This window comes from Sphingomonas sp. Leaf21, from assembly GCF_916858675.1.
Taxonomy (GTDB): domain Bacteria; phylum Pseudomonadota; class Alphaproteobacteria; order Sphingomonadales; family Sphingomonadaceae; genus Sphingomonas.
This window is the reverse complement of record NZ_CAKASM010000005.1, coordinates 57389-113683: the sequence shown is the minus strand read 5'-3', so window position 1 is coordinate 113683 and position 56295 is coordinate 57389. Positions and strand designations below refer to the sequence as shown.

General features: G+C 67.4%; 56 protein-coding genes and 2 tRNA genes (2 of these 58 only partly in view). 27 read left to right on the top strand and 31 right to left on the bottom strand.

Annotated features, from left to right (window positions below; all coding sequences use genetic code 11):
* Together LRP66_RS06810 and LRP66_RS06805 are read left to right on the top strand one after the other, a co-directional pair.
* Positions 1–1096, top strand: the 3' portion of a protein-coding gene (locus LRP66_RS06810; protein ID WP_230481754.1) for a putative bifunctional diguanylate cyclase/phosphodiesterase. Its footprint begins 572 nt before the window's first position; only the last 1096 of its 1668 coding nucleotides appear in the window; its start codon lies beyond the left edge, outside the window; the stop codon is at positions 1094–1096.
* A complete protein-coding gene (locus tag LRP66_RS06805; protein ID WP_230481753.1) occupies positions 1078–1497 on the top strand; it encodes a YybH family protein in 420 nt (139 codons plus the stop codon). Before LRP66_RS06810 ends, LRP66_RS06805 begins: the two co-directional genes overlap by 19 nt.
* 378 nt (positions 1498–1875) lie before the next feature.
* Here the strand turns inward: LRP66_RS06805 and mfd are convergent, their stop codons facing one another.
* Positions 1876–5340 carry a transcription-repair coupling factor gene (gene mfd, locus LRP66_RS06800; RefSeq protein ID WP_230481752.1) on the bottom strand — a complete coding sequence of 1155 codons (3465 nt, stop codon included), beginning with the start codon at positions 5338–5340 and terminating at the stop codon, positions 1876–1878.
* Between the two features lie 52 nt (positions 5341–5392).
* Positions 5393–5659: an FAD assembly factor SdhE gene (locus LRP66_RS06795; protein ID WP_175311351.1), complete on the bottom strand. Its 267-nt coding sequence runs from the start codon at positions 5657–5659 to the stop codon at positions 5393–5395.
* Positions 5660–5738: 79 nt separating this feature from the next.
* Here LRP66_RS06795 and recG point away from each other — a divergent pair, with 79 nt between their 5' ends.
* Entirely contained in the window at positions 5739–7793 is a 2055-nt protein-coding gene (gene recG, locus LRP66_RS06790) for an ATP-dependent DNA helicase RecG (RefSeq protein WP_230481751.1), read from the top strand.
* 32 nt (positions 7794–7825) lie between these two features.
* Complete coding sequence (locus tag LRP66_RS06785) at positions 7826–8266, top strand: DMT family transporter (RefSeq protein WP_230481750.1); 441 nt, start codon at positions 7826–7828, stop codon at positions 8264–8266.
* Positions 8267–8423: 157 nt separating this feature from the next.
* Here LRP66_RS06785 and tyrS read toward each other — a convergent pair whose 3' ends face one another.
* The 5 genes from tyrS to serS all read right to left on the bottom strand — a co-directional run bounded on the left by tyrS (position 8424) and on the right by serS (position 13474).
* Positions 8424–9650: a tyrosine--tRNA ligase gene (gene tyrS / locus LRP66_RS06780; RefSeq protein WP_230481749.1), complete on the bottom strand. Its 1227-nt coding sequence runs from the start codon at positions 9648–9650 to the stop codon at positions 8424–8426.
* A gap of 56 nt (positions 9651–9706) precedes the next feature.
* Positions 9707–10099, bottom strand: a complete 393-nt coding sequence (locus LRP66_RS06775; protein ID WP_230481748.1) for a hypothetical protein — start codon at positions 10097–10099, stop codon at positions 9707–9709.
* 111 nt (positions 10100–10210) lie between these two features.
* Positions 10211–11410 (bottom strand): M23 family metallopeptidase, encoded by a 1200-nt coding sequence (locus LRP66_RS06770; protein ID WP_230481747.1) that lies wholly within the window; start codon positions 11408–11410, stop codon positions 10211–10213.
* 22 nt (positions 11411–11432) lie between these two features.
* On the bottom strand, positions 11433–12197 hold the full coding sequence (gene surE / locus LRP66_RS06765; RefSeq protein ID WP_230481746.1) for a 5'/3'-nucleotidase SurE: 765 nt from the start codon (positions 12195–12197) through the stop codon (positions 11433–11435).
* The gene (gene serS, locus LRP66_RS06760; protein ID WP_230481745.1) at positions 12197–13474 is read right to left on the bottom strand and encodes a serine--tRNA ligase; all 1278 of its coding nucleotides are present in this window, start codon (positions 13472–13474) and stop codon (positions 12197–12199) included. Before serS ends, surE begins: the two co-directional genes overlap by 1 nt.
* Before the next feature lie 89 nt (positions 13475–13563).
* On the opposite strand from serS, the gene LRP66_RS06755 reads away from it, so the two are divergent.
* The 5 genes from LRP66_RS06755 (at position 13564) to LRP66_RS06735 (ending at position 16494) form a co-directional block, all read left to right on the top strand.
* Positions 13564–13995, top strand: a complete 432-nt coding sequence (locus LRP66_RS06755; RefSeq protein ID WP_230481744.1) for a host attachment family protein — start codon at positions 13564–13566, stop codon at positions 13993–13995.
* Between the two features lie 23 nt (positions 13996–14018).
* The gene (locus LRP66_RS06750; protein ID WP_230481743.1) at positions 14019–14252 is read left to right on the top strand and encodes a hypothetical protein; all 234 of its coding nucleotides are present in this window, start codon (positions 14019–14021) and stop codon (positions 14250–14252) included.
* A gap of 48 nt (positions 14253–14300) precedes the next feature.
* Entirely contained in the window at positions 14301–14711 is a 411-nt protein-coding gene (locus LRP66_RS06745; RefSeq protein ID WP_230481742.1) for a hypothetical protein, read from the top strand.
* 730 nt (positions 14712–15441) lie between these two features.
* Positions 15442–15903 carry an RNA polymerase-binding protein DksA gene (gene dksA / locus LRP66_RS06740; protein ID WP_230481741.1) on the top strand — a complete coding sequence of 154 codons (462 nt, stop codon included), beginning with the start codon at positions 15442–15444 and terminating at the stop codon, positions 15901–15903.
* 132 nt (positions 15904–16035) lie between these two features.
* A complete protein-coding gene (locus LRP66_RS06735) occupies positions 16036–16494 on the top strand; it encodes a PilZ domain-containing protein (RefSeq protein ID WP_230481740.1) in 459 nt (152 codons plus the stop codon).
* A gap of 117 nt (positions 16495–16611) precedes the next feature.
* Here LRP66_RS06735 and LRP66_RS06730 read toward each other — a convergent pair whose 3' ends face one another.
* Positions 16612–16767 carry a YdcH family protein gene (locus LRP66_RS06730; RefSeq protein WP_230481739.1) on the bottom strand — a complete coding sequence of 52 codons (156 nt, stop codon included), beginning with the start codon at positions 16765–16767 and terminating at the stop codon, positions 16612–16614.
* Between the two features lie 207 nt (positions 16768–16974).
* Here LRP66_RS06730 and LRP66_RS06725 point away from each other — a divergent pair, with 207 nt between their 5' ends.
* Together LRP66_RS06725 and LRP66_RS06720 are read left to right on the top strand one after the other, a co-directional pair.
* Positions 16975–17172: a YdcH family protein gene (locus LRP66_RS06725; protein ID WP_230481738.1), complete on the top strand. Its 198-nt coding sequence runs from the start codon at positions 16975–16977 to the stop codon at positions 17170–17172.
* A gap of 85 nt (positions 17173–17257) precedes the next feature.
* Complete coding sequence (locus LRP66_RS06720) at positions 17258–17719, top strand: DUF1465 family protein (RefSeq protein ID WP_230481737.1); 462 nt, start codon at positions 17258–17260, stop codon at positions 17717–17719.
* Between the two features lie 60 nt (positions 17720–17779).
* Here the strand turns inward: LRP66_RS06720 and LRP66_RS06715 are convergent, their stop codons facing one another.
* Entirely contained in the window at positions 17780–18736 is a 957-nt protein-coding gene (locus tag LRP66_RS06715; protein ID WP_230481736.1) for an NAD(P)H-dependent flavin oxidoreductase, read from the bottom strand.
* Positions 18737–18875: 139 nt separating this feature from the next.
* Between LRP66_RS06715 and LRP66_RS06710 the strand changes: the two genes are divergently transcribed.
* Positions 18876–21461 (top strand): M1 family metallopeptidase, encoded by a 2586-nt coding sequence (locus LRP66_RS06710; protein WP_230481735.1) that lies wholly within the window; start codon positions 18876–18878, stop codon positions 21459–21461.
* A 320-nt stretch (positions 21462–21781) separates the two neighbouring features.
* Complete coding sequence (locus tag LRP66_RS06705; protein ID WP_230481734.1) at positions 21782–23431, top strand: S10 family peptidase; 1650 nt, start codon at positions 21782–21784, stop codon at positions 23429–23431.
* A 66-nt stretch (positions 23432–23497) separates the two neighbouring features.
* Here LRP66_RS06705 and LRP66_RS06700 read toward each other — a convergent pair.
* Positions 23498–23573 (bottom strand) — tRNA-Lys (locus LRP66_RS06700).
* Between the two features lie 418 nt (positions 23574–23991).
* Complete coding sequence (locus LRP66_RS06695) at positions 23992–25446, bottom strand: NAD-dependent succinate-semialdehyde dehydrogenase (RefSeq protein WP_230481733.1); 1455 nt, start codon at positions 25444–25446, stop codon at positions 23992–23994.
* A 253-nt stretch (positions 25447–25699) separates the two neighbouring features.
* On the opposite strand from LRP66_RS06695, the gene LRP66_RS06690 reads away from it, so the two are divergent.
* From LRP66_RS06690 to LRP66_RS06665, 6 genes are all read left to right on the top strand, one after another.
* The gene (locus LRP66_RS06690) at positions 25700–26695 is read left to right on the top strand and encodes a sulfate ABC transporter substrate-binding protein (protein ID WP_230481732.1); all 996 of its coding nucleotides are present in this window, start codon (positions 25700–25702) and stop codon (positions 26693–26695) included.
* 5 nt (positions 26696–26700) lie between these two features.
* Positions 26701–27531 (top strand): sulfate ABC transporter permease subunit CysT, encoded by an 831-nt coding sequence (gene cysT, locus LRP66_RS06685; protein WP_268992439.1) that lies wholly within the window; start codon positions 26701–26703, stop codon positions 27529–27531.
* Positions 27528–28373 carry a sulfate ABC transporter permease subunit CysW gene (gene cysW, locus LRP66_RS06680; protein ID WP_230481731.1) on the top strand — a complete coding sequence of 282 codons (846 nt, stop codon included), beginning with the start codon at positions 27528–27530 and terminating at the stop codon, positions 28371–28373. Before cysT ends, cysW begins: the two co-directional genes overlap by 4 nt.
* Positions 28370–29404 carry a sulfate/molybdate ABC transporter ATP-binding protein gene (locus tag LRP66_RS06675; RefSeq protein ID WP_230481730.1) on the top strand — a complete coding sequence of 345 codons (1035 nt, stop codon included), beginning with the start codon at positions 28370–28372 and terminating at the stop codon, positions 29402–29404. The genes cysW and LRP66_RS06675 overlap by 4 nt, the downstream gene beginning before the upstream one ends.
* 152 nt (positions 29405–29556) lie before the next feature.
* Entirely contained in the window at positions 29557–30936 is a 1380-nt protein-coding gene (locus LRP66_RS06670; RefSeq protein WP_230481841.1) for a phospholipase D-like domain-containing protein, read from the top strand.
* On the top strand, positions 30936–31118 hold the full coding sequence (locus LRP66_RS06665) for a DUF4169 family protein (protein ID WP_230481729.1): 183 nt from the start codon (positions 30936–30938) through the stop codon (positions 31116–31118). The genes LRP66_RS06670 and LRP66_RS06665 overlap by 1 nt, the downstream gene beginning before the upstream one ends.
* A gap of 155 nt (positions 31119–31273) precedes the next feature.
* On the opposite strand, the gene LRP66_RS06660 is transcribed toward LRP66_RS06665, so the two are convergent.
* From LRP66_RS06660 to LRP66_RS06625, 8 genes are all read right to left on the bottom strand, one after another.
* A complete protein-coding gene (locus tag LRP66_RS06660; protein WP_230481728.1) occupies positions 31274–31945 on the bottom strand; it encodes a spermidine synthase in 672 nt (223 codons plus the stop codon).
* Entirely contained in the window at positions 31942–32304 is a 363-nt protein-coding gene (locus LRP66_RS06655) for a DUF6481 family protein (RefSeq protein WP_230481727.1), read from the bottom strand. The genes LRP66_RS06660 and LRP66_RS06655 overlap by 4 nt, the downstream gene beginning before the upstream one ends.
* Positions 32305–32412: 108 nt before the next feature.
* Positions 32413–32488: transfer RNA gene (locus tag LRP66_RS06650), tRNA-Lys, on the bottom strand.
* Between the two features lie 118 nt (positions 32489–32606).
* A complete protein-coding gene (rodA, locus tag LRP66_RS06645; RefSeq protein WP_230481726.1) occupies positions 32607–33719 on the bottom strand; it encodes a rod shape-determining protein RodA in 1113 nt (370 codons plus the stop codon).
* Positions 33716–35785: a penicillin-binding protein 2 gene (gene mrdA, locus LRP66_RS06640; RefSeq protein WP_230481725.1), complete on the bottom strand. Its 2070-nt coding sequence runs from the start codon at positions 35783–35785 to the stop codon at positions 33716–33718. The genes rodA and mrdA overlap by 4 nt, the downstream gene beginning before the upstream one ends.
* Before the next feature lies 1 nt (position 35786).
* Entirely contained in the window at positions 35787–36311 is a 525-nt protein-coding gene (mreD, locus tag LRP66_RS06635) for a rod shape-determining protein MreD (RefSeq protein ID WP_230481724.1), read from the bottom strand.
* Positions 36308–37177, bottom strand: a complete 870-nt coding sequence (mreC, locus tag LRP66_RS06630; protein WP_230481723.1) for a rod shape-determining protein MreC — start codon at positions 37175–37177, stop codon at positions 36308–36310. The genes mreD and mreC overlap by 4 nt, the downstream gene beginning before the upstream one ends.
* Before the next feature lie 25 nt (positions 37178–37202).
* Positions 37203–38243: a rod shape-determining protein gene (locus LRP66_RS06625; RefSeq protein ID WP_007403442.1), complete on the bottom strand. Its 1041-nt coding sequence runs from the start codon at positions 38241–38243 to the stop codon at positions 37203–37205.
* Between the two features lie 135 nt (positions 38244–38378).
* On the opposite strand from LRP66_RS06625, the gene mutL reads away from it, so the two are divergent.
* Complete coding sequence (gene mutL / locus LRP66_RS06620; protein WP_230481722.1) at positions 38379–40166, top strand: DNA mismatch repair endonuclease MutL; 1788 nt, start codon at positions 38379–38381, stop codon at positions 40164–40166.
* 418 nt (positions 40167–40584) lie between these two features.
* Here mutL and rplI read toward each other — a convergent pair whose 3' ends face one another.
* Genes rplI through rpsF form a run of 3 tightly spaced genes read right to left on the bottom strand, consistent with a single transcriptional unit; the run spans position 40585 to position 41828 of the window.
* Entirely contained in the window at positions 40585–41181 is a 597-nt protein-coding gene (gene rplI / locus LRP66_RS06615; RefSeq protein ID WP_230481721.1) for a 50S ribosomal protein L9, read from the bottom strand.
* A gap of 12 nt (positions 41182–41193) precedes the next feature.
* Positions 41194–41418 carry a 30S ribosomal protein S18 gene (gene rpsR, locus LRP66_RS06610; RefSeq protein ID WP_007403456.1) on the bottom strand — a complete coding sequence of 75 codons (225 nt, stop codon included), beginning with the start codon at positions 41416–41418 and terminating at the stop codon, positions 41194–41196.
* Positions 41418–41828: a 30S ribosomal protein S6 gene (rpsF, locus tag LRP66_RS06605; RefSeq protein WP_037567458.1), complete on the bottom strand. Its 411-nt coding sequence runs from the start codon at positions 41826–41828 to the stop codon at positions 41418–41420. Before rpsF ends, rpsR begins: the two co-directional genes overlap by 1 nt.
* A gap of 255 nt (positions 41829–42083) precedes the next feature.
* Here rpsF and fabD point away from each other — a divergent pair, with 255 nt between their 5' ends.
* The 6 genes from fabD to mltG all read left to right on the top strand — a co-directional run bounded on the left by fabD (position 42084) and on the right by mltG (position 47232).
* Positions 42084–43043 (top strand): ACP S-malonyltransferase, encoded by a 960-nt coding sequence (gene fabD, locus LRP66_RS06600; protein ID WP_230481720.1) that lies wholly within the window; start codon positions 42084–42086, stop codon positions 43041–43043.
* Between the two features lie 47 nt (positions 43044–43090).
* A complete protein-coding gene (locus LRP66_RS06595; protein WP_230481719.1) occupies positions 43091–43513 on the top strand; it encodes a GxxExxY protein in 423 nt (140 codons plus the stop codon).
* A gap of 11 nt (positions 43514–43524) precedes the next feature.
* Complete coding sequence (fabG, locus tag LRP66_RS06590) at positions 43525–44265, top strand: 3-oxoacyl-[acyl-carrier-protein] reductase (protein ID WP_230481718.1); 741 nt, start codon at positions 43525–43527, stop codon at positions 44263–44265.
* Positions 44266–44397: 132 nt separating this feature from the next.
* Positions 44398–44634, top strand: coding sequence for an acyl carrier protein (locus tag LRP66_RS06585; RefSeq protein WP_007403554.1), 237 nt, complete (start codon positions 44398–44400; stop codon positions 44632–44634).
* 122 nt (positions 44635–44756) lie between these two features.
* A complete protein-coding gene (fabF, locus tag LRP66_RS06580) occupies positions 44757–46013 on the top strand; it encodes a beta-ketoacyl-ACP synthase II (protein WP_230481717.1) in 1257 nt (418 codons plus the stop codon).
* A 250-nt stretch (positions 46014–46263) separates the two neighbouring features.
* The gene (gene mltG, locus LRP66_RS06575; protein ID WP_230481716.1) at positions 46264–47232 is read left to right on the top strand and encodes an endolytic transglycosylase MltG; all 969 of its coding nucleotides are present in this window, start codon (positions 46264–46266) and stop codon (positions 47230–47232) included.
* Positions 47233–47234: 2 nt separating this feature from the next.
* On the opposite strand, the gene bla is transcribed toward mltG, so the two are convergent.
* Positions 47235–48098: a subclass B3 metallo-beta-lactamase gene (gene bla / locus LRP66_RS06570; protein WP_230481715.1), complete on the bottom strand. Its 864-nt coding sequence runs from the start codon at positions 48096–48098 to the stop codon at positions 47235–47237.
* Positions 48099–48193: 95 nt separating this feature from the next.
* On the opposite strand from bla, the gene LRP66_RS06565 reads away from it, so the two are divergent.
* A complete protein-coding gene (locus tag LRP66_RS06565; protein ID WP_230481714.1) occupies positions 48194–49108 on the top strand; it encodes a LysR family transcriptional regulator in 915 nt (304 codons plus the stop codon).
* Between the two features lie 54 nt (positions 49109–49162).
* Here LRP66_RS06565 and eda read toward each other — a convergent pair whose 3' ends face one another.
* The 8 genes from eda to LRP66_RS06525 all read right to left on the bottom strand — a co-directional run.
* On the bottom strand, positions 49163–49768 hold the full coding sequence (eda, locus tag LRP66_RS06560; RefSeq protein ID WP_230481713.1) for a bifunctional 4-hydroxy-2-oxoglutarate aldolase/2-dehydro-3-deoxy-phosphogluconate aldolase: 606 nt from the start codon (positions 49766–49768) through the stop codon (positions 49163–49165).
* Positions 49765–50730, bottom strand: a complete 966-nt coding sequence (gene glk, locus LRP66_RS06555; protein WP_230481712.1) for a glucokinase — start codon at positions 50728–50730, stop codon at positions 49765–49767. Before glk ends, eda begins: the two co-directional genes overlap by 4 nt.
* Before the next feature lie 20 nt (positions 50731–50750).
* Entirely contained in the window at positions 50751–52568 is a 1818-nt protein-coding gene (gene edd / locus LRP66_RS06550) for a phosphogluconate dehydratase (protein ID WP_230481711.1), read from the bottom strand.
* A complete protein-coding gene (pgl, locus tag LRP66_RS06545) occupies positions 52565–53275 on the bottom strand; it encodes a 6-phosphogluconolactonase (RefSeq protein WP_230481710.1) in 711 nt (236 codons plus the stop codon). The genes edd and pgl overlap by 4 nt, the downstream gene beginning before the upstream one ends.
* Positions 53276–53375: 100 nt before the next feature.
* Complete coding sequence (gene zwf / locus LRP66_RS06540) at positions 53376–54839, bottom strand: glucose-6-phosphate dehydrogenase (protein ID WP_230481709.1); 1464 nt, start codon at positions 54837–54839, stop codon at positions 53376–53378.
* A gap of 9 nt (positions 54840–54848) precedes the next feature.
* Positions 54849–55775: an N-acetyl-gamma-glutamyl-phosphate reductase gene (gene argC / locus LRP66_RS06535; protein ID WP_230481708.1), complete on the bottom strand. Its 927-nt coding sequence runs from the start codon at positions 55773–55775 to the stop codon at positions 54849–54851.
* Positions 55772–56056, bottom strand: coding sequence for an SH3 domain-containing protein (locus LRP66_RS06530; protein ID WP_230481707.1), 285 nt, complete (start codon positions 56054–56056; stop codon positions 55772–55774). The genes argC and LRP66_RS06530 overlap by 4 nt, the downstream gene beginning before the upstream one ends.
* Positions 56057–56081: 25 nt before the next feature.
* Positions 56082–56295, bottom strand: partial view of a MarR family transcriptional regulator gene (locus LRP66_RS06525; protein ID WP_175311482.1) — the 3' portion only. 107 nt of this gene lie beyond the right edge of the window; only the last 214 of its 321 coding nucleotides appear in the window; its start codon lies beyond the right edge, outside the window; it ends in the stop codon at positions 56082–56084.

Genomic DNA, 56295 nt, shown 5'->3' with positions numbered 1-56295 from the left:
GCTCGCCGCCGCCGAGGAGGCCTTTGGCGAAAGCGCGATCGTCGCGCGGTCGGGCGGCGCCGAGTTCGTCCTGGCGGGCGTGATCGAGCCCGAGCGCGCGCGTGCGGTGGCCGAAATGCTCGAAATCCTGCTCGCCACGCCGTTTCAGGCTGGCGCGGTGCCGATCCGGCTGGGCGTCCGGCTGGGCATGGCGACCTATCGTCCGGGCGAGGATCCCGGCAGCTTGCTTGCACGCGCGGGCGAGGCGCTGGCCAAGGCGCGGGCGAGCGACGGTTCGATGCTGCGCTTCGCCCATCCGGGCGATGTCGCGCCGCTCGACGTGCTGGCCGCCGATCTCCACCACGCCATCGAGCGGGGCGAGATCGACATCGTGTTCCAGCCCCAGGTGACGATCGCCACCGGCCTGATCTCGGGCGTCGAGGCGCTGGCGCGCTGGCGGCATCCGACGCTGGGACCGCTGGGGGCCGATCCGCTGTTCGCGGCGGCGGAGCGCGCGGACCTCGGCCTGGCACTGTCGGACCATATCCAGCAGATGGCGCTGCACAAGGCGGCGAACTGGCCGGAGGTGCTGTCGCATCTCCGCCTGTCGATCAACATCACGGCCGCCGATGTCGGCCGGTCGGGATTTTCGCGGCTGTTCCTCGACCGCGTGGCGGAAAGCGGCTTTCCGGTCGAGCGGCTGACCGTCGAGATCACCGAGACGGGGCTCATCGCCGAACTCGACCGTGCCGCCGCCGTGCTGGAGGCACTGCGCGAGGCCGGGGTGCGGATCGCGATCGACGATTTCGGGACGGGCTATTCCAGCCTCGCCTATCTCACCAGCCTGCCGATCGATGCGATCAAGCTCGACCGTTCGCTGGTCGCCGAGGTCGACGGCACGACGCGCGGCCGGGTGGTCGTGCGCGGCGTCATCCGGATCGCGTCGCGGCTTGGCATGGCGATCATCGCCGAGGGCGTCGAGACGCATGACCAGGCGCAATTGCTTGGCCGTCTGGGCTGTCAGACCTATCAAGGCTTTCTGCGCGCGGCACCGCTCGACGAGGCGGCGTTGCGCGCGATGGTCGAGGAGGAGGTGGCATGTTCGGTATCCCGTTGACGATGGCTTTGGCCGTGGCACAGGCTTCGGCGCCTGCCGCGGATCCGGCGGCGGCGGGCATCCGTGCCGCGATGCTGGCGAGCGCGTCGGGATGGAATGCGGGCGATCTGAACCGTTTCATGGCGATCTATGCGCCGGATGCGGTCTTCGTCGGCAAGCGCGGGTTGATCCGGGGCAAACTCGCCATCGCCGAGAATTATCGGCGCAGCTTCACCGGATCGGGGAATAGCCGGGGCACGCTGCGGTTCGATTTCCTCGAGATCAAGCCGATCGGCGACCGTCGGATCCTGTTCGCCCGCTGGATTTTGTCGGGCGGCGCGGACGAGGAGAGCGGCATGACGACGCTGGTCTTCGAACGTCGCACCGACGGTTGGAAAATCGTCACCGACCACAGCAGCTAAGCTGCTTGTTCCTCCCCAAGCTCAACTTGGGGAGGGGGACCGTCGCGCAGCGATGGTGGAAGCGCGCGTCGTTGCCGCAAGCCGCTGGCCCTGATCGATAGTCCCGGGCCTTGCCCCTCCACCACCGGACTGCGTCCGGCGGTCCCCCTCCCCATCGGGGATGGGGAGGAATGGGCGGGGCGTCGAGGCGGCGATGACCACCCAATCCTCCCCAAGCTGTGCTTGGGGAGGGGGACCATCCGAAGGATGGTGGAGGGGCGGGGGCGTGTCGTTGCCGCAAGCCCTTGGACCCGATCGATAGTCCCGGACCTCGCCCCTCCACCACCGGACTGCATCCGGCGGTCCTCCTCCCCATCGGGGATGGGGAGGAATTGCGCGTTATCCCGCCGCCTTGGCCAGTCCCTTGGACAGTTGCAGCGCGCCGTGCAGCCTCGCCTTGGCGTCGGGCCAGGCGCGGTTGAGGACCAGCTTGCCGTCGGGGCGCAACTTGGCGAGATCGCCGAGCCGTTCGACATAGGCGAACAGGCCGTCGACATTGGGCGGGCGGTTGTCGTGGAAGGCGACGAGCACGCCGCGCGGGCCGACATCCATCTTGGCGATGCAAGCGGTCTTGGCGTTGAGCTTGATCTTGATGACCTGGATCAGGTTGTCGGTCGCCTCTGGCAGCGGCCCGAAGCGGTCGATCATCTCGGCGGCGAACGCCTCGATGTCCTGATGCTTTTCCAGATCGTTGAGGCGGCGATACAGGCCCATGCGCAGATCGAGATCGGGGACGTAATCGTCCGGGATCAGGATGGGCGCGTCGACGGTGATCTGGGGTGAGAAGTCGCGCTTCTTCTCGAAGGCGCCGCCCGCCTTGGCCTCCAGGATCGCCTCTTCCAGCATCGACTGGTAGAGTTCGTAGCCGACCTCCTTGATATGCCCCGACTGTTCGTCGCCGAGCAGATTGCCCGCGCCGCGAATGTCGAGGTCATGGCTGGCCAGTTGGAAGCCCGCGCCGAGCGAGTCTAGGTCGGACAGCACCTTCAGCCGCTTCTCCGCCGCCTCGGTCATCATCCGCTCGGGGGGGGTGACCATATAGGCATAGGCACGCGTCTTCGACCGGCCGACCCGCCCGCGCAACTGATAGAGCTGGGCCAGGCCGAAACGGTCGGCGCGGTTGACGATCATCGTGTTGGCCGACGGAATATCGATGCCGCTCTCGATGATGGTGGTCGACACCAGCACCTCGAACTTGCGGTCGTAGAAGGCGGACATGCGCTCCTCGACCTCGGTCGGCGACATCTGGCCGTGCGCGACGACATAGCGGACCTCGGGCACTTCCTTGCGCAGATATTCCTCGATGTCGGGCAGGTCGGCGACGCGCGCGGTGACGAGGAAGCTTTGCCCGCCGCGATAATGTTCGCGCAGCAGCGCCTCGCGCAGGACGACCGGGTCCCAGGGCATGACATAGGTGCGCACCGCGAGGCGATCGACCGGCGGCGTCTGGATCACCGACAGCTCGCGCAGGCCCGACATCGCCATTTGCAGCGTGCGCGGGATCGGCGTCGCGGTCAGCGTCAGCATATGGACGTCGGCCTTCAGCGCCTTCAGCCGCTCCTTGTGGGTCACGCCGAACCGCTGTTCCTCATCGACGATGACGAGCCCCAGCCGCTTGAACTCCACGCCCTTGGCGAGCAGCGCATGGGTGCCGACGACGATGTCGAGATCGCCCGACGCCACGCCGTCCTTGGTCCGCTTGGCCTCGGTCGCGGTGACCAGGCGGGAGAGGCGGCCGATCTTGATCGGGAAGCCTTCGAACCGGGCCACGAAGTTGTTGAAGTGCTGGCGCGCGAGCAGCGTGGTCGGGCAGACGACCGCCACCTGCATCCCCGCCATCGCCGCGACGAACGCGGCCCGCAAAGCCACCTCGGTCTTGCCGAAGCCGACGTCGCCGACGATCAGCCGGTCCATCGGCTTGCCCGCCGTCAGGTCGCCCAGCACATCGTCGATCGCGCGATCCTGATCGTCGGTTTCCTCGTAAGGAAAGCGGTCGACGAATGCCGGATAGCCCGCGTTGTCCGGCTCGGCCACCTCGCCCTGGCGCAGCGCGCGTTCGGCGGCGGTGGCGATCAGCTCACCCGCGATCTCGCGGATGCGCTCCTTCATCTTCGAGTTGCGCCGTTGCCACGCCTCGCCGCCCAGACGGTCGAGCGTCGCGCCGTCCTCGCCCGAGCCGTAGCGGGTCAGGACTTCGAGATTTTCGACCGGCACATAGAGCTTGTCGCCGCCCGCATAGGAGAGCGCGACGCAGTCGTGCGGGCTCTTGCCGACGGGGATCGAGGTCAGCCCCTCGTAGCGGCCGATGCCATGGTCGGAGTGGACGACGAGATCGCCGGGCGAGAGCGTCGCCAGCTCGGCCAGGAAGGCATCGGCCGACTTGCGCCTTTTCTGTCGCCGGACCAGCCGGTCGCCGAGCATGTCCTGCTCGGTCAGTACCGCGATGCCCGGCGCGGCGAAGCCGTGATCGAGCGGGAGCACGACCAGCGCGACACCGAAGCTCTTCGACGTGTCGGCGATGCCCAGGGCTTCCTGCCAGGTCTCGGCTGCCTTGGCGCCCTTCAGCCCGTGATCCTTGAGCAGACTGCCGAGACGCTCGCGCGCGCCGACCGAATAGCTGGCGAGGACGGGCTTGCGGCCTTCCTTGCGCAGGGCCTCGATATGGTCGACCACCGCCTCGTAGATATTGGCGTGGGCCGCGCGCTCGGGGGCGAAGTCGCGCGCGCCGTCCACCTCGAAATCGAGGACCGTCTGGCTTTCCGGCTCGTGGAAGGGCGTGACGAGATGCGCGGTCGCGGCGTCCAGCGCTTCGTCCCATTCTTTCGGCGCGAGATACAGCGATTTGGCGGGCAGTGGGCGGAAGCTGCCCGGCTGGGCCGCCTCGGCGCGCTTGCGGTTTTCATAATAGTCGGCGACCGCCTCGAACCGCGAAGTCACCGCCGCCGTCACGCCATTGTCGCGCACCACCACCGCATCGCCGAGATGGTCGAACAGCGTCGACAGCTTGTCCTCGAACAGGGGCAGCCAATGCTCCATCCCCGCCATGCGCCGCCCCTCCGACACCGCCTGATACAGCGGGTCACCGGTCGCGGTCGCGCCGAAGGTCTCGCGGTAGCGGGTGCGGAAGCGCTTGATCGACTCCTCGTCGAGCAGGGCCTCGGAGGCGGGGAGCAGCGTGAAGCCTTCGATCCGCCCGGTCGTCCGCTGGTCGGCGGGGTCGAAGGTGCGGACGCTCTCGATCTCGTCGCCGAAGAAGTCGAGGCGCAGCGCCTGTTCCTCGCCGCTGGGGAACAGGTCGACCAGGCCGCCGCGCACCGCGAACTCGCCCTGATCGTGCACCGTCTCGGTGCGGACATAGCCGTTCGCCTGGAGCAGCGCCGACAGCTTCTCCAGCCCGATCCGCTCACCGGGCGCGAGGCGGGCGACGAGTTGCCGGATGCGGAACGGGGTCAGCACCCGCTGGGTCGCGGCATTGGCGGTGGTCAGGACCAGTTGGGGCGTCTTCGGCTTGGCCTGAAGCCGGTGGAGCCCCGCGATGCGCTCCGCCATGACGCGCAGGGTCGGCGAGGCGCGGTCATAGGGCAGGCAATCCCAGGCGGGGATCTGCACCACCTCCAGCTCGGGCGCGAAATAGGTCGCGGTCGAGGCGAGTTCGCGCATCTGCGCTTCGTCGGCGCAGATGAAGACCGCGCGAAGGCTCGCCGCCCGCGCCAGATCGGCGAGCAGCACGGGCAGGAACCCCGCCGGAACGCCCGACAGGGTCAGCGGGCTCTGGGCGGACAGGATCGTCTTGATATCGGGCATGAGGTTCCGAAGCTGGGGTCGTCGGGCAGGTGAACGGCCGAACGGGAATAAGTTACCGGGCGATCGGCACGAAATTCAGCGCGCGCATCCGCTGCATCACCGGGCCGTCCCATTGCGGAGGACATGCCTGCGTACCGATCGCCCAGGCCATGATATCGACATCCTGTTCCTCCAGCAGCGCCTCGAACCAGTCGAGTTCCTCCGCCGACAGGGTCTCGTGGTGCGCGTCGAAAAAGCCGCCGATCATCAGATCGGCTTCCTTGGTGCCGCGATGCCATGCGCGGAAGCGGAGGCGCTTGATACGGGTTTCGTGATCCATGGGGTTCCGATCCAACGAGATTAAGGCCCCACATGCTCTGGCGGTGCGCGAGGGGAAGGCTATACAGACCCATTTAGTCATGCGTCCCGATATCCTCAATCCGCTGTTCGCCGAGGTCACGTCGCTGAAAGGCGTCGGCCCCGGCCTCGCCAAGCCGCTCGAACGCCTGCGCATCGCGCGGGTGGTCGACGTCGCCTTTCATCTGCCGACCGGGCATATCGACCGTTTCCCCCGCGACGAATTGTTGGTGGCGGACGCGGGGCGGGTGATCGCGATTTCGCTGACCGTGAAGGAGCACCGCGTCTCATCCTCCCCACGCGGGCCCACGCGGGTCCGGGCCGAGGATGCGGCGGGGAACAGCGTGGCGCTGGTCTATTTCGGCGGCAATTCGGGCTGGGTGAGGAAGCTGCTGCCGATCGGCGAGACCAGGATCGTGTCGGGCCGCCTCGACCTGTACGGCCAGGATTTGCAGATCGTGCATCCCGATCTGGGCGACAGCACCGAGGACTTTCGCGAGCGCGAGGCCATTTATCCGCTGTCGGAGGGGATCACCTCGCGACGGCTGGGCGCGCTCGCGGCGCAGGCGGTGGAGCGTTCGCCCGAACTGCCCGAATGGATCGAGCCGGGATTGAAGGCGCAGCGCGGCTGGCCCGACTGGAAGGAGGCGCTGGCCCGCATCCATGCCGATCCGGCGGACGCCAAGGCGCGCGAGCGGCTGGGCTATGACGAGGTGTTCGCCAACCAGTTGGCGATGACGCTGGTTCGCGCCGACACCCGCAAGCGGCGCGGGCGAGCGCTCCACGGCGACGGGCGGCTGCGGGACATGCTCAAGCTGCCCTATACGCTGACCGGTGCGCAGAGCCGGACGGTGCGCGAGATCGAGGGCGATCTGGCGCAGGACGCGCCGATGCTGCGGCTGCTGCAAGGCGATGTCGGCGCTGGCAAGACGCTGGTCGCGGCGATGGCTATGCTGATCGCGGTCGAGGCGGGGGCACAAGCGGCGATGCTCGCCCCGACCGAAATCCTCGCGCGCCAGCATTATGAGACGTTGCGTAAGGTCCTGGCCGGGCTGCCGGTCGAAATCGCGGTGCTGATCGGCCGCGACAAGGGCAAGGCGCGGGAAGCCACGCTGATGGCGCTGGCGGCGGGGGAGATCGACATTCTCGTCGGCACCCATGCGATCTTTCAGGAAACCGTGACGTACCGCGACCTCGCTCTGGTCGTGGTGGACGAGCAGCACCGTTTCGGCGTGGCGCAGCGGATGATGCTGTCGGCCAAGGGCAAGGCGCCGCCGCACCTGCTGGCGATGACCGCGACGCCGATCCCGCGCACCCTGACGCTCGCCAATTACGGCGAGATGGATGTCAGCCGGTTGGACGAAATGCCCCCCGGCCGCCAGCCGATCGAGACTCGGGTGGTGTCCGACGACCGGCTGGACGAGGTGGTCAATGCGCTCGGTCGTCACTTGTCGGACGGCGGGCAGGCTTACTGGGTCTGTCCGCTGGTCGAGGAGAGCGAGAAATCGGACCTCGCCGCCGCCGAAATGCGTGCCGAGTCCCTGCGCGCCCGGTTCGGTGAGCGGGTCGGGCTGGTCCATGGCAAGATGAAGCCCGCCGAAAAGGACGCCGTGATGGAGGCGTTCGCGGGCGGGCGGCTGGGCGTGCTGGTCGCGACGACGGTGATCGAGGTGGGGGTGGACGTGCCCAACGCCACGCTGATCGTGATCGAACATGCCGACCGTTTCGGCCTGGCGCAGTTGCACCAGTTGCGCGGGCGCGTCGGGCGGGGCGGGGGGCTGTCGCGTTGCCTGCTGTTGCGCGGAAGCCATTTGTCGGAAACGTCGCGCGCGCGGCTGGCGCTGATGCGCGAGACCAATGACGGCTTCCGCATCGCCGAGGAGGATCTGCGGCTGCGCGGGGCGGGCGAGTTGCTCGGCACGCGGCAGTCGGGTGAGATGGCGTTCCGGCTCGCGACGCCGGAAAACATGGGCGACCTGATGCAATGCGCGCAGGACGATGCGCGATTGCTGATCGACCGCGACGGCGGGCTGGAAGCGCCCCGGGGACAGGCGGCGCGGACGGCGCTTTACCTGTTCGAGCGGGATGCGGGGGTCGCGCTGTTGCGTTCCGGCTGAACGAAGCGGCGGTCCTGGCGTTAGGCGCGGTTATGGCCGCTCTCTTCCCGCTCATCCTCGTCCTTTTCGCCGGTATCGGCCTCGCGATCCAGCCACCGACCAACGCCGCGCTTGCCAAGGCCTCGGGGTCGGTGGTGCTGGCGGCGCTGACGTCGTTCATGATCGGCACCGCGACGCTGGCGGTGGTCTGGGCGGCGATCGACCGAACCAGTCCGGCGGCGTTGAAGGGCGCTCCCGCCTGGGCGTGGCTCGGCGGGTTTTACGGGGCCGGTTTCGTGGCGGTGCTGGCCTATGTCGCGCCACGTCTGGGCATTTCGGTCGCATTGACCGCGGCCATCGCCAGCCAGCTGGTGGCCGCGCTGATCGTCGACCATTTCGGACTGTTCGGGGTTCGCGTGGAGCCGGTGACGATCGGGAAGGTTGTCGGGGTGGCGTTGGTGATCGCGGGGGCGGTGGTGGTGAAGCGGGGATAGGCCGAGGCGTGGCCTATCGTTGATCTGTTCCCCGGCCTTCGCCGGGGAACAGATCCTATGAAAAGGAAGTGGCTCAACCTCAGTTCCGCCTAGGCCCTTCGGCTGGCTGGCAAGCCAACCGCTCAGGATAAACTTCGACGCACAGCGCCGAAGTCGATCACCCCGCCGTCAGCAACCCGTGGTTCTTCTTGCCCGACGAGAGCTTTACCGGCTCACCACCGATGGCGATCATCATAGTCTCGTCCGACACCTTCTCGCCATCGACGCGCGCTCCGCCGCCCGCGATCAGGCGGCGTGCCTCGCCCTTGGACTTGGCGAAGCCCAGCCCGATCAGCGCATCGACGATGGACACCGAACCACCCTCGACCGCAAAGCTCGGCAAGGCCGCGCCCGCCGACCCTTCCTCGAACGTGCGCCGCGCGGTTTCCGCCGCCTGGTCCGCTGCCGCACGGCCCCTGCACATGGCGGTGGCCTCGTTGGCGAGGATCTTCTTGGCCTCGTTGATCTCCGCGCCTTCCAGCTTCTCCAGCCGGGCGATCTCATCGAGTGGCAGGTCGGTAAACAGGCGCAGGAAGCGGCCCACGTCGCGGTCGTCGGTGTTGCGCCAGAACTGCCAGTAATCGAAGTGCGGCAGCTGGTCCTCGTGAAGCCAGACCGCACCGGCCATGGTCTTGCCCATCTTGCCGCCATCCGCGGTGGTGATCAGCGGGGTGGTCACGCCGAACACGTCCGTACCGTCCATCCGGCGCGCGAGTTCGATGCCGTTGACGATATTCCCCCACTGGTCCGACCCGCCCATCTGCAACCGGCAACCCTGGCGCTGCGCCAGCTCGCGGAAGTCATAGGCCTGAAGGATCATATAGTTGAATTCGAGGAAGCTGAGCGACTGTTCGCGGTCGAGGCGCAGCTTCACCGAGTCGAACGACAGCATCCGGTTGACCGAGAAATGCTGGCCGACTTCGCGCAGGAACGGGATATATTCCAGCTTGTCGAGCCAGTCGGCATTGTCGACCATCACCGCGTCGGTCGGGCCGTCACCGAAGGTCAGGAAACGCTCGAAGATCCGCTTGATCGAGGCGACATTCGCCGCGATCCCGTCCTCGGCGAGCAGCTTGCGCGCCTCGTCCTTGAAGCTGGGGTCGCCGATCTTGCCGGTGCCGCCGCCCATCAGGACGATCGGCTTGTGCCCGGTCTGCTGCATCCGGCGCAGGAGCATGATCTGCACCAGGCTGCCGACATGCAGCGAGGGTGCGGTCGGGTCGAAGCCGATATAGCCCGGCACCACCTGCGACGCCGCCAGCCGGTCCAGCGCGGCGGCGTCGGTCATCTGGTGGACGTAACCCCGGTCATCGAGGGTGCGAAGCAGATCGGACGTGTAAGCCATAGGGCTGGCTCGTTACACCGCCGATCCGCGTTCGTCACCCTCTGCGGAGGTGTGGATCAGCGGCAGACGGTCCGCCCGCCGCTCCGGACATAGGTGCAGGGGCGATAGCCCGACCCACGGCCGTTATAGTTGTTATAGTCGCCCTGCGAGCGCGGATCGACATAGCCGGGGGTACGGCGTGCGCGCTCCATGGCCCATTGGGTGCGTTCCGCGCGCTGGCCACGCCAGCCGTTGCCGCGATCGTCCCGCCAGCCACGCCGCTCACCCCGCCAGTCGCGGCGGTCGTCACGGCGATAGTCGCGCCGGTCGTCCCGGCGGTCGCGATCATAGCGCGGACCACCGTCACGCCAGGATTGCGCCTGCGCGCTCGAAACGGGGATCGCGGTCGTGGTGGCGATGCCCGCCACCGACAGGCCGATCGCGGCCAGGGTCTGAAACATCTTCTTCATACGCCAACTCCCGAGGGGCACCGGCCCCGTCTTCATCCCCAACTTATGACAGGATGTGGCGTTCCCGTTCCTGAACGGCGTGTTAGGCGGCGTTCAGGAAAGCGAGTGGTTTCAGCGCTTCGGCAACTGGCTCAGCGGATCGACCGGCGAGCGTCCCCGGCGCAGTTCGAAGTGAAGCTCCGGGCGGTCGGCGAAGCCCGTCTGGCCCGACAGCGCCAGCGTCTGACCCCGCTTCACGCTCTGCCCGCGCTGAACCATCAGCTTCGACGCATGGCCATAGACGCTGGTCCAGCCATCGCCGTGCTTGACGATGACCAGACCGCCAAGCGCGGCGATGCCGTCGCCGACATAGGCGACCACGCCATCCGCCGTCGCCTTGATCGGGGTGCCGATCGGCACGGCGATCTTGATGCCGTCATTGCGCTCGCCGCTCGAGCCAGCACCGAAGCGTTTGACCAGCTTGCCCTCGACCGGCCAGGCGAAGCCCGAGCTGAGCCGGGTCGGCGCGGCGACCACGGCGGTCGGCGGCAGGACGCGGGCGGGCGTGGTGCTGGGCTTGGCTGGCGCCTGGTTGGTCGCGAGCGCAGGCTCGCCGCCGGTCAGGATGTCGTCGACGTCGAGCGTGAAGGCGGCGGCGCGCTCTGCCGCGGCGCTGCCGGTGGCGCCCGGCGTACCGGTGGTGGTGCCGGGGATCAGGATACGCTGTCCGGCGCGCAGCACGAAGGGTTCGGCCAGCGCGTTCGTCTCGATGATCCGGGACCAGGCGACGCCGTAAGCCCGCGCGATCGCGATGCCGGTCTCACCCGAGCGAACCAGATGATAGCGGCCGCCGGGAATGGTCAGGCGCTGGCCCGCGCGAATGACGAAGGGCGCATCGAGCCCGTTGGCCCGCGCGATCGCTTCCGACCCCGCGCCGGTCCGGTCCGCGACGCTGCGAAGCGTATCGCCCGGCCGCACGATATAGGTCGTCGCGGCGATCTCCCTGGCGTCCGGCGTGACCGGGCGAACCTCCCAGGAGGGGCGCGGGGCGGGGAGGGTGGCCACCGGGTCGCGGGGCAGCGCGACCGTCGGCGAGGTCCGGGGGACCGCGCGACGGATCGGCGTTCGCGGTGCGACGCGGCGCGGCGCGGGCGCTGTGCCGGTTTGAGGCGGCGGACTATCGACCGTCGGCGAAGCGGGCAGCGGCTGCACCATCGGGACCGGGGCGGCGGGCTCCGGCGCGCGCGCGGGCGGCTCGATGCCGGGGATGCACGCCGACAGGAACAGTGACACCCCGATGCTGGCCGTCACGGGTCGAAAAGTACGATTCACCCCAAGTCCCCCCAGACCGATATCAGCGATACGCCGCATCGAGCATAGCTAGCGCCGCATCATGCGTCAGGTCGAGATGCAAGGGCGTGACCGAGATGCGATCATCGGCGATGGCGTCCAGGTCGGTGTCGTCGCCCGGCTGGTGCGGCAGGCGACCGAGCGCGAGCCAGTAATAGTCGTAGCCGCGCGGATCGCTGCGTCGGTCGAGCCGGGCGCGACCATAATCGCGCAGGCCCTGGCGCGTGGCGCGGATGCCCTTCACCGCCTCGGGCGCGACCGGCGGAAAGTTGACGTTGACCAGCGTCCGGGGCGCGAAGTCCATCGCCAGTAGCGGACGGAGCACGCGCTCCGCCCAGGCTTCGGCGGTGGCGAAGGAGACATCGTCGCCCATCCCCTGCACCGCGTAGCGCTGGCTGAGCGCGATCGAGCGGATGCCCGCCAGCGCGCCCTCCATCGCGGCCGACACCGTCCCGGAATAGAACACGTCCTCGCCCAGATTGGCGCCGCGATTGACCCCCGACAGGATCAGGTCGGGCTTCCGGTCGGCCATGACTTCGCCCAGCGCCATCAGCACCGAATCGGTCGGCGTGCCGGTGACCGCGAAGCGGCGGTCGCCGAACTGGCGGAGCCGCATCGGGCGGGTCAGGGTCAGCGACCGGCTGGTCCCCGACTGGTCCTCGGCGGGCGCGACGATCCAGACATCGTCCGACAGTCGCGCCGCGATCCGCTCGAGCGCGGCAAGCCCCGGCGCGTGATAGCCATCGTCATTGGTGAGGAGAATGCGCATCAGCGCGGCTCCAGCACCGCTTGTCCGCCGAGATAGGGGCGCACCGCTTCCGGTACGACGACCGAGCCATCGGCCTGCTGATAATTCTCGATCACCGCGACCAGCGTGCGGCCGACCGCCAGCCCCGAGCCGTTCAGGGTGTGGACGAAGCGCGTGCCCTTGGCTTCGCTCGGACGATAGCGCGCCATCATCCGCCGCGCCTGGAAATCGGTGCAGGTCGAGCAGGACGAAATCTCGCGATAGCGCGCCTGTCCGGGCAGCCAGACCTCCAGGTCATAGGTGCGTGCGGCCGAGAAGCCCATGTCGCCGGTGCATAGCAACATGCGGCGATAGGGCAGGCCCAGCGCCTCCAGCACGCCTTCAGCGGCGGCGGTCATCCGCTCATGCTCGGCATCCGACTGGTCGGGGGTGGTGATCGACACCATCTCGACCTTGTCGAACTGGTGCTGGCGGATCAGGCCGCGCGTGTCGCGCCCCGCCGCGCCCGCTTCGGAACGGAAACAGGGGGTCAGCGCGGTGAAGCGCAGCGGCAGCTCCGCCTCGCTCAGGATCGCCTCGCGCACGATGTTGGTCAGCGAGACCTCGGCGGTGGGGATCAGCCAGCGGCCATCGGTGGTGCGGAACAGGTCCTCGGCGAACTTGGGCAACTGGCCGGTGCCGAACGCCACCTCGTCGCGGACCAGCAATGGCGGCTGGACCAGCTCGAACCCATGCTGTTCGGTCATCCGGTCGAGCATGAACTGGCCGAGCGCGCGCGACAGCCGTGCCATGGGGCCGCGCAGCAGCGTGAAGCGCGCGCCGGACAGCGCGACGCCGGTCTCGAAATCCATGCCCAGCGCGGGGGCGATCGCGTCATGCTCCCGCGCCGCGAAAGCCAGGGCCGTCGGCTCGCCCTTCTGGTGGACCAGCACATTGTCGTTCTCGTCCGCGCCCTCGGGCACGTCGGTCGCGGGCAGGTTGGGGATGGCGGCGAGCGCGGTGTTCAGCTCCGCCTCGACCCGGCGTTCCTGTTCTTCCAACTCGGGCAGCCTGGTCTTGAGCGCGGCGACCTCGTTCATCAGCGCTTGGGCGCGGTCGTCATCGCGCGCCGCCTTGGCCTGGCCGATCTGCTTCGACAGGTCGTTGCGGCGCGTCTGTGCGTCCTGCGCCTCGGCGACGATCGCGCGGCGGCGCTCGTCGATCGCGATCAGGCTTTCGGCCTGGGGATCGGCGCCCCGCTTGGCAAGGCGTGCGTCGAAGGCGGCGGGGTCGTCCCGGATCAGGCGAATGTCGTGCATGGGGGCGAGGCTATGGCCTCCGCTCCGCCGTCACGCAACCCGTGGCGAAGCGACGGCGTTATCCCCCCGCATAGCCAAGGAGAAACGCAATGCGAGTGCCGCATAACAGCGTCGTGCTGGTCGTAGATGGCCGCAAGAGCCTGTTTTTTCGCAACGACGGCGATGCCGATTATCCCAACCTGATCGTCGAGACGGCGAAGGAGCATCCCAACCCGGCCGATCACGACCAGAAGACCGATCGCGCGGGCCAGGCCTCCTCGACGACCGGCGGCACGATGGGCGAAGTGGATTTCCACCAGCAGGAGGAGGATCGTTTCGCGGCGGAAACCGCCGACATGCTCAAGCGCCGCGCGCTGGCCAATGACTTTGAGGCGCTGATCGTCGTCGCGCCGCCCAAGACGCTGGGCGAGTTGCGCAAGCATTATCACAAGACGGTCGAGGACCGCCTGGTGGGCGAACTGGCCAAGGATCTGACCGGGCACCCGGTGCCCGAGATCGAGGCCGCGCTGCAAAAGGCGTAACGGCGGCCGCGTGCGGCGGCCGGGTGGGTCAGGCGGGCCTGGCCTTCACCAGCCGCCGCCGGATCACCAGCGCCGCCGCCGCGCCACCGAACAGCAAGACCATGGGCGGCGCGGGAACCGGGGTCGGCGGCGGCGTGTCGCCATTGCCGGAAGACGACGCGCTGCTGGCCGACGAGGCGCTCGACGCCGACGACGCGCTGGAAGCCGAACTCGCCGACGAGCCGTTGGACGACCAGCCGTCGCTGCTCGAGCCATAACCGCTCGAGGAAGCCGAGGATGCGGACGACGCCGATGACGCCGACGACGTGCTCGACGCGCTCGAAGAACTGACATTGCCCGACGACGAACTGGTCGAGGAGACGTTGCCCGACGAGGTCGACGACCCGCCGGTCGACGACGTGGACGAGACGTTGCCCGACGAGGTCGAGGATCCACCCGTCGAGGACGTGGACGACACATTGCCGCTGGACGACGTGCTGGAGACGTTGCCCGAGGACGAGGTGCTGCTGACCCCGCCGGTCGAGGTGGACGAACCGCCCGAACCGCCCGAGCCGCCCGATGCCGACGAGGTGGATGTCGATCCGCCGCTGCTGGTCGAGGAGATCACGATGCTCCCGCTCGACCCGCCACCGCCGCCGAAGCCGAAGCCGCCGCCGAAACCACCGCCCCAGCCGCCGCCGAACCCGCCCCAGCCACCGATGACCGCGGGGACATAGCCGCCGCCGGTCGCGACCGAGGGCGGGGTGGGGGGAAGCGGCACCGGAACGGGGGGCGTCTGGGTCGTGACGGTGATGACGGTCGGCGGGGGCGTGGTGGTGGTCGTGGTCCGGCGCGTTACGATGCGGCGGACCGGTCGCGGCGGCGGCGGACGATGCACGATCCGCTTCTTGACCTTGGTCTGCTTCACGAGCGGCGGCCTTTGGGGATGGTCCACCATATGCACGGCGCCACCGCCGATCACGGCGCCGCCCGCGGCACACGCCGTCAGCTTCGCCAAGGCCATTCGCACTGACATCGTCACATCCTCAAACCGGGCAAGGGACGGGCCGGGCAAGGGGACGGGGTCGCCCTCCGGCCGCCCGCACGGCCGTCATTCTGATCGCCTGTGTCACGATAGTGACCAAGAAATCCTTAAGCTCCAACCCCATTGTTCGAAATCGCGTTCAGCTTTGGGATTCGGGGGCAGTGGACGGGCGGCGCTTCGAACGTCGTCGATCGCCCGCGATGGAGAGATTCGAGGATCGGGTGTGGAAATCGATTATAATCGGGGGCTTCCGTCCATTTTACGTTCACCTCGCAACTTTATTATAGAAAGAGTGATTACGATGAAATGCCGGTCGCTTGCGGCAGACGGTGGCACCGACTATAGGCGCTCTCGACCATCAGGGGGCGGCCCCGAGGACACGGTGCCGAACGTCGCACCGACGGGCCCTTTGGGAGAGTGGTATGGCGACGGTGTTTAATCGCGTGACGGACTCCACGGGGCCGGATGTGGCCAACGATATCGATGAAAATTATCGTCCCAGCGCGGACGAGCCTTTCATGAGCCTGAAGCAGCAGGCTTATTTCCGGCGTAAATTGCTGGACTGGAAGGAATCGATCCAGCGGGAGGCGCAGGGAACCCTGTCGCAGCTTCAGGTCGACTCGCTGCGTGAGCCCGATCTGACCGATCGCGCGTCGAGCGAGACCGACTGGTCGATCGAGCTGCGCACGCGGGATCGCCAGCGCAAGCTGATCTCCAAGATCGACGCCGCGCTGCGCCGGATCGACGAGGGCGAATATGGCTATTGCGAGGTGACCGGCGAGCCGATCAGCCTGGGTCGCCTCGAAGCCCGGCCGATCGCGACGATGACGGTCGAGGCGCAGGAGCGACACGAGCGTAACGAGAAGGTGTCGCGCGACGACTGACGTCACGCCTCCGCCGGTCGCGTCCGCTTCGTCGGGGGTTGACCGGCGGAAGCCGTCGTCCCGGCGCATCCGGCTTGCCCCATTCGGCGACATTCTGTTCAGCTCATCCTACATTAAGGAATTGGCAAGGCCATGCCGGGTAACGCATGGTCGCGCGAGCATGAACGGGCACCGACGGATTTCGATATGGACGCGATGAACCGCGAACTTGGCAACGGGTCACAATTGGCGGGAGACGACGTGGAACGCAGCGACCGTGCGGGCCAGCGCGACAGCCTGCTGCTGATGGCGCAAATGACGCTCGGCGACAGCGCCGACTCGCGTGAAGTGCGGGTGCGTAACATCTCCGAGGGCGGTCTGATGGCCGAACTGCCGATCGTGGTGGAAATCGGAACGCCGATCAGCTTCGACCTGCGCGGGATCGGGCCGGTGTCGGGTCGGGTCGCCTGGTGTACCCAGGGTCGTGTCGGTGTGGCGTTCGACCGTCCGATCGATCCGCGGCTCGTCCGCAAACCGGTCGGCGGTGGCACGACGACGCCCGATTACGCCAAGGCTCCGACCGGTCTGAAGACGAAACCCTTCAGCTATTGATCCTGAAATTATCGGCGAATGCCAAGGCGTTCGTCGGTCATCGCCCATCCCGTCTCGCTTCGAGCCCGATGGGGCAAAGGCCGCGGCGGGTCCGATGACCCGCGCGGCCAGCCAAGGCTATAGGCCTTGCAGTTCTTCCTTCAGCCTCAGCTTCTGCTTCTTGAGTTCCGCCAGAATCTGAGTATCCGGCACGGGACGCTGCGACTCGGCGCTGATTCGCCGATCGAGCGTGGCATGCTTGGTCTCCAGGGCCGTTTGATGCGCCGTATGCATTGGGCTTCAACCTCCTGTCGTTTGCTGTTGGGGTATGGAGTAAAACACCAAAACGGTGCGCTGTCCCCCCTGATTTTCGTTAGAATCGACCGACCGAGCCATTTGGCCGGATGACGCGTTCGTGCCTCTCGCGGCGCGGCGACAGGCTTGCTAGAGGGTGATCGGGCGCCGGGCTTCCGCGGCGTCGGCCCATCGAGGGGGATCAGGATGGACGTCACGCTGGCGCGCGCGCGGATCGACATGTTGCGCGTCGAACACCGCGATCTCGACGATGCCATCTCGGCGCTGTTGATGGCATCGACCCCCGATCAGTTGCAGATCGCCCGGCTGAAGAAGCGCAAGCTGCGACTGCGCGACGAACTGGCGGAGCTGGAGGACCGGCTCATTCCCGATATCATCGCCTGAGTATCGGGCCTGCGCGCCGTATCGGGACAGGCGGTGCCAACCCGCCCCTTGTCCGAGGAGCGGGCGCCATGCGAGCGAAAGAGACATGTCGTCCATCCGCTTCGATAGCCATTTCCAGACCAGATTGATCGACGGCCTCTATGCCGAGGCGATGATCCTCGCCGAAGCGGCGCGCAGCTATTTCGACGGTGTCGGGCGCGACGAGCGCGAGGGCCTGAACCCTGTGCAGCGCGTCTGTTTTTCCTGCGAGTCGCTCAAGGTGACGACCCGGCTGATGCATGTCCTGGCCTGGGTGCTGACCCAGCGCGCGGTGGACGCGGGTGAACTCGACTGGACCGAAGCGACCCACGCCGAGCGGCGCCTCGGCCGTTCGCCGGAGTCGGATCCGCATCAGATCGGCCATCTGCCATCGCGCGCCCGTCGCCTGACGTTGGCGAGCCTGAACCTTTACCGCCGGGTCGAGCGACTGGATCATATCGCCGAGGACGACCGCGTGCCGATCAGTCCGGTACGGCAGCTCCAGGACCGACTGAGCCATGCCTTTTAAAATAGTATCGCTCTTTTCCCTCGCCCCTCTCTGAGGGGAGAGGGAGGAAGGGCTTGGAACTCAAACGCCGGTGAGGCGCGCCCGGGCCGCCGCATATTCGCGCGCCAGGGTGGCGATCCGGTCTGCGGCGGGTTCGATCCGGTCGATCGCGCCGATTCCCTGGCCGGCGCCCCAGATGTCACGCCACGCCTTGGCCGCCTGGCCGCCGCCGAAGTTCATCGTCGCGACATCGCCCTCGGGCAAATGATCGGGGTCGAGCCCGGCGGCGGCGATGGAGGCGCGCAGATAATTTCCATGCACCCCGGTGAAGAGATTGGAATAGACGATATCGCCCGCACGACCGTCGACCACCGCCTGCTTATAGGCTGCCGCCGCATTGGCCTCGACCGTCGCGATGAAGGGCGAGCCGATATAGGCCAGATCCGCGCCCATCGCCTGCGCCGCCAGGATCGCGTCGCCCGTCGCGATCGCACCCGCCAGCGCCAGCGGTCCGTCGAACCAATCGCGTATCTCCTGTACCAGCGCGAAGGGCGACAGCCGTCCGGCATGGCCGCCCGCGCCGGTCGCCACCGCGATCAGTCCGTCGGCGCCCTTCTCGACCGCCTTGCGCGCGAAGCGATCGTCGATCACGTCGTGAAGCGTGATCCCGCCCCAGCCGTGGACGCCCGCATTCACATCCTCGCGCGCGCCCAGCGAGGTGATGACGATCGGCACCTTCCATTTCGAACAGGTCGCCAGATCGGCCTCGAGCCGGTCGTTGGAGCGGTGGACGATCTGGTTCACCGCGAAGGGCGCGGCGGGCCGGTCCGGATTGGCCCGGTCGTGCGCGGCCAGTTCCTGCGTGATCTGGTGCAGCCATTCGTCGAGCAGGGAGGCGGGTCGCGCGTTCAGGGCGGGAAACGACCCCACGATCCCCGCCTTGCACTGGGCGATCACCAGCGCCGGATTGGAGATGATGAACAGGGGCGATCCGATCACGGGCAGCGCCAGGCGATTCAGCACGGGGGGCAGGCTCATGGCTTGACGATAACGTAAAGGGAAAGCGTGTCTAGCCACTTCCCGGATTGCAATGTTGCATCATGACGGGCGCGACATTTGCTTTGCGCGACCGAGGGCGTAGAGCTTTGTCATTCTCAGTGGAAAGGCCCTGAACGCGATGAAGTCCGCCCTTTCGGTTCTGCTTGCTCTTACCGTATCCGCCCCCGCTCTGGCGGCGGGGCAACTGCCCCAGACGGTCGCACCCGTGCTCTACGACATCACCGTCCGCCCCGATGCGAAAGCCATGCGCTTTTCGGGTGAGGAGACCGTCGACGTCGATGTGCGCCAGGCGACCGCGACCATCGTCCTGAACGCCGCCGAGCTGACCATCACCCGCGCCACCTTCGACGGCAAGCCGGTGCCCTATGCCCTCGACAAGGATAAGCAGACGCTGACCCTGACGCTGCCGCAGGCGGCTTCGGTCGGGCGGCACAAGGTCGGTTTCGCCTGGACGGGCACGATCAACCGCTCCGCCAACGGGTTGTTCGCGATCGACTACACCAATTCGGACGGCAGCGCGGCGCGGATGCTGGCGACCCAGTTCGAGGCGCCGGACGCGCGCCGCTTCGCGCCGATGTGGGACGAACCCGCGTTCAAGGCCAAGTTCCGCCTGACCGCGACCGCGCCCAAGGGCCAGCGCGCGATCAGCAACATGCCCGCAGCCTTGATCACCGCCCAGTCCGACGGCACCCAGCTCTATCGCTTCGGCGAGACGCCGGTGATGTCGAGCTATCTGCTGTTCTTCGGCTCGGGTGATCTCGATCGCAAGACGGTCGAGGCGAACGGCGTGCAGATCGGGGTGGTCAGCCGCAAGGGCGTGGTCGACCAGGGCGATTACGCGCTGGCCTCGGCCTCGAAGCTGTTGTCCTATTACAACGACTATTTCGGGACGCCCTATCCGTTGCCCAAGATGGATATGATCGGCGGCCCGGGCTCCAGCCAGTTCTTCGGCGCGATGGAGAATTGGGGGGCGATCTTCTATTTCGAGAACGAGTTGCTCTTCAATCCGCAGGTGATGACCGAGAGCAATCGCCAGCGTATCCATACGGTCGTCGCGCATGAAATGGCGCACCAGTGGTTCGGCGATCTCGTCACGATGCGCTGGTGGGACGATCTGTGGCTGAACGAGGGCTTCGCGTCCTGGATGGAGGGGAAGGCGACCAACGACCTCAACCCGTCCTGGAAGGCCGCCGCCGCCAACATCGTCGGCGAGCGCGAATCCGCGATGGGTATCGACGCGACCGCCGCGACCCATCCGATCATCCGCAAGATCGAGACCGTCGACCAGATCGGCGAGGCGTTCGACGGCATCACCTACCTGAAGGGGCAGGCGGTGATCGGGATGATCGAATCGACCCTGGGCGCCGATCCGTTCCGCAAGGGCATCCGCGCCTATATGGCGAAGTACAAATACCAGAACACCGTGACCGACCAGCTCTGGGAGGAATTGTCCAAGGCATCGGGCACCAACATCGCCACCATCGCGCATGATTTCACGCTTCAGGGCGGTGTCCCGCTGATCACCCTGTCGGGATCGCGGTGCGAGGGCGGCAAGACGGTCGCCATGCTATCGCAGGGGCGCTTCGGCCTCGACGAGGCGTCGAAGGCGCCGCAGACGTGGCATGTGCCGATCCGCGTCGCGACGATCGGTGGTGGCGAGACCAGCAGCGTCGTCACCGGCACGGCCCCCGCGCCGGTCAGCGTCGGCGGCTGCGGCACGCTGGTGCTCAACCGGGGCAAGGGCTCCTATACGCGTGTCATGTATGACGATGCGGGGCATGCCGCGATCGTGCGCGACTATCAGAGGCTGTCGCTGGAGGACCGGCTGGGCACGCTGGGCGACGATTACGCGCTGGCGGCGGGTGGCTATCAGGGATTGAACCGGTGGTTCGACCTGATGGCGCAAGTCCGCCCCGACGCCGATCCGCTCGAATGGGAGGCGGTGACCAATCAGTTGTCGCGCCTCGATGGCCTGTATGAGGGAACGCCGCTTGAAAAGCCGCTGCGCGCCCGGATCGCCACGATCCTGTCGCCGGTGCTGGCACGTGTCGGGTTCGAGGCGAAGCCGGACGAGGGCGCGCTCGTCACCAACCTGCGCGAGACGCTGATCTCGCGGCTGGGTACGAGCGGCGACGACATGGTCGCCGCCCGTGCACGCGATTATGTCAGCGCGCTCGCCAAGGATCCCAACGCGATCCCGGCCGCGATCCGCCAGCCGATCCTGGCGACCTATGCGACCCGCGCGACGCCCGCCGAATGGGACAGGCTGCTCGAACTGGCCAAGGCGGAGCGCAATCCGGTGGTCAAGAATCGCTATGTCTCGCTGCTGGGCTTCGCCGAGGATGAGGGCTCGGCGAAGCGGGCGCTGGAACTGCTCAAGACCGACACCTTCACCCCGCCGCAGCGCGCCGCGTTGCTGCGTTCGGTCGCGGGCGCGCATCCGGACATGGCGTTCGACTGGGCGGTGGCGAACAAGCCGCTGGTCGACAGCTTCCTCGAGGAAAGCAACCGTGCGACCTTCATCGTCGGGCTCGGCGCCGGGTCGAACGATCCCGCCATGCCGGGCAAGATCGAGAGCTGGGCCGCCGCCAACCTGCCCGAAGGGTCACGCGGCGGTGCCAAGCGCTCGGTCGCGCAGATCGCGGTGCGCAAGGCCGTCGCGGATCGGCTCAAGCCCGCCGTGCAAAGCTGGCTGGCCCGGTAAGGCCCCATTCCTCCCCATCTCCGATGGGGAGGGGAACCGCCCGGCGTCAGCCGGGTGGTGGAGGGGCGGGGGGCTGAACGCGCCGCCAGTCCTGCGTCGGCGTGCGGGGCCATGCCCCACCACCACCGCTACGCGGCGGTCCCCCTCCCCAAGCAGAGCTTGGGGAGGACCTGGAAGCCCCATTCCTCCCCATCTCCGATGGGGAGGGGGACCGCCCGGTGCCAGCCGGGTGGTGGAGGGGCCGGGGGGCTGGACGCGGCGCCTGTCCTGCATCCGCCACCCACGCGAACCGCTTGCCATCATCGGCAAAACACGAAACGATGACCGCTCCGTTATCCAGTCGTGAGCTTTACGTGATCCGCAACAGCCTGATCCTTCTCCTCGCCGCCACCGCCCTGACCGCGCCGCTTGCCGCGCAGGAGGAGGGGGAGAAAAAGGCCGCTCATCACGAAGCCGCCAAGGCCGAGGCGGAGGCCGCCTGGGCGCGGGCGCCGCTCGACGAGACGGAGGTGCGGCACCGCGACAGCGTCACGATCGCCGGGCGCCGTTATCCCTATGTCGCCTCGGCGGGCACGCTGACCGTCCGGGATATCGAGGGCAAGCCGACCGCCTCGATGTTCTATACGGCCTATACGCTGGAGGGGGTGAAGCCCGGGACGAAGCGGCCGGTGACCTTCCTCTATAATGGCGGGCCCGGATCACCGTCCTTCTGGCTGCGCATGGGGTCGTTCGCGCCGATCCGGATCCGCACCACCAGCCCCGAATTCGTCCGGCCCGCTCCCTATGACGTCGGCCCCAACCCCGATTCGCTGCTCGACAAGACCGACCTCGTCTTCCTCGATGCGATCGGCAGCGGCTATTCGCGGCCGCTGGGCGACATGAAGCCCGCGCAATTCTATGGCGTCGACGAGGATGTCGACGTCTTCGCGGGCGCGATCCAGCGCTACGTCACCAAATATGGCCGCTGGATGAGCCCCAAATTCCTGCTCGGCGAAAGCTATGGCACGCTGCGCTCGGGCGCGCTGGCCTATCAGTTGCAGGAGAAGGGGATGGCGCTGAACGGCGTGGTGCTGCTCAGCTCGATCATGAATTACGGCTATCGCCAGCCGGGGCTCGATCAGGTCTATCTCAACTATCTGCCCAGCTATGCGGCGACCGCCTGGTATCACAATCGCCTGCCCGACCGCCCCGCCGATGTCGCGACGGTGGTGGCGCAGGCACGGGCCTTCGCGGTCGGCCCCTATATGTCGGCGCTGGCCAAGGGGCAGAGCATCTCGCCGCAGGAGCGCGACCAGATCGCCGAGCAGATGAGCCGCCTGATCGGCCTTTCGCCCGAGTTCATCAAGCGCGCGAACCTGCGCATCGACCTGCCGCGCTTCCAGAAGGAATTGCTGCGCGGGTCGGCGCGAACCGTGGGCCGCTTTGATTCGCGCTATCTCGGCATCGATACCGACGCAGCCGGAGAGCAGCCGGAGACGGATGCCTCGTCAGATGCGATTTCGGGGGCCTATATCGCGTCCTTCCAGGATTATCTCCGGTCGACGCTCGGCTACAAGACCGAGCTGCCCTATCGGCTGTCGGCACGCGACGCCGCGGGCTGGACCTGGAACTGGAAGCACAATTCGCCCGACGGGTCGCAGAACAATCCTAACACCGCGATCGATCTGGCCGCCGCGATGCGCGCGAACCCGTATCTCAAGGTGTTGTCGATGAACGGCTATTACGACATGGCCACGCCGTTCTTCGGGACTGAGAACGATCTGGGCCATATGATGCTGGAGCCCGCGCAACAGGCGAACCTGCAATTCGCCTATTATCCCGCCGGGCACATGACCTATCTCAACCCCGATGCGCTGCACAGCATGAAGGTCGATCTTTCGCGCTGGTATGACGAGGCGGTCAGTGACGCGAAGTCGCCGACCCCGCCAGTGCCGCCATCGGGCAAGTCGGCGGGCCGTCCGGGGAATTGAGGAGACGCCAGGTCGGTGCGGCGCGTGACGGCGCTGCGCCGATTTGCTGTCGATCGTGAGGAGAAGTGGTGGACGCACTTGGGCTCGAACCAAGGACCCGCTGATTAAGAGTCAGCTGCTCTACCAACTGAGCTATGCGTCCATCGCCGATTTGCGGCTGAGGCGGGGAGGGTGTCCCCGGCTGGTCGGGCGCTGTTAGCGGAGCGAATCCGACCTGCCAAGGGGGTATTTGGAATTTTTGCCGTTACCTGGATTGCGCCTCAATAGCCGACGGTGAAACGCTGACGAACGTGGCGCGGCTGTTCGGCTTCGTCGGCGAGGGCTATCGCATAGTCCATTCGACAGCAATTGGTCGGTGCCCAGACGGAACCGCGTCGATCATCGCGATCCTCATGGTCTGCCGACTGGCCTAGCCCCTCCACCACGACCTTCGGTCGCGGTCCCCCTCCCCAAGCAAGCTTGGGGAGGAACGGTCCGTCCAAATCCTCACCAAGCCAGTTCGGGGAGGGGGACCGCTGGGCGTCAGCCCGGTGGCGGTGCGGCAATTCCGCCGGCCGCCGTCAGGCGATATGAACCGCCTTGGTGATCATGTGGTTGGCGATGCCCTCGGGGCCGTCCTCCGAGCCATAGCCGCTCTCCTTGACCCCGCCGAACGGCGCATCGCCCCAGCTTAGCCGGACGGTGTTGATCGCGATCATTCCGGCCTCGATCTCGTCGCCCAACTGGTTCTGGCGGCGGCCATTTTCGGTGAAGCAATAGGCGCCCAGGCCGAAGGGCAGGCGGTTCGCCTCGGCAATGGCGTCCTCGGTCGTGGCGAAGGGACGGATCAGCGCGATCGGACCGAACGGCTCCTCATTCATCGCCTTGGCGTCGAGCGATACGTCGGCCAGCACGGTCGGCGAGAAGAAGAAGCCCCCTTTACCGTCATGGCCGCCGCCCTTGGCCTCGCCACCGGTCAGCTTGCGTGCGCCGTTGCGCACCGCGTCCTCGATCATCGCGCCGATCGCTTCCGGGCGGCGGGGATTGGCCATCGGGCCCATCTGCGTGTCCGAGGACAGCCCGTCGCCAATCTTCAGTGCGGCGGCACGCTCGGCGAAGCCCCTGGCGAAGCGCTCGTAAATCCCCTCCTGCACATGGAAGCGGGTGGGCGCGACGCAGACCTGGCCGGCATTGCGGAACTTGTGGGTGACGAGCGTATCCAGCGTCTTGTCGAGATCGCAATCGTCGAACACAAGAACCGGCCCGTGGCCGCCAAGCTCCATGGTCGACTTCATCACCGTATCGGCGGCAAGCTTGAGCAGGTGCTTGCCGACCGGCACCGAGCCGGTGAAGCTGAGCTTGCGCGTGACGGGCGACGCGAGCAGGTGGCGCGACACCGCATCGGGCACGCCGAAGACCAGCTGCGCGACGTCGCCGGGCAGGCCCGCATCCTGGAAGCAGCGCATGATCGCGATCGCGCTGGCGGGGGTTTCCTCGCTGGGCTTGAGGATGACCGAGCAACCGGCCGCGATGGCGGGCGAGATCTTGCGCACCGGGTTCATGACGGGGAAGTTCCACGCGCAGAAGGCGGCCACCGGGCCCACCGGCTGCTGAAGCACCAGCGAGCGGGTGCCGGTCGGGCGCGGCAGCACGCGGCCATAGATGCGGACCGCCTCACCCGCATGGAAATCGAGCAGCGCGGCGGTCGCGGCGACCTCGCCACGCGCCTCGACGATCGGCTTGCCCTCTTCCAGCGTGGCGAGGCGGGCGAGATCCTCGGCGCGTTCGCGGACCAGCGCGGCGGTACGATGGAGGACGGCGGCACGCTCCTGCGGCGCGGTCTTGCGCCATTGCTCGAACCCGCGCGCGGCGGCGTCCAGCGCACGGTCCATGTCGGCCCGGGTAGCGAGCGGCAGGTCGCCGAGCGGCTGGCCGGTGGCTGGATTCAGGACGGCCTGGGTGTCGCGCCCCTCGGGCCCCAGCCATTCGCCAGCGATATAGAGGCCGGACTTCACGTCGAATTGCGGGGCGGTCATGCGCATCCTTTCGGGAACTGGAACCAATGTTTCGGTGCGGGAGATCGGATCTGTCCGCCACCGATGCAAGGGCGCGAGCGGCCGCCACGGCGTCGAGCCGGGCTTGTGTCGGGATCGAGGGAGCAAAAGCAGGGCTTTGCGCGTCCCAAGCTTTCCGGCATTTCCTATCGGGGGGATCGAGATAGGTTGTGCGCCGAAACGAAAGGGACGGGTCCACATGCGAGCACAATTTCCGGCCACCATGGCCGCATTGATGATTGGGGCGATCGGCCTGTCCGGCTGTTCGGGCGGGAGCGGCAGCGGCAAGGGCTCGGTGGAGCTGTTGAACGTCAGCTACGATCCGACGCGCGAGCTGTACAAGGACGTCAATGCCGCCTTCGCCAAGCAGTATAAGGCGAAGACCGGCCAGACCGTCTCCTTCCGCATGAGCCATGGCGGGTCGGGCAAGCAGTCGCGGTCGGTGATCGACGGGCTGTCGGCGGATGTGGTGACGCTCGCGCTCGCCTATGACATAGATGCGATCGCCGAGCGGGCCAAGCTGCTGCCCGCCAACTGGCAGGGCCGATTGCCCGACAACAGCGCGCCCTATACCTCGACCATCGTCTTCCTGGTCCGGAAGGGGAACCCGAAGGGCATTCGCGACTGGGCCGACCTCGTGAAACCGGGCGTGCAGGTGATCACGCCGAGCCCGAAGACCAGCGGCGGCGCGCGGTGGAATTTCCTGGCCGCCTGGGCCTACGGCAAGAAGGCGGGCGGATCGGACGCGGCGGCGCAGAACTATGTCGCCAACCTCTACGCCCATGTGCCGGTGCTCGACTCCGGCGCGCGCGGCGCGACCACGACCTTCGTCGAGCGTGGGCTGGGTGACGTGCTGATCGCCTGGGAGAACGAGGCCTTGTTGTCCGAGAAGGAGTTGGGCGCGGGCAAGTTCGACATCGTCGCCCCTTCCATCTCGATCCTGGCCGAGCCGCCGGTCGCGGTGGTCGATGCCAATGCCAGGGCGCATGGCACCGAGCAGGTGGCGACCGAATATCTCAAATTCCTCTACACACCCGAGGGGCAGGAGATCGCCGCGCGCAACTTCTATCGTCCGCGCGACCAGGCGGTGCTGGCGCGCCACGCCGCGACCTTCCCCAAGCTGGAGATGGTGACGATCCAGGATTTCGGTGGCTGGGCGGCGGCGCAGAAGCGGTTCTTCGCGGACGGCGGGGTGTTCGACGCCATCTACGCCGGTGGCAAGCGGCGCTGATCGCGGTGTTTCGACAGAAGCGCCGCTCGGCGCTGCCGGGCTTCGGCCTGACCATGGGCATGACGCTGTTCTGGCTGGGGCTGGTCGTGCTGGTGCCGCTCTCCGCGCTCGTCATCCGCGCGGCGGGGATGGGGTGGACGGGCTTTGCCGAGGTCGGGCTGTCGCCGCGCGCGCTCGCCGCCTATCGCCTCAGCTTCGGCGCGGCGCTGGCGGCGGCGGCGATCAATGCGGTGTTCGGGCTGCTGATCGCATGGATCCTGGTCCGCTACGAATTTCCGGGCAAGAAGCTGATCGACGCGGCGGTCGACCTTCCCTTCGCGCTGCCGACGGCGGTGGCGGGGATCGCGCTCGTCTCGCTCTATTCGGACAATGGCTGGGTCGGGTCGCTTCTGGCGCCCCTCGGCATCAAGGTCGCCTATACGCCGCTGGGCGTGACGATCGCGCTCGTCTTCATCGGGTTGCCGTTCATCGTCCGCTCGGTGCAACCGGTGCTCGCCGACCTGGGCAGGGACGTCGAGGAGGCGGCGGCCACGCTCGGCGCGACCCGTGCGCAGACCTTCGGCCGGGTCATCCTGCCCGCCATCTCGCCCGCACTGCTGACCGGCTTCGCGCTGGCCTTTGCGCGCGGGGTCGGGGAATATGGCTCGATCATCTTCATCGCGGGCAATATGCCCTTCAAGTCGGAGATCGCGCCCCTGCTCATCATCACCCAGCTCGAGCAGTTCGACTATGACGGAGCGACCGCCATCGCCTGCGTGATGCTGGTTCTGTCCTTCGCGATGCTGTTGTTCGTCAATCTGCTCCAGGCGTGGCGCGCCAAGCGGGGCGCGCGATGACGCCGTCGCAGCCCACCACGATCGAAAGCCCCTGGGCACGCCGGGCGCTGATCGGTGTCGGTATCCTGTTCCTCGCGCTGTTCCTGTTCCTGCCGCTCGTCATGGTCTTCGCGGGCGGGATCGCCAAGGGATGGCAGGCCTTTGTCGAGGCACTGGTCGATCCCGATGCGCTGGCGGCGATCCGGCTGACCCTGCTGGTCGCGGCGATCGCGGTGCCGGTCAACGCGGTGTTCGGCGTCGCCGCCTCCTGGGCGATCGCGAAGTTCGACTTCCGCGGAAAGAGCTTCCTCATCTCCCTGATCGATCTGCCTTTTTCGGTTTCGCCCGTCGTCTCAGGCCTGATCTTCGTGCTGCTGTTCGGGGCGCAGGGGTGGCTGGGACCGTGGCTGACCGAGCATGGCGTTCGGATCATCTTCGCGGTGCCCGGCATCGTGCTGGCGACGGTGTTCGTGACCTTTCCCTTCGTCGCGCGCGAATTGATCCCGCTGATGGCCGAACAGGGCCGCGACGACGAGGAAGCCGCGCGGTCGCTGGGGGCGAGCGGGTGGCAGACCTTCTGGCATGTCACGCTCCCCAATATCCGCTGGGGCCTGCTCTACGGCGTGCTGCTGTGCAATGCCCGCGCGATGGGCGAATTCGGTGCGGTGTCGGTCGTCTCGGGGCATATTCGGGGACTGACCAACACGATGCCGCTTCATGTCGAGATCCTCTATAATGAATATGACTTTGTCGGCGCATTCGCGGTGGCGTCGCTGCTCGCCTCGCTCGCGCTCGTGACCTTGGGAGTGAAGACCGTGCTGGAATGGCGTTTCGGCATCCACCGGGCGGGAGCCGCGCATTGAGCATCGTCGTCGAAAATATCTCCCGCCGCTTCGGTGGCTTCACCGCGCTGGACCGCGTCTCGCTGGAAACCCGGCCGGGCGAATTCCTCGCGCTGCTGGGGCCATCGGGATCGGGCAAGACGACGCTGTTGCGCACGATCGCGGGGCTCGACTTCGCGGATGAGGGGCATGTCCTGTTCGACGGGCAGGATATGACCGGCACGCCTGCCGCCGAACGCCGGATCGGCTTCGTGTTCCAGAATTACGCGCTGTTCCGCCATATGACCGTCGCGCAGAATATCGCCTTCGGCCTCAGCGTCCGCAAGCGCCGCGACCGGCCCGCCAAGGCTGCGATCGCGGCCAAGGTCGCGGAACTGCTCGCGCTGATCCAGCTTCCCGAGCTTGGCGAACGTTACCCCGCGCAACTGTCGGGTGGGCAGCGTCAGCGCGTCGCGCTGGCGCGGGCGCTGGCGATCCAGCCCCGGCTGCTGCTGCTCGATGAGCCCTTCGGCGCGCTGGATGCACAGGTGCGCAAGGATTTGCGTGGCTGGCTCCGGCGGATCCACGACGAGACCGGGCTGACGTCCATCTTCGTGACGCACGATCAGGAAGAGGCGCTCGAAATCGCGGACCGGGTCGTGGTCATGCGCGGCGGGGTGATCGAGCAGGTCGGCACGCCACACGAGGTCCAGAGTGCGCCCGCCACCGCCTTCGTCTCGTCCTTCATCGGCGAGACGAACCGCCTGCCCGTCACGCGCAACGGTGGCGAGGCGGTTGTCGGCGAGCGGCTCGCGGTGCTTTCCGACGATGCGCGGGGGCAGGGGGCGGGCGAAGTGCATGTTCGCCCGCATGACGTCGAACTCGCCGAGCCGGGCGATCCGAGCGCGCTGGCGATCACCGTCCTTACCGCGCGCCCGATCGGGCGATCGTGCCGCATCACCGCGCAGATCGACGGGCTCGCGGACCCGCTGACCTTCGATTTTCCCGTCGCGATCCAGGTCGTGCCGGGGCAGGGACTGTCTGTCCGCCCGGTTCGCTACCGGATTTTCTGACCGGCTTTTGTGTCTAGCACGTCCTGACAAAACATCGCTTTGCGCGTTTCGCCGTTTGCCAGCGGCAGGACGCCGGGGCATGACGCGGCGGTAATCGGGAGATCGGCGTGAAGGTCGGACGGGAATGCTGGCGGATCGAACAGGCCGACCGGATGGCGGTGATTATCGACGCGGAGAAATATTTCCGCATGGCCAGGCGCGCGATGCTCAATGCGCGGCGGCAGATCCTGCTGATCGGCTGGGACTTCGACGCGCGCATCGTCCTCGACCATGACGAGGCGCCGGGCGAGACGGTGGGCGACTTCATCTACTCGCTGGTGGAGCGTCAGCCGGAACTGGAGATCTATCTTCTCCGCTGGGACACCGGCGCGATCAAGTCGCTGTTTCGCGGACGAACGCTATTCACCGTGCTGAAGTGGATGACGCACAAGCGCATCCACACCAAGCTCGATGGCCATCATCCGATCGCCGCCTCGCATCACCAGAAGATCGTCATCATCGACGACCAGTTCGCCTTTTGCGGCGGCATCGACATGACCAGCGAGCGCTGGGATACGCGCGAGCATCGCGACAATGATCCGGGGCGCACGCGTCCCGGCGGGCAACCCTATAAACCCTGGCACGACGCGATCAGCGCCCTCGAAGGGCCTGTCACCCATGCGCTGGGCGAACTGTTCCGCGAGCGCTGGCACCTCGCGGGCGGCAAGCACATGGGCCCGGCGATACCGGGTGCCTCCTGCTGGCCCGAGGGGCTGGAGCCCGATTTCGTCGACCAACCCGTCGCGATCGCACGGACCATGCCGGAGATGGACGACCAGCCGGCGGTGCATGAGAACGAGGCGCTGTTCCTCGCCCAGATCGCGTGCGCCGATCGCTATGTTTATATCGAGAGCCAATATTTCGCGTCTCGCCGGGTCGCGGAGGCGATGGCGAAGCGGCTGGAGGAGCCGGATGGGCCTGAATTCGTCATCATCAACCCGCTGACCGCGCAAGGCTGGCTTGAGCCGATCGCGATGGACACGGCGCGAGCGCGGCTGATCGAGGCGCTTCGGCGGCGGGACCGGCACGGGCGGTTGCGCATGTACCACCCGTTCACGGCGGGGGGCGAGGCGATCTATTGCCATGCCAAGATCCTGATAGCCGACGACCGGGTGTTCCGGCTGGGCTCGTCCAACCTCAACAATCGTTCGATGCGGCTCGATACCGAATGCGACGTGGCGCTCGAGGTCGAGCCGGGCAGCGCGACCGGGCAGCGCATCGCCGCGATCCGTGACGATCTGTTGGCCGAGCATCTGGGCGTGTCGCCCGCCGAGGTCACCACGGCGGTGGCGGAGCATGGCTCGCTCATCCAGGCGGTCGAGCGTCTGCGTGGAACCGAGGGGCGGACGTTGCGCCCCTATGAGGTGCCCGACCTGTCCAGCGTCGAGGAATGGCTGGCCGATAACGAGGTGCTGGACCCCGAGGGCCCCGACGAGATGTTCGAGTCGCTGACGGCGCGCAAGGGCCTGTTCCGGCGGTTGCGGCGTCATTGATGGCGGAGGTCATCAACTTTCGCCTGGCGCGTAAAGGTGCGGTGCGTAAGGCGGCTGAGCAGCAGGCCTCGGAGAACCGGGCGCGCTTCGGGCGGACCAAGGCCGGGAAACAGCGCGATGCGGCCGAGCAGGAACGGCTGCGGCGTGAACTCGATGGGGCGAAGCGGGACGGTGAGTCGTAAGGGTCGGGACACTCCCACCCTTCCGGCGCTCCGCGCCTCCCTCCCTCTCCCGTCGGGAGAGGACCCCTCGCTTCTTGGATCGGAATGACACACGGGCGATCCAAGGCGAGCCCCTCCCCTGAAGGGGAGGGGGATCAACCTGATGTCATCCTGCGCTAGTGCGGCGTCGCGAACCAGATGGTGTGGGTCGCGCCCTTGCCATTCTCGCGCGCGCGGACCTTCACTTCGTCGACGGCGAACCCGGCACGCGACAGGCGGCGGCTGAAGACCGGATCGGGTGCCGCCGACCATATGGCCAGCACGCCACCCACCCGGAGCGCGGCGCGCGCCTCGTCCAGGCCGCGGTTCGAATAGAGCCCGTCATTGGCGGGCCGGGTTAGCCCGTCGGGGCCGTTGTCGACGTCGAGCAGGATCGCGTCATAGCTCCCCCGCCCGGCATAGATGGCGTTGCCGACATCGCCCATGGCGAGTGTCACGCGGGGGTCGTCCAGGCATCCGGCGGTCAGCTCGACCATCGGCCCGCGCGCCCATTCGATGATGCCGGGCACCAGCTCGGCGACCGTGATCCGCGCATCCTTGCCCAGCCGCGCCAGCACGGCGCGCAAGGTGAAACCCATGCCATAGCCGCCGATCAGCAGATGCGGCGCGGATCGTCCGCCAAGCCGATCGCAGGTCATCGTCCCGAGCGCGACCTCCGAACCGCTCATCCGCGTGCTCATCAGCTCGTTGCGGTCGAGGACGATCATGAAGTCCTTGCCGCGCCGGAACAGGCGGAGCGGCTCGCCGCCGGGCACCTCGGCGACGCCCAGCAGCTCGCGCGGGGTCACTTGCCCTGGCGTGCCTTGCGGGCGGCGTAGCGGGCGTCGCGCGCGGCCTTCAGCTCGGCGGCGGTCGGCACGACCGGCGGGCGCGCGGCGGCGGCGGCCGCCTCGGCAGCGGCGTCGGCTTCGGCCTTGGCCTGGGCGCGCGCTTCCTCGCGGGCGGCCTTTTCCGCTTCGATCGCGGCCTTGTGCGCGGCGCGGCGCTCGGCCTCGGCGGCCTCCTTGGCTTCGCGCGCGGCGGCGCGGGCGGCGACCACCGCCGGGTCCGGCGCGGCCTTGTTGCGCAACTTCTCGAGCGCTGCTGCCTTTGCGTCGCGCGAAGCCGTCGCGCGATCGGCGAAACCGGGAACCTTATATCCTGCCATAGATCGCATATCCTTTGCCGCGGGCCGTTCGACCGGCCGAGGGACGGGCCGACCAGCGGTGACCCAATGCACAACGGCCCCGCATCGCTGCAGAGCCGTTGGAGAAACTGGTGGACGCACTTGGGCTCGAACCAAGGACCCGCTGATTAAGAGTCAGCTGCTCTACCAACTGAGCTATGCGTCCGTTTGTCCCGATGGGTCAGACCGTCCGGCGGCCCGCCTCGTCATCGGGAGGCGCGCCTTTAGCACCGCGTCGGCGCTTTGCAAATGCTTTTCGACCGACCGCCGCGACTTTTTTGCCGTTACCAGCGAGTCGCCCGCCGGTTCTCGCGGTCGATCGCCATCAGGATGCCGAGGCAGAGCAGGACCGTCATCTGCGACGATCCGCCATAGCTGACCAGGGGCAGGGGGATGCCGACCACGGGGGCCAGGCCCATCACCATCATCAGGTTGACCATGACGTAGATGAAGATCGTCGTCGACAACCCGGCGGCGGTCAGCCGCGCGAAGCGCGTCGGTGCGGCCTGCGCCACGTTGAGGCCCCAGCGTATGACCAGCAGAAACGCCAGGATCAGGAAGCACCCGCCGATCAGGCCCCATTCCTCCGCCATCGTCGCGAAGACGAAATCGGTATGGCCCTCAGGAAGATAGTCGAGATGGCTCTGCGTCCCGTTGAGGAACCCCTTGCCCCATATCCCACCCGATCCGATCGCGATCTTCGACTGGCTGATATGATAGCCGGTGCCGAGCGGATCGCTTTCGGGATCGAGGAAGATCAGCACCCGGTTGCGCTGATAATCGTGGAGCACGAAATTGACCGCGAGCGGTGCGGCGACGGCCAGCGCCATCGCGCCGCCGATGAAGAGGCGAAGCGGCACGCCCGCGAGGAACATGACGGTCGCGCCGCCCGCACAGATCATCAGCGCGGTGCCCAGATCGGGCTGCTTCATGACCAGCGCGGCGGGCACGCCGATCATCGCCGCCACCGGCCAGATGCCCGAGAAGCGCCGAGTCTCGGCGGGCGGCATGAGTTCGTAGAAGCGCGCCGCGCCGAGCACGATGAACAGCTTCATCAGCTCGGATGGCTGCAGGCGGATGAAGCCGACGTCGAGCCATCGCTGGCTTCCTCCGCGCACCGCGCCGAGCAGTTCGACCAGCACCAGCGCGACCACCAGGATGAGATAACCCGGCATCGCGATCCGTCGCCACAGGTTGAGCGGCAGCCGCGACAGCACCAGCGACCCGGCCAGCAACACGAAGAATCGCACGCCCTGCGGCTTTGCCCAGGGGGTCAGCGATCCTCCGGCGGCGGAATAAAGGACGACAAGGCCGAAACAGCCGATCGCCGTGACGAGCAGGATCACGCGCCAGGGAAACTGCGCGATCGGTTCGGGGATGATGCGGGGGCCGCTCATGGATTGGGGTCCGCCACGTCGTCGCTGGGATCGGTCTCGCGTGTCGCCATCGCCTCGGCCTGGGCGTCGAGCGTGTTGGTCGCGGCTTCGACCGCGGGGGCGTCGGTCGCCGCGCCCGCATCGGTCTTGGTCGCTGCGGACGCTGGCTTGGGCGAGTGCGCGGTGCGATAGGCGGCTTCCTCGGTCCGCATCCGGGTGGCGATGTCGCCGCCCCAGGTCGGCTCGGCCTCCGCCAGCGAGGCGAGCGCGCGGTCGCGGTCGAACAGATAGGTCATGATGTCGCGCCCGATCAGCGGCGCATCGAGATTGCGCACCGTATGGCCGTTATGTTCGAGCACCACGGCGGCGGCATAGCGCGGATTGTCGGCGGGTGCGAAGCAGACGAGCAGCGCGTGATCGCGCAGCTTGAAGGGCAGTTGCCCGTTCTTGAGAACGCCCATCCGCCGCTCGGCCATGGTGATGCGGCGCACCTGGGCGGTGCCGGTCTTCGCCGCCAGGCTGACGCCGGGGACCAGCATCCGCGCCGCGCCGCCGGTGCCACCCTGGTTCACCACGCCGAACATCGCGTCGCGCACCACCGCCAGATGCTCCGATGCGACGGGCAGGGCGGGGGCGTCGAGATGGACGTGGTGCGACAACAGGCTCGGCTGCAACGCCCGCCCGGAGGCGAGGCGCGCCGCCATCACCGCCAGTTGCAGCGGATTGGCGAGCACATAGCCCTGGCCGATCGAGGCGTTCAGGCCATCGGCGACGGTCCATTTACTCTTGTATTTCTTGAGCTTCCAGGCGGGATCGGGGACGGTGCCGTAACGTTGCGTATTGAGCGGCATGTCGAATTTCTGGCCCAGCCCGACCATCCGCGCGACCGGCGCGATCCGGTCATAGCCCATGCGCCGGATCATCTCGTAGAAATAGATGTCGCAGCTCTGCTCGATCGCGCCCTTCAGGTTCAGCGCGCCGTGGCCGCCACGCTTGTGGCAGTGGAACACGCCGGTGCCGACCCGCATCGCGCCGGTGCACAGGACGCGGTCGTTCGCGCCGACCCCGGCCTCCAGCAAAGCCAGCCCGTTCATCGGCTTGACCGTCGATCCCGGCGGATAGAGCCCCTGCGTGACCTTGTTCATCAGGGGCACATGGTCGTTTTCCGACAGCATCGCCCATTCGAGATGGCTGATCCCGTCCGAAAAGCTGTTGGGGTCGTAGGCGGGCATCGACACCATCGCCAGCGTCTCGCCGGTGCGGCAGTCGAGCACGACCGCCGAACCCGAATTGGTGCCCAGGCGTCGCGCGGCATATTCCTGCAACCCCGCATCGATCGTCAGGCGGATGTTGTGACCGGGGGTGTCGGGGCGGGTGGCGAGCTCGGCGACGACCTTGCCGCGCGCGGTCACCTCGACGCGCTTGGCGCCGGGCTTGCCGCGCAGATAGGGCTCCAGCATCTTTTCCAGCCCGTCCTTGCCCAGCTTGAAGCCGGGGGTGACGAGCAACTGGTCGTGGGTCGCCTTGAACTGTTCGGCGGTGGGCGTGCCGACATAGCCGGTCAGATGCGCGACGGCGGCCCCGGCGGGATAGAAGCGGGCAAAGCCACGCGTCGGCTGCACGCCCGGCAATTCGGGCAGGCGCACGCTGACCGCCGCGAACCGCTCCCAGTCGAGCCGTTCGGCGACCTGGACCGGCTGGAACCCAGCGGCGTGTTCCAGGTCGAGGCGGATCCGCTCCATCGCCTCGTCGTCGAGCTTCAGGATCCGGCGGAGCAGGGCCAGCACCCGATCCTTGTCCTCCAGCCGGTCGGGGATGATGTCGACGCGAAAGTCGGTACGGTTGTTGGCGATGGGCAGGCCGTGCCGGTCGATGAGCCAGCCGCGACGCGGCGGGATCATCGTCGTGTTGACGCGGTTGCTCTCGGACAGAAGATTGTATTTCTCGTTCTGCGCGATCGACAGCCATGCCATCCGCCCGGCCAGCATCAGCCCGACCGCACCCTGCGCCGCGCCGAGCACGAAGGCGCGCCGCGAAAAGCTGTAGGCCTGCGCGGCTTCGGTCATGATCCGCCCCGGGCGATCCATGTCAGACCCCTACCTCATTCCGGCCGCGTTTGCGATCGATCCACGCGACGAGGCGGGTGGCGACGGGGAAGAGCAGGATGGTGATGCCGATCTGGATGAGCAGGGGCGCGTCGACCGTGGCGCCGACCGGCACCGCCAGGAAGCGCCCGGCAATCAGGCAGAAGGCGATCGCGCCGCTGGCGATCAGCCAGTCCTGCCAGAAATCGCGAAAGACGAGCCGCTGCTCGAACAGGTCGATGACCAGCGAGGTCAGCGACCAGAGCAGGATCGCGGAGCCCAGCGGCTGGCCCGACAACAGGTCGTCAAACAGCCCCAGGGGCGCCGCCGCCCAGAGCCGAAGCGCGAAGCGTGCGACCAGCCGCCAGGCGAGCAGCATCAACAGCCCCATCGGCGGCTGCAACGGCACGATCGCGACCACCGGTACGATGGCGACGAGCGATCCGGCCATCACGGTCAGCCAGGGCAGCGCGCGTGCGCGGGCCGGGGGCAGTCCGGGGTCGAAGGGGTTGCTGGTGTCGAGGGTCACGGCCGGGGTGTCGGCGCTGGTGACGGCATCGGCATGAAGGCGCGCTGAACGATCGCGAAGTCCAGCGTGTCCGGGTGGATGAAGGGAAGCGCCACCGACACGTCGCCGCCGTCCGACCGGATACGGGCGACCGGAATGTCGGGCGCATAGAGCCCGCCCGTGCCGGAGGTCACGAACAACTCGCCCTTGGCCAGGCGGACATTGGTGCTGACCGAGCGCACCTCGAGCGTGCCGTCGCCGCGCCCGACCGCGATGGCGGGCAGGCCGTCACGGGTCCGGCGAACGGGAACGATGCTTTCGGGGTCGGTCAGTAACAGGACGCGCGCGGCGGCGGGCCCCGCCTCGGTCACGCGGCCGATCAGCCCCTCGGGCCCGCGCACCGCCATGCCGGGGATCACACCCTGCCAGCGCCCGGCGTTGAGCAGCGCGAAGCGGCGACCGCTCGATCCGGTCGAACTGACGAGCCGCGCGGCCACGACGGTGTCGGGCGTCCGGTCGCGCACCGCGAGCAGGCGACGCAGGCGGCGATTGTCATAGGCGATGGTGCGCGCGGTGAGCAGCAGCTTGCGCGACCGGTCCAGCTCGGCGCGCAGCCGCTTATTCTCCGAATGGACGAAGAAGTAGTTCCCGATCGTGTCGGGCACGCCGCTGGCCAGGTCGCCGAGCGCGGCGATGCTGCCCGAGATCGGCGCCGTGACGCTGCCCAGCGTCATGCGCAGGGTGCCGAAGGCGGGCGGGTTGAAGGTCGATGCGACAAGCAGCACCGCGCCCACCACCGCACCCGCCACCGCGAGCACATAGGCCAGGAAAGCTCCATATTGCCGCCGTCGCGAAAATCCGGTGCGACGGTCGCGGGCAGGCGCCATGCGCCGCTCCCCTTATGCTGGAAGGTTAGCCGTTGAGCAGGACGCCGCGATACATCGGATCTTCCAGCGCACGGCCGGTGCCCAGCGCCACGCAGGTCAACGGATCCTCCGCCACGGTCACGGGCAGGCCGGTCTCGTCGCGCAGTACCTCGTCCAGCCCCTCCAGCAGCGCGCCGCCGCCGGTCAGGACGATGCCCTGGTCGACGATGTCGGCGGCCAGCTCGGGTGCGGTGTTCTCGAGCGCGACGCGAACGCCCTCGACGATGGTCGCGACCGGTTCGGACAGTGCTTCCGCGATCTGGCCCTGGTTGATCGAGATTTCCTTGGGCACGCCGTTGACGAGGTCGCGGCCCTTGATCTGGATCGTCACGCCGATGCCGTCCGCGGGGGGACGTGCGATGCCGACCTCCTGCTTGATGCGCTCCGCCGTGGCTTCGCCGATCAGCAGGTTGTGGTTGCGGCGGACATAAGAGACGATCGACTCGTCCATCTTGTCGCCGCCGACACGCACGCTCGTGGTGTAGGCCAGGCCACGCAAGCTCAGCACCGCGACTTCGGTCGTGCCGCCGCCGATATCGACGACCATCGAACCGATCGGCTCGGTCACGGGCATGTCGGCGCCGATCGCGGCGGCCATCGGCTCCTCGATCAGGAAGACCTGGCTCGCGCCCGCGTTGGAGGCGGCGTCGCGGATCGCGCGGCGCTCGACCTTGGTCGAACCCGAGGGCACGCAGATCACGATCTCGGGCCAGCGCGCGAACTTGCGCGGGCCGTGCACCTTCAGGATGAAGTGCTTGATCATCTGTTCGGCGACGTCGATGTCGGCGATCACGCCGTCGCGAAGCGGGCGGATCGCCTCGATATTGCCGGGCGTCTTGCCCATCATCAGCTTGGCGTCGTCGCCGACCGCCTTCACCTTCTTGATGCCGTTGATCGTCTCGACCGCCACCACGGACGGCTCGTTGAGCACGATGCCGCGTCCGCGGACATAGACCACGGTGTTCGCGGTGCCGAGGTCGATCGCCATGTCTTGCGACATGAATTTCAAGAAGCGGGGAAGGGGCATCGAAGCTTTCGTTCCGTCTGTGGACCGGGTGGGCGTGGCTCATGTCCCGGACCGCCGCCAAGAGCCGTTACAGGCACCTGTTCCGTCACTTTTGCGGGGTCGCGGGATGCCGTCGCTTGGGCTAGGGTTTGCCGCATGTCAATACGGCGTCTGCCTCCACATCTCGTCAATCGTATCGCCGCCGGTGAAGTGGTCGAAAGGCCCGCCAGTGCGTTGAAGGAACTGGTCGAGAATTCCATCGACGCGGGGGCGACGCGGATCGCCGTGACCCTGGGCGAGGGCGGTTTGCGGCGGATCGAGGTGGCCGATGACGGATGCGGCATGTCGGCCGAGGACATGGCGCTCGCGCTCGAACGGCACTGCACCTCCAAGCTGCCGGACGAGGCCATCGAATCGGTCGTAACGCTCGGATTTCGCGGTGAAGCCTTGCCATCGATCGCCAGCGTGGCGCGGGTCACGATCGAAAGCCGACCGGCGGGCCGCGACGGCTGGAGCCGGGTGGTCGACAATGGCGAGGTGCTGCGCGATGGCCCGGCCGCCGTACCGCCGGGCACGCGGATCGTCGTCGAGGAGCTGTTCGCGCGCGTACCCGCCCGGCGCAAGTTCCTGCGTTCGGCGCGCTCCGAATATGCCGCCTGCCTGGACATGGTGCGCCGGTTGGCGATGGCCCGCCCGGACATCGCCTTCACGCTGGAGCATGACGGCCGCCGTGTCCTGACCGTGCCGGGTGGCGAGGAGCGGCCGGGCCGAGTCGCGGGGCTGACCGATCGCGCGCTGGCCGAGAATTCGGTGCCGATCGACTGGGTCCGCGAGGCGGCGACCCTGGGCGGGGTCGCCAGCCTGCCGACCTTCAACCGGGGCATCGCCGATCACCAATATCTCTTCGTCAACGGTCGCCCGGTCCGCGACCGGCTGCTGATGGGCGCGATTCGAGGGGCTTATGCGGAGATGTTGCCACGCGATCGCCACGCGGTGGTCGCGCTGTTCCTCGACCTGCCGCCGACCGAGGTCGATGTGAACGTCCATCCCGCCAAGACCGAGGTCCGGTTCCGCGACCCGGCGCTGATCCGGGGCATGATCGTCTCGGGACTTCGGCGCGCACTCGACGAGGCGGGGCATCGCAGCGTGCAGCGCCCGGCCGAATCGGCGCTCGCCATGTGGCAGAGCGAAAGCGTGGCCGCGCCGCAGTCGGCGATGCCGCCCGCCGACGACTGGGGGATGGCCGCGCCTGAAACGCGAGTGATGGATCGCCAGTCGCTGTTCGCGCCGCGCCCCGGCTTTTCCGCGCCCCCGCCACTCGCGCGCGCCGAACCGGCGAGCGCGGCGCCGCCCGAGGTCCGCCAATTCCCGATGGGTGTCGCGCGCGGGCAGGTGGCCAGGACCTATATCGTTGCCGAGGCTGAGGACGGGCTCGTCCTGGTCGACCAGCATGCCGCGCATGAGCGGCTGGTGCTGGAGCGGATGCGTGCCGCGCTGACCGGCGGACGCGTGGCGTCGCAGGCGATGCTGATCCCCGAAGTGGTCGAACTCGACGAACCCGCCTGCGACCGGCTCGAGGCCCGCGTCGAGGAACTGGCGGAATTCGGTCTGGATCTCGAGCGTTTCGGACCGACCGCGATGCTGGTGCGCGCGACGCCCGCACTCCTGGGGCAAAGCGATCAGAGGGGTCTGGTCAGCGATCTCGCCGACGAACTGGCAGCGTTCGACCAGGCGCTGTCATTGCGCGAGCGGCTGGACCATGTGGCGGCGACGATGGCGTGCCACGGCTCGGTCCGCGCAGGCCGCATCCTCTCGGTCGCCGAGATGAACGCGCTGCTCCGCGAGATGGAGGTCACGCCGCATTCGGGCCAGTGCAACCATGGCCGCCCGACCTGGGTGAAGTTGCAACACGGTGATATCGAGAAGCTGTTCGGGCGGAAGTAACTGTAGCCCCTTCTTCCCTGTCCCCTTTTCGAGGGGCGTGGGACGATCCCGGCGTATCGAAATCGGCCTGATCCACGATAGGTCACCCTTGTTTTAGCGACGAAACGACCCCATAGAGCGATCAGTTGCAGATTTTTCCGCTTCGACGTTCATCCAAGCGAAACTTTTGTACCGCGCCGTGTATTTATGGCTGCAAGAAGGGCTTGGGCGGTTTTTGACATGAAGCACATTATGCCACTGATTTTCGCACTCATCCCGCTGGCCGCCGTGGTCGGCGCGTGCGTCGCCTGTCCCTGAAGCCTCGGCCGCGCTGCCGCATGGCGCGCGCAAATGTTGCAGTCTCCCAAGACGCAAAAAGGGCCGCCCGGTCATACCGGACGGCCCTTCTTTTATCGGCGGGAGGCCGAAGCGCGGGGGATTAGCCCTGCGCTTCCTCTTCCTGCTCCGGCTGAGCTTCGGCGGTGGCGCCGGGCTCTGCGTTGGGATCGTAATCCTCGGTGAAGCCGGCTTCGTCACGCTCGAACATCGAGGCCATGACGTCGACGCCCTGCGCCTGCATCTCGGCTTCTTCCGGCGAGCGGGCGACGTTGACCTTGACGGTCACGGCCACTTCCGGGTGAAGCGCGACGCGCACGTCGTACAGGCCGATCGCCTTGATCGGACGGTCGAGCACGATCTGGCTCTTGTTGACCTTGTGACCATCGGCGACCAGCGCCTCGACCAGGTCACGCACCGCGACCGAGCCATAGAGCTGGCCGACGTTCGACGCCTGACGGATCAGGGTGACGGTGGCGTTCTCGAAGGTCTTCGCCTCGACCTCGGCCTCGCCGCGACGATTCGCGTTCTCGGCTTCGATACGGGCGCGGTTGGCCTCGAACACCTTCTTGTTGGCTTCGTTGGCGCGCAGCGCCTTCTTGCGCGGCAGCAGGAAGTTACGGGCGAAGCCGTCCTTCACCGTGACCACGTCGCCGATGGCGCCGAGCTTCTCGACGCGCTCAAGCAGAATAACGTCCATCTCTAGGACTCCTTACTTCACGACGTAGGGCAGGAGGCCCAGGTGACGGGCGCGCTTGATGGCCTGGGCCAGTTCGCGCTGCTTCTTGGCCGACACGCTGGTGATGCGCGAAGGCACGATCTTGCCGCGCTCGGACACGAAGCCCTGCAGCAGACGGACGTCCTTATAGTCGATCCGGGGCGCGTCCTTCGCGGAGAAGGGGCAGCTCTTGCGGCGACGGAAAAACGGGCGGGCCATTATGCGGCTTCCTCTTCACGATCACGACGGGGGCGGTCAGCGCGGTCGGGGCGTTCGCCACGATCGGCACGACGCTCGCGGTCGCGCTCCTGCTTGCGCATCATCACCGACGGACCTTCTTCATGGCCGTCAACCTTGACGGTCATGTAGCGGATCACGTCTTCGTTGATCTGGGTCTGGCGCTCCAGCTCGGCGACGACACCGGCGGGGGCGTCGATTTCGAGCATGACGTAATGCGCCTTGCGGTTCTTGGCGATCTTGTACGCCAGCGAACGCAGGCCCCAGGTCTCGGTCTTCACGACCTTGCCCTGATTGTCCTCGACGATCTTCGTGGCGGCTTCCGCCAGCGCGTCCACCTGCGCCTGTGCCAGATCCTGGCGCGCAAGGAACACGTGCTCGTAAAGAGCCATGCAGCTTACCTTATGTTGGCCGATCGCTGACGCCCACCCCATGTGGGACGCCCCTCCGGCTGTCTTCCGTACTTCAATACCGTCACGCCAAAATGGCATGAGGGCGGGTGAAGCAGGTGCTTCCCGCCCAATGGTGCGCTGGCTCATAGCGAATTGCGGCCGAAAGGCAAGCGGGAAGGGCGCGCGGACTTGCCAGCGGCGGGCGACCTTTCTACCGCGCGGGCCATCCTATTACCGTTTGATGGCAGAACCGACATGCGCGCATTCATCTTTCCGGGCCAGGGCAGCCAGGCCGTCGGCATGGGCAAGGCGCTGGCCGAGGCCAGCCCCGTCGCCCGCGAGGTGTTCCAGGAGGTCGACGAGGCGCTGGGCCAGCATCTCTATCGCCTGATGACCGAGGGCCCCGCCGACGAACTCACCCTGACCGAGAATGCGCAACCCGCGATCATGGCGAACGCCATCGCGACCCTGCGCGTGTTGGAGAAGGAAGGCGGTGTCCGGCTGTCGGAGAAGGCCGACTTCGTCGCGGGCCATTCGCTGGGTGAGTATACGGCGCTGTGCGCGGCGGATGCGATCGACTTGCCGACGACGGCGCGGCTGCTCAAGCTGCGTGGCCGCGCGATGCAGGCGGCGGTGCCGGTGGGCGAGGGCGCGATGGCGGCCCTGCTCGGCGCGGACCTGGAAAAGGCCAGGACGATCGCGGGGGCGGCGGTCGATTCGATCCTGGCCGAGGGTGGCGAGGAGCTGGTCTGCACCGTCGCGAACGACAATGACCCTTCGCAGGTCGTGATCTCGGGCCACCGCGCGGCGATTGAGAAGGCGGTGGCGCTGGCCAAGGAACTGGGCGCCAAGCGCGCCGTCCTGCTGCCGGTGTCGGCACCCTTCCACTGCCCGCTGATGCAGCCCGCCGCCGACGCGATGGAGGCGGCGCTCGCCGAAGCGACGATCCGCGCGCCGCTGGTGCCGGTCTATGCCAATGTCGAGGCGGCGCCAGTCGCCGATCCGGGCACCATTCGCGCGCTTTTGGTGGCGCAGGTGACGGGCATGGTTCGCTGGCGCGAATCGGTGCTGGCGATGGAGGCGGCGGGTGTTTCGAACTTCGTCGAATTCGGCGGCAAGGTGCTCGGCCCGATGGTCAAGCGCATCGCCCCCGACAGCGACGCGATCAGCGTCGTGACGATGGACGATATTGAGGGGCTTCTGGCCAAGCTCTGATTTTTTTGCGCGCAGAGGCGCGGAGGACGCAGAGAGGGATTGGGGCCATGCGGGACATAGATCTCGTTAGTGGGGATGTGGTCGATGTCGCGTTGCGGTTGCATCGCGAGCTTGGTCCTGGTCTTCTTGAAAGCGTCTATGAGCTTGTGCTGGCTGCCAGATTGGCAGCCATGGGCTATACCGTCGCGCGTCAGCGCAGTATCGACATCGAGTTTGAGGGCGTGCGTATTGAAGGGGCCTTCAAGATCGACCTTCTGGTCGATGAGCGCTTGGTCGTGGAAGTCAAATCGGTGGAGCGACTGGCTCCTGTTCATGCCAAGCAACTTCTCACCTATCTCCGTCTCACCGGGCAGCCCGTGGGGCTGCTGATCAACTTCGGAGGGGAGACGCTGCGCGAGGGCATACGTCGCCTCGTCAACAACCATAACCCCTCTGCGTCCTCCGCGCCTCTGCGCGAACAAAAATTCTAGGGAGTTTCCAAATGTTCGACCTGACAGGAATGACCGCCCTCGTGACCGGCGCATCGGGTGGCCTGGGTTCGGCGGTGGCGAAGGCACTTGCCGCGCAGGGAGCGAGGCTGGCGCTGTCCGGCTCCAATATCGACAAGCTGGAGGCGTTTCGTGCCGAGCTGGGCGGCGAGCATGTCGCGGTGCCGTGCAACCTGTCCGATCCCGCCGCGGTCGACGCGCTGATCCCGCAGGCCGTCGAGGCGCTCGGTGGCAAGCTCGACATCCTGGTCAACAATGCGGGCGTCACCCGCGACAACCTGACCATGCGGATGAAGGACGAGGAGTGGGACCAGGTCATCAGCGTCAACCTGGAGGCGACCTTCCGCCTGATCCGCGCTGCCGCCAAGCCGATGATGAAGGCGCGGTTCGGCCGGATCATCTCGATCACGTCGATCGTCGGCGCGACCGGCAATCCCGGCCAGGCGAACTATGCCGCGTCCAAGGCGGGCATCGTCGGCATGTCGAAGGCGGTGGCGCAGGAACTCGCCAGCCGCAACGTCACCGTCAACTGCGTCGCACCCGGATTCATGCGCTCGGCGATGACCGACGTGCTGCCCGAGGCGCAGAAGGCCGCGCTGCTGGGCAAGATTCCGGCGGGCGACCTGGGCAAGGGCGAGGATATCGGCGCTGCCGTCGTCTATCTGGCGTCGAAGGAAGCGGGTTATGTCACCGGCCAGACGCTGCACGTCAATGGCGGCATGGCGATGCTGTAAGCCCCCAAAAAGGGCACCAATCATCCTATCCTGGCCCAAGTCCGTCGCTGGACGGGCTTGCCAGACATGGGCGCGCGTTCTACGTGCGTTCAGCAAGTATCAACCCCCGATGAATTACGAGAAGGGATTACCATGAGCGAGACCGCCGACCGCGTGAAGAAGATCGTCGTCGAGCATCTCGGCGTCGAAGCCGACAAGGTGACCGAGGACGCGAGCTTCATCGACGATCTCGGTGCCGACAGCCTCGACATCGTCGAGCTCGTCATGGCGTTCGAGGAAGAGTTCGGTGTCGAGATCCCGGACGATGCCGCCGAGAAGATCACGACCGTCAAGGACGCGATCACCTATATCGACGAGAACAAGGCCTGATTCCGGGGCCTCGGCCCGCAGATGATGCGGGCCGAACGGGCCGCCAAGGCCAGGTTTCAAACGGCTCCCTGACCCCTATTTAGCGGGCGGGGAGCCGTTTTCGTTTTGGAATGGAGTGGAATATGCGGCGCGTCGTCGTCACCGGATTGGGTCTTGTCACGCCGCTTGGCGCGGACGTGGAAACCGCCTGGGCCAATCTGATCGCTGGCAAGTCCGGCGCGGGAACGATCACCCGCTTCGACACCACGGGGCAGAAATGCACCATCGCGTGCGAGGTGAAGCCCAAGGACCATGAATATGGCTTCGACCCCGACAAGCGCGTCGACCACAAGGTCCAGCGTCAGGTCGATCCCTTCATCGTCTACGGCATCGACGCCGCGGGCCAGGCGCTGGAAGACGCCGGCCTGACCGAGATGGACGAGGCGACGAAGCTGCGGGCGGGCGTGTCGATCGGCTCGGGCATCGGCGGCCTGCCGGGCATCGAGATCGAATCGGTCAACCTGCACGAACGCGGTCCCGGCCGGGTCAGCCCGCACTTCGTCCACGGCCGCCTGATCAACCTGATCTCGGGCCAGGTCAGCATCAAATACGGCCTGATGGGCCCGAACCATGCGGTCGTCACCGCCTGTTCGACCGGCGCGCATTCGATCGGCGACGCGGCGCGGATGATCCGCGACGACGATGCCGACATCATGCTGGCGGGTGGCGCGGAAAGCACGATCAACCCGCTCGGCGTGGCGGGGTTCGCCCAGGCGCGCGCGCTCAACATGAGCATGAACGACCGCCCGACCGAGGCGAGCCGCCCCTATGACAAGGGCCGCGACGGCTTCGTGATGGGCGAAGGCGCTGGCGTCGTCGTCCTCGAAGAATATGAGCACGCCAAGGCGCGCGGCGCGAAGATCTACGCCGAGGTCGTGGGTTACGGCCTGTCGGGCGACGCCTACCACGTCACTGCGCCGCATCCCGAGGGCAAGGGGGCCGAGAACGCGATGCGCATGGCGTTGCGCAAGGCTGGCATGGAGCCGTCGGACATCGACTATATCAACGCCCATGGCACCTCGACCATGGCCGACACGATCGAACTGGCTGCGGCCAAGCGCGTGTTCGGCGACGATCTGTCGGGTGCGTCGATGTCGAGCACCAAGTCGGCGATCGGCCATCTTCTGGGCGGCGCCGGTGCGGTGGAGAGCATCTTCTGCATCCTCGCCCTGCGCGACCAGATCGTGCCGCCGACCCTGAACCTCGACGATCCGGACGAGGGGACCGAGGGCGTCGACCTGGTGCCGCACAAGGCCAAGAAGCGCGAAGTGAAGGCGGTGCTGAACAATTCGTTCGGCTTTGGCGGAACGAATGCCTCGCTGGTGATGAAGGCGATCTGATCCGCCCGGCGCTCCCGCCGCAGTTCAGCCCGGGCGAAGTCGAAGGCCACGGGACTCGGTGCGAGACTTCGCCTCCGCTCGACGCCAACGGAGCGGGGGTTGGGTGACAAATTCGACCCCGATGAGGATCGGGTCCGGTTGCAAAATCTCTACGCTCGCGTCATCGGGCGGAAAGGCAATCGGACCCCGATCATCATCGGGGTCGTTCCATGTTCGGGGCCCAGCGCCCTTCGTCAAAACCGGGTGAGATATGCGCAAGGTCGGCTGTATCGGATTGCTGCTGGGGCTGGTCGGCATCGCCGTGTTCGCCTGGGTCGCGCATGACTGGGCAGGGGCCGGGCCTGCGCAAAGGCCGCTGGCGGTCGTCGTACCCGAAGGCGCCAGCCTCGCCCGGGCGGCCAATGCGCTGGAAAAGGCGGGTGCTATCCGCTCGGCCAGCCGCTTCCGCCTCTATGCCCGGCTTTTCGGAGAGGGCGGCGCGATCAAGGCGGGCGAATATGCCATTCCCGACCATGCCAGCGCGCATGAGGTCCTGACCCTGTTGCAGGAGGGCAAGGTCCGCCAGCGGCTGGTGCCGGTGCCGGAGGGCTATCCGTCCGTTCTCGTCCATGACGCGCTGATGAAGGCGGATGGCCTGACCGGGACCGTGCCTGTCCCCGCCGAAGGATCGATCCTGCCGGACAGCTATGCCTATCAGAAGGGCGATAGCCGCGCCTCGGTCGTGGCGCGGATGCAGAAGGCGATGAAGGACTATCTCGCCAAGGCCTGGGCCCGCCGCAAGCCGGGCATCGCGGTCGCCTCGCCCGAACAGGCGATCATCCTCGCCTCGATCGTCGAGAAGGAGACGGGCAAGCCTTCCGAACGGCGGACGGTGGCGGCGGTCTATGGCAATCGCCTGCGCATCGGGATGCCGCTACAGGCCGACCCGACCGTCATCTATCCGATCACCAGGGGGCGTCCGCTCGGCCGCCGCATCCTGCGCTCGGAACTGCACGCGAAGAACGGGTACAACACCTATGCCAGCCCCGGCCTGCCGGTCGGGCCGATCGCCAATCCGGGCCGCGCATCGATCGACGCGGTGCTCGACCCGGCCGACAGCAAGGCCCTGTATTTCGTCGCGGACGGATCGGGCGGCCATGTCTTTGCCGACACGCTGGCCGAGCATAATGCCAATGTGCAGAAATGGTATGCGATCCGTCGCCAGCGCGGCGAGATGTAGGATCAGCGGCTTTCGCTCGCCAGCCGTTTCGCCAGCGCGCGTTGCGAGGAAAGGGCATAGGCGCGACAGGCACCGGGCGAGTCGCGGAACCGGTCGGTCGCGCCGTCCTGGTCGGCATGGGCGGTGATCAGGATGTCGCAGGGTAGCGCGCGCATCGCGGCCTGCCCCCGCGCGAAGGCAGCGACCACGGGGCGGCTCGCTGGCGCCGAGAACCGATAGTCGTCGGTCGAGACGGGGTTCAGACTGGCGGCGAAGACGATCGCCTTGCATCGTGAACCCCGACAGGCGCGCCAGCTCCAGCTGGTGCTCCCCATCGTATGGCCGGGCGTGGCGCGGGCGGTGACCACGGTGTCACCGAGCGTCAGCCGCTCACCGTCGCGGATCACCCGGACCGAGGCGATAGCGGGAAAGCGGCTGTCATAGCCGTGCTGCGGATCGTCGGTGGCCAGGCGCCCGCTCCGCAACCCCTCCGCCCCGCGCGCGCTGGCGATGACGGTCGCCCCGGTATCGCGTGCGAGCGCGGCGATCCCGCCCGCGTGATCGAAATGGGGTTCGGTGCTGAGAATATATCTGATGTCGCGGGGCCGGAAGCCGAGCCTTGCGACATTGGCCAGGATTTGCGGTGCGGCCTGCGGCAATGCTCCGTCGATCAGGATCAATCCCTTGCCCGTATCGGTGAGCGCGACGTTGAGGCCGCCGAATCCCACCAGATAGCTATTGCCGAACACCCGCACCGGCGGACGGGGCGACAGCCATTGCGCGGTGCGATCGGTCACGATCGGCCGCGTCAGCGGATCGTCCTGCGCGGCCGTGGCGAGGGGGGCGGTCAGGGCGGCAAGCGTCGCGATGACGAATCTGGCAAACATGGTCCGTTCTCCTTGGTGATGACGATGCGGACTTGCGCGACGCGGCACAAAGCATCTTCCCTCGACAGAGCCATGAGCGGAACTCATGATGGGCCATGGATCGTGCCCAACTCCCGCTCAACGCCCTGCGCGCTTTCGAGGCGGCAGCGCGCCATCTGAACTTCACGCGCGCCGCGATCGAACTGTGCGTCAGCCAGGGGGCGGTGAGCCATCAGGTGTCCGCGCTCGAGAAGCGGCTGGGGGCCAGGCTGTTCCATCGCCTGCCGCGCGGACTGGCGCTGACCGATGACGGGCAGGCGCTGGTGCCGGTGTTGGCGGAAACCTTCGATCGGATCGGTGCGACGCTCGACCGTTTCGGCGATGGCGGCTTCCAATATGTCCTGAACGTCGGCGTGGTCGGCACCTTCGCCACCGGGTGGCTGCTCGCGCGGCTGGACGCCTTCGGTGCCGCCCATCCGCATATCGACCTGCGCGTGGCGATCAACAACAACCGGGTCGATCTGGCGGGGGAGGGACTGGACTATGCGATCCGCTTCGGTGACGGCGCGTGGCATGGCACGCATGCCGAGCCGTTGATGACGGCGCCGCTGACGCCGCTTTGCGCACCGTTGGTGGCCGCGCGATTGCGGGAGCCGGGCGATCTGGCACGGGAGCGCTTGTTGCGGTCCTATCGGGTCAGCGAATGGGAAAGCTGGTTCGCGGCGGCTGGCGGCGACGCGCCGACGCCGCGGGGACCGATGTTCGACAGTTCCGCGCTGATGGCGGCTGCGGCGATGGCTGGGCTGGGCGTCGCGCTCGCGCCCAAGGCGATGTTCGGCCATGAACTGACGACCGAGCGGCTGGTCCAGCCATTCGACGTCGAGGTCGATGCGGGGCGCTACTGGCTGACGCGGCTGCTGTCCCGGAAAGAAGGGTTGGCGATGAAGGCGTTTCGGCAGTGGTTGGTCGGGGCGGTGGGCGACTCCGCCCCTCCACCACCGCTTCGCGGCGGTCCCCCTCTCCAGGCCTAGCTTGGGGAGGGGGACCATCGCGTTAGCGATGGTGGAGGGGCAGCCCCGGACCTATCAGCCCCGCAGCGCCGATGCCGCGCGCGCCTTGGCCTCGACGTCCGCCATCGAGCCGCCCGTCACCCAGCTTCCGCCGACGCAGAGCACGCGGTCGAAGGCGAGCCAGTCGGGCGCGCTCGCCTCGGTGATCCCGCCCGTCGGGCAGAAGCGGGCCTGAAAGAACGGGGCGGCCAGCGCCTTCAGCGCCTTCAGCCCGCCGCTCGTCTCGGCGGGGAAGAACTTGAAGTGGGTCAGGCCCAGGTCCAGTCCGCGCATGATGTCGCCCGCATTGGCGATGCCCGGCAGATAGGGGATGCCGCTGTCGATCACCGCCGTGCCGAGGCGATCGGTCAGGCCCGGCGAGACGATGAACTCGGCCCCGGCGTCCGCCACGTCGCGCAGCTGCTTCTCGTTGACCACGGTCCCCGCCCCGACGATCGCACCGGGGACCTTCTTCATCTCGGCCATCGCCTCCAGCGCGGCGGGGGTGCGCAGCGTCACCTCCAGCACCTTCAGGCCGCCCGCGACCAGCGCTTCGGCCAGCGGCCTGGCGGTGGCGGCGTCGTCGATGACCAGCACGGGGATGACCGCGCTGGTGCGCATGATGGTGGCGATGTCGGTCATGAATGCTCCTGAGCGAAGGCCGCGGCCGCTCCGAACAGGCCGGGCTGGGGATGGGTGATGAGCTTGACGGGGATGCGCGCCATCAGCGACTGGAAACGCCCCTTGGCGACGAAGCGCTGATCGAAGCCCGAACGCAGCAGCTTGTCCTTGATCCGGTAGCCCAGGCCACCGGCGATCACGACGGTCTTTGCCCCCTGCGCCAGCGCGAAGTCGCCCGCGACCGCGCCCAGCGCCAGGCAGAACCGATCGAGCGCGGCGAGCGCGATCGAATCGGTCCCCTCCAGTGCCTCGGTCCAGATTTCGCGATCGTCGCGGCTGGGCACCGCGCGGCCTTCGAGCGAGGCGAGCGTCTCGTAGATGGCGACGATGCCGGGGCCCGAACAGATCCGCTCGCACGACACGCGGGTGTAGGTCCGGCGCAGGCGCTTGAGGATCGCATCCTCGATCCCGTCGAGCGGGGCATAGTCCATATGCCCGCCCTCGGTCTCGATCACATGATAGCGATCGGGGGTCAGCAGCACCTGTGCGACGCCAAGACCCGTGCCCGGACCGCAGACGGTGACGACGCCGTGCGAAGGCATCGGCTCTTCCGGACCGCAGATGTGGAGGAAATCGGCCTCGGGCACCTGCGCGACGGCATGACCGACCGCGCCGAAGTCGTTGATGACGGTGTAGACATCGGCACCCAGCCGCTCGGGGATCAGCGAGGGGCGGATGACCCAGGGATTGTTGGTCATGCGGATCACGTCGCCGGTGATCGGCGAGGCGATGGCGAGCGATGCCGCCTTGGGCAGCGGACGGCCCAGATGCGCCCCGAACGCCTGCCACGCGGTCTGGAGCGAGGCGTGTTCGGCGGTCTTCTGCGTACACGGCTCGCCCAGCTTCACCACGCGGCCATTCTCGACCTCGGCGATCGCGAAGCGCGCATGGGTGCCCCCGATGTCGACGGCAACGATTTCCATGTTATCCTCCCCCTTGAAACTTACAGGTCCGCACCGGCGAGAATGGGCGAAGCGCCCTGCTCGGCCTCGTCGGCGGCCTGACGGAACAGCGCGAACAGCTCGCGTCCCATGCCCTGAACCGGCGCGGGCGTCGCGGCGCGTTCGCGCGAGGCCCACTCCGCCGGATCGACCAGCGCGTCGAGCGTGCCCGCCACCGCATCGAGCCGGACGATGTCGCCATCGCGGATCAGGCCGATCGCGCCACCGCCGATCGCTTCGGGGCTGAGGTGGATGGCGCAGGGCACCTTGCCGCTCGCCCCCGACATGCGGCCATCGGTCACCAGCGCCACCTTGAAACCCCGGTTCTGGAGCACGCCCAGCGGCGGGGTCAGCTTGTGCAGCTCGGGCATGCCGTTGGCCTTGGGCCCCTGGAAGCGGACCACGACGACCACGTCGCGCTCCAGCTCGCCGGCCTTGAAGGCGGCCTGGACCTCCGACTGATCGGAGAAGACGCGCGCGGGTGCTTCGATGACCCAGCGTTCGCGCTCGACCGCCGACACCTTGATGCAGGCGCGGCCCAGATTGCCCGACAGGATGCGCATCCCGCCATCCGCCGAAAAGGGCGCGGCCGCCGGGCGAAGGATGGTCTCGTCACCGCTGTCGCCGACCGGCTTCCAGGCGAGCTTGTCGTCGGCGATCACCGCCGTCTGGCCGTAATCCGACAGATCCTTGCCCGCCACCGTCAGGATGTCGCGGTGGAGCAGACCCGCCGACAGCAGTTCGCGGATGACATAGGGCATACCGCCCGCCGCCTCGAACCCGTTCACGTCCGCCGAGCCGTTGGGATAGACCCGCGCGATCAGCGGCACGGCGGCCGACAGGCGGTCCATATCCTCCCAGTCGATGATGATCCCCGCCGCCCGCGCGATGGCGGGCAGGTGGATCAGGTGATTGGTCGAGCCGCCGGTCGCGAGCAGGCCGACCGCCGCGTTGACGATCGCCTTTTCATCGACGCAGCGCCCCAACGGGCGATAGTCCTCGCCCCGCTGGCCGATCGCGGCGAGCCGGTGGACGGCGGCGCGGCTGAGTTCCTGGCGCAGCTTCGTGCCCGGATTGACGAAGGCGGCGCCCGGCATGTGCAGGCCCATCACCTCCATCATCATCTGGTTGGTGTTGGCGGTGCCGTAGAAGGTGCAGGTGCCCTTGCTGTGATAGGCGGCGATCTCGGCGTCGAGCAGTTCCTCGCGCCCCGCCTTGCCCTCGGCAAAGGCCTCGCGCACGGCGGCCTTCTGCTTGTTGGGCAGGCCGGTCGGCATCGGGCCGCCGGGGACCAGGATCATCGGCAGGTGACCGAAGCGCAACGCGCCCATCAGCAGGCCCGGCACGATCTTGTCGCAGATGCCGAGCAGCGCCGCACCCTCGAACGTGCCGTGGGAGAGCGCCACGGCGGTGGACAGCGCGATGGTGTCGCGGCTGAACAGCGACAGCTCCATGCCCGCATAGCCCTGCGTCACGCCGTCGCACATGGCGGGCACGCCGCCCGCTACCTGCGCCGTCGCGCCGACCTCGCGTGCCCAGACCTTCATCAGTTCGGGATAGCGGTAATAGACGGCATGCGCCGACAGCATGTCGTTATAGGCGGACACGATGCCGATATTCATGCCGCGGTCCGCCTTCATGGCGTCGCGATCCTCCTCGGTCCCGGCATAGGCATGGGCGAGATTCGCGCAGCCCAGATTGGGGCGGCGCACCGCCGTCTCGGCTTCGCGTTCGATCAGGTCGAGATAGGCCCGACGACCCGGCCGCGATCGTTCGATGATCCGGTCGGTGACGGCAGAGACGGCGGCGTTGAGGCTCATTGCTCGCTCCAGTGGATGTCGATCGGCAGTTCGACGTCGGCCAGCACGCGACCGATCGGATAGGGCGACGACGCCCCCTCCCTGATCGCGTCCTCCAGCACCTTCTTCTTCGCGGGGCCCGAGATGGCGATCATGATCGACCGGGCCGAGACGATCCCGGCGCGGCTCAGCGTGACGCGCGCGACCGGCGCTTCGGGGGGGAGGGGATCGGGCATCACGCCCAGCGCGCGGCGTTCCTTGGGACCGTTGAGAGCCTCGTCATAATCGGGGCCGGGGAAGATCGACGCGGTATGCCCATCGCCGCCCATGCCAAGCAGGACGAGGTCGAGCGGCCAGTGAAGATCCTGCATCAGCGCATCGGCCGATCGGCCGGCGGCCTTATAGTCCCCGGTCGCCTGCGGCACGATCGGCATGACCCGCGCACCCTTGGGCAGGAAGATCTTGCCGATCATCGTGATGTTGGACAGCGGATCGCCCAGCGGCACGACGCGCTCGTCGGCGGGGACGATGGTCACGCGCTTCCAGTCGAGCTTGGCCTTGGCCAGCTTTTCATAGACCGGGATCGGCGTCTTGCCGCCCGACAGCGCGATCACCGCCGCGCCGCGCGCCTCGATCGCGCTCTCGATGATGAACTGGATGTCGCCCGCCAGCGCGTCCGCCATTTCGGTGGTGTCTTCATAGTCCCACCATTCGATTTCGTCGGTCATCTCACTCACGTCCTAATGTATCTGGGCAAGGCCGATCCGCCGCGTCGCGGGCGGCGGATCATAGCCTGCCGGTCATCGCGCGCCATCCGGCACGCGGCGGTCAGTCGTCCTGCCAGTGGACTCCGTCACGCTCGGTCAGCGCGATCGCGGCGGACGGGCCCCAGCTACCGCTGGGATAGGTCTTGGGCTTGACGTCGTTGGCGTCCCATCCGGCGCGGATCGCGTCGACCCAGGTCCACTGCGCCTCCACCTCGTCACGACGGACGAACAGCGTCTGGTCACCCTCGATCAGGTCGAGCAGCAACCGCTCATAGGCGATGCGACGACGCGTCCCGGCGAACTCGGCGTCCAGCGACAGGTTCAGCGGCACCTCGCGCAGGCGGATGCCCTCACGGTCCAGACCAGGCTCCTTCGCCATCACGAGAAGCTGGATATACTCCTCGGGCTGCAGGCGGATGACCAGCGTGTTGGGTTGAAGCAGCCCGCCGCGCCCCGCGAACATCGAATGGGGCACGGGCTTGAACTGGATCGCGATCTCGGAACGCCGCGCGGCCATGCGCTTGCCGGTCCGCAGGTAGAAGGGCACGCCCTGCCAGCGCCAGTTGTCGACATGCGCCTTGATCGCGACGAAGGTCTCGGTCTTGGACGGCTTGCCCAGCTCGTTGGCATAAGAGCCGACGATCTTCCCGCCGACCGCGCCGTCGGCATATTGGCCGGTGACGGTGTTGTTGGGCACTTCCTCGGGCGTCATCAGGCGGAGCGAGCGGAAGACCTTGGCCTTCTCGTCGCGGATCGCGGTGCCGTCATAGCGGGCGGGCGGCTCCATCGCGACGAGCGCGAGAAGCTGCAGGATATGGTTCTGCACCATGTCGCGCAGCGCGCCCGCACCCTCGTAATAGCCCGCGCGATCCTCCAGCCCGACCGTCTCGGCGATGGTGATCTGGACATTGTCGATGCCGTGCGCGTTCCAGATCGGCTCGAAGAAGAAATTGCCGAAGCGCAGCGCCAGAATGTTCTGGACGGTTTCCTTGCCCAGATAATGGTCGATGCGGAACGTCCGCTCCTCGGGGAAGCCATAGGCGACCGCGTCGTTGATCTCCTTGGACGAGGCGAGGTCATAGCCGAGCGGCTTCTCCAGGCCGATCCGCACCGTGTCGCCCGCCAGCCCGACCGATTCGAGGCCCTTGATCGTCGACTCGAACAGGCTGGGCGCCGTCGACAGATAGATGGCGAGGCCGTTCGACACGTCGCCGACCTTTTCGGCCAGCGCCGGGAAGCCTTCGATCGACGACGCATCGAGCGATTGGTACTGCAATCGATTTAGGAAGCTGGCGATCGTGTCGCGGTCTTTCCGGTCATCGGGCAGGAAGGTGTCGAGCGCGTGCGCCGCGAATTCGCGGAAGCTGGCATCGTCGTGATCCGACCGGGCGGTGCCGGTGATCGTCAACCCCTCCGGCAACAGGCCATCGGAGTGAAGATTGAACAGCGACGGCAGCAGCATCCGCTGCGACAGGTCGCCGGTCGCGCCGAACAGCAGCAGCTTGCCAACGGGATTGCGCGTCATGACGTCTCCTTAGAGCACGAGGCCAGCGGTCGGATCGAGCCCGGCCATGATGTTCAGATTCTGCACCGCCGCACCGCCGGCTCCCTTGCCCAGATTGTCCAGCGTCGCGATCAGTCGAGCCTGACCCGTGGCCGCATTGCCGCAGACGCGCAAGGTCATCCGGTCGGATCCGGCATTTTCCTCGATATTCACCGCCGCGATCTCGCCGGGCGCGACCGTTACGACGCGGCTGTCGGCATAGGCCTGGGCCAGGATATCGGCGACCGCGTCGACCGACGGCCGACCGGGCAGGGCGTAGAGGGGCAGGGGCACTTCGACGACCATGCCGCGATAGGTGTCCACCACGGCGGGCGCGAAGATCGGCGCGTGGCTCAGGCCCGAATGGCGCTGCATCTCGGGTGAATGCTTGTGCGCCAGCGAGAGGCCATAGGGACGGAAGGCGCGCTCGGTCGCACTCTCATACTCGGCGATCATCGCCTTGCCGCCCCCCGAATAGCCTGAGGCGGCGTTGACCGACACCGGCCAGTCCGCCGGAATCATGCCCGCACGCACCAGCGGCCGGACAAGGGCCAGAAAGCCGGTCGGGTAGCAGCCGGGATTGGAGACGAAGCGGGCGACGGCGATCCGGTCCTGCTGCTCCGGATCGAGCTCGGCGAAACCATAGGTCCAGCCATCGGCGGTGCGGTGCGCGGTCGAGGCGTCGACCACGCGCGTCCGGTCGTTCGCGATCAGCGACACCGCCTCGCGCGCGGCATCGTCGGGCAGGCAGAGGGTCACGAAATCGGCGTCGTTGATCGCCTCGGCCCGTGCGCGCGCATCCTTGCGGCGATCATCGGGCAGGGTCAGGATCGACAGGTCGGCGCGTCCCGCCAGCCGGTCGGCGATCTCCAGGCCGGTGGTCCCGGCACCGCCATCGATGAACACCGTCTTCGTCACTGCAGCAACTCCAGCACGCTCGCGTCGCAATAGCCGACCAGCCCCATATCGGGCGCGATGCCCCAGGCGTGGCCGCCAGCGACCTCCAACACCTCGAACGTCTCGCCCGGCGCCAGTTCGGCAAGGACGACGCTGTCGGTCGCCCGCTGCTCGCGCAGCGTCACCGGCGCATTGGTCCTATAGGGCAGGGCAGCGGCATAATGCGGTGCGAATACGTATTCGGCGAGCCGGACATCGGCCAGATCGGGCCGGACCGCATGGGTCCGAGGGTCGAGACTCACCGTCCGCCCCTGGAGCGCGAAGCTCTTACGCGCTGGCCCGTTGGAGGCCGGGGGCGTCGCCGGCGCCGATGAAATGTCCGAATTCTTCAAGAAAGTCCGCCCCTTCAGGTGTCCTGGCGACAAAGATGTTACGCTTGTCGCTATCATCGCGTTGGCGGCGCAGATAGCCCAGCGTTCCTAGTCTATTCAAGGCGCGGGTGACGACGGGTTTCGAGACGTTCAAAGCGCGCGCCAAACCG

Bases quoted from the DNA above. Each gene is read 5' to 3' on its own strand.
- LRP66_RS06805 (WP_230481753.1), top strand. From the start codon at position 1,078: ATGTTCGGTATCCCGTTGACGATGGCTTTGGCCGTGGCACAGGCTTCG.
- mfd (WP_230481752.1), bottom strand. From the start codon at position 5,340: ATGCCCGATATCAAGACGATCCTGTCCGCCCAGAGCCCGCTGACCCTG.
- LRP66_RS06795 (WP_175311351.1), bottom strand. From the start codon at position 5,659: ATGGATCACGAAACCCGTATCAAGCGCCTCCGCTTCCGCGCATGGCAT.
- recG (WP_230481751.1), top strand. From the start codon at position 5,739: ATGCGTCCCGATATCCTCAATCCGCTGTTCGCCGAGGTCACGTCGCTG.
- LRP66_RS06785 (WP_230481750.1), top strand. From the start codon at position 7,826: ATGGCCGCTCTCTTCCCGCTCATCCTCGTCCTTTTCGCCGGTATCGGC.
- tyrS (WP_230481749.1), bottom strand. From the start codon at position 9,650: ATGGCTTACACGTCCGATCTGCTTCGCACCCTCGATGACCGGGGTTAC.
- LRP66_RS06775 (WP_230481748.1), bottom strand. From the start codon at position 10,099: ATGAAGAAGATGTTTCAGACCCTGGCCGCGATCGGCCTGTCGGTGGCG.
- surE (WP_230481746.1), bottom strand. From the start codon at position 12,197: ATGCGCATTCTCCTCACCAATGACGATGGCTATCACGCGCCGGGGCTT.
- serS (WP_230481745.1), bottom strand. From the start codon at position 13,474: ATGCACGACATTCGCCTGATCCGGGACGACCCCGCCGCCTTCGACGCA.
- LRP66_RS06755 (WP_230481744.1), top strand. From the start codon at position 13,564: ATGCGAGTGCCGCATAACAGCGTCGTGCTGGTCGTAGATGGCCGCAAG.
- dksA (WP_230481741.1), top strand. From the start codon at position 15,442: ATGGCGACGGTGTTTAATCGCGTGACGGACTCCACGGGGCCGGATGTG.
- LRP66_RS06735 (WP_230481740.1), top strand. From the start codon at position 16,036: ATGCCGGGTAACGCATGGTCGCGCGAGCATGAACGGGCACCGACGGAT.
- LRP66_RS06730 (WP_230481739.1), bottom strand. From the start codon at position 16,767: ATGCATACGGCGCATCAAACGGCCCTGGAGACCAAGCATGCCACGCTC.
- LRP66_RS06725 (WP_230481738.1), top strand. From the start codon at position 16,975: ATGGACGTCACGCTGGCGCGCGCGCGGATCGACATGTTGCGCGTCGAA.
- LRP66_RS06720 (WP_230481737.1), top strand. From the start codon at position 17,258: ATGTCGTCCATCCGCTTCGATAGCCATTTCCAGACCAGATTGATCGAC.
- LRP66_RS06715 (WP_230481736.1), bottom strand. From the start codon at position 18,736: ATGAGCCTGCCCCCCGTGCTGAATCGCCTGGCGCTGCCCGTGATCGGA.
- LRP66_RS06710 (WP_230481735.1), top strand. From the start codon at position 18,876: ATGAAGTCCGCCCTTTCGGTTCTGCTTGCTCTTACCGTATCCGCCCCC.
- LRP66_RS06705 (WP_230481734.1), top strand. From the start codon at position 21,782: ATGACCGCTCCGTTATCCAGTCGTGAGCTTTACGTGATCCGCAACAGC.
- LRP66_RS06695 (WP_230481733.1), bottom strand. From the start codon at position 25,446: ATGACCGCCCCGCAATTCGACGTGAAGTCCGGCCTCTATATCGCTGGC.
- LRP66_RS06690 (WP_230481732.1), top strand. From the start codon at position 25,700: ATGATTGGGGCGATCGGCCTGTCCGGCTGTTCGGGCGGGAGCGGCAGC.
- cysW (WP_230481731.1), top strand. From the start codon at position 27,528: ATGACGCCGTCGCAGCCCACCACGATCGAAAGCCCCTGGGCACGCCGG.
- LRP66_RS06670 (WP_230481841.1), top strand. From the start codon at position 29,557: ATGGCGGTGATTATCGACGCGGAGAAATATTTCCGCATGGCCAGGCGC.
- LRP66_RS06665 (WP_230481729.1), top strand. From the start codon at position 30,936: ATGGCGGAGGTCATCAACTTTCGCCTGGCGCGTAAAGGTGCGGTGCGT.
- LRP66_RS06655 (WP_230481727.1), bottom strand. From the start codon at position 32,304: ATGGCAGGATATAAGGTTCCCGGTTTCGCCGATCGCGCGACGGCTTCG.
- rodA (WP_230481726.1), bottom strand. From the start codon at position 33,719: ATGAGCGGCCCCCGCATCATCCCCGAACCGATCGCGCAGTTTCCCTGG.
- mrdA (WP_230481725.1), bottom strand. From the start codon at position 35,785: ATGGATCGCCCGGGGCGGATCATGACCGAAGCCGCGCAGGCCTACAGC.
- mreC (WP_230481723.1), bottom strand. From the start codon at position 37,177: ATGGCGCCTGCCCGCGACCGTCGCACCGGATTTTCGCGACGGCGGCAA.
- LRP66_RS06625 (WP_007403442.1), bottom strand. From the start codon at position 38,243: ATGCCCCTTCCCCGCTTCTTGAAATTCATGTCGCAAGACATGGCGATC.
- mutL (WP_230481722.1), top strand. From the start codon at position 38,379: ATGTCAATACGGCGTCTGCCTCCACATCTCGTCAATCGTATCGCCGCC.
- rplI (WP_230481721.1), bottom strand. From the start codon at position 41,181: ATGGACGTTATTCTGCTTGAGCGCGTCGAGAAGCTCGGCGCCATCGGC.
- rpsR (WP_007403456.1), bottom strand. From the start codon at position 41,418: ATGGCCCGCCCGTTTTTCCGTCGCCGCAAGAGCTGCCCCTTCTCCGCG.
- rpsF (WP_037567458.1), bottom strand. From the start codon at position 41,828: ATGGCTCTTTACGAGCACGTGTTCCTTGCGCGCCAGGATCTGGCACAG.
- fabD (WP_230481720.1), top strand. From the start codon at position 42,084: ATGCGCGCATTCATCTTTCCGGGCCAGGGCAGCCAGGCCGTCGGCATG.
- LRP66_RS06595 (WP_230481719.1), top strand. From the start codon at position 43,091: ATGCGGGACATAGATCTCGTTAGTGGGGATGTGGTCGATGTCGCGTTG.
- fabG (WP_230481718.1), top strand. From the start codon at position 43,525: ATGTTCGACCTGACAGGAATGACCGCCCTCGTGACCGGCGCATCGGGT.
- LRP66_RS06585 (WP_007403554.1), top strand. From the start codon at position 44,398: ATGAGCGAGACCGCCGACCGCGTGAAGAAGATCGTCGTCGAGCATCTC.
- fabF (WP_230481717.1), top strand. From the start codon at position 44,757: ATGCGGCGCGTCGTCGTCACCGGATTGGGTCTTGTCACGCCGCTTGGC.
- mltG (WP_230481716.1), top strand. From the start codon at position 46,264: ATGCGCAAGGTCGGCTGTATCGGATTGCTGCTGGGGCTGGTCGGCATC.
- bla (WP_230481715.1), bottom strand. From the start codon at position 48,098: ATGTTTGCCAGATTCGTCATCGCGACGCTTGCCGCCCTGACCGCCCCC.
- LRP66_RS06565 (WP_230481714.1), top strand. From the start codon at position 48,194: ATGGATCGTGCCCAACTCCCGCTCAACGCCCTGCGCGCTTTCGAGGCG.
- eda (WP_230481713.1), bottom strand. From the start codon at position 49,768: ATGACCGACATCGCCACCATCATGCGCACCAGCGCGGTCATCCCCGTG.
- glk (WP_230481712.1), bottom strand. From the start codon at position 50,730: ATGGAAATCGTTGCCGTCGACATCGGGGGCACCCATGCGCGCTTCGCG.
- edd (WP_230481711.1), bottom strand. From the start codon at position 52,568: ATGAGCCTCAACGCCGCCGTCTCTGCCGTCACCGACCGGATCATCGAA.
- pgl (WP_230481710.1), bottom strand. From the start codon at position 53,275: ATGACCGACGAAATCGAATGGTGGGACTATGAAGACACCACCGAAATG.
- zwf (WP_230481709.1), bottom strand. From the start codon at position 54,839: ATGACGCGCAATCCCGTTGGCAAGCTGCTGCTGTTCGGCGCGACCGGC.